Origin of the sequence: Streptomyces sp. NBC_01476 (assembly GCF_036227265.1) — a bacterium.
Taxonomy (GTDB): domain Bacteria; phylum Actinomycetota; class Actinomycetes; order Streptomycetales; family Streptomycetaceae; genus Actinacidiphila.
This window is the reverse complement of record NZ_CP109446.1, coordinates 8,277,711-8,333,659: the sequence shown is the minus strand read 5'-3', so window position 1 is coordinate 8,333,659 and position 55,949 is coordinate 8,277,711. Positions and strand designations below refer to the sequence as shown.

Annotated in this window: 51 protein-coding genes and 1 pseudogene (2 of these 52 cut by a window edge); 18 read left to right on the top strand and 34 right to left on the bottom strand. The window is 72.7% G+C overall.

The window, feature by feature from the left end; translation table 11 throughout:
- Positions 1–1,892: the 5' portion of a telomere-associated protein Tap gene (tap, locus tag OG552_RS36130; RefSeq protein ID WP_329140414.1), read on the bottom strand. It extends 346 nt beyond the left edge of the window; the window shows 1,892 of its 2,238 coding nt (coding positions 1–1,892); it begins with the start codon at positions 1,890–1,892; the stop codon falls past the left edge of the window.
- A gap of 313 nt (positions 1,893–2,205) precedes the next feature.
- On the bottom strand, positions 2,206–2,397 hold the full coding sequence (locus OG552_RS36125) for a DUF1059 domain-containing protein (RefSeq protein ID WP_329140412.1): 192 nt from the start codon (positions 2,395–2,397) through the stop codon (positions 2,206–2,208).
- Positions 2,398–2,808: 411 nt separating this feature from the next.
- Here OG552_RS36125 and OG552_RS36120 point away from each other — a divergent pair.
- Both OG552_RS36120 and OG552_RS36115 read left to right on the top strand, forming a co-directional pair.
- Positions 2,809–2,997: pseudogene (locus OG552_RS36120) on the top strand (kinase); the annotation flags it as partial.
- Positions 2,998–3,156: 159 nt separating this feature from the next.
- Positions 3,157–3,609 carry a hydrolase gene (locus tag OG552_RS36115; protein ID WP_329140410.1) on the top strand — a complete coding sequence of 151 codons (453 nt, stop codon included), beginning with the start codon at positions 3,157–3,159 and terminating at the stop codon, positions 3,607–3,609.
- 25 nt (positions 3,610–3,634) lie between these two features.
- On the opposite strand, the gene OG552_RS36110 is transcribed toward OG552_RS36115, so the two are convergent.
- From OG552_RS36110 to OG552_RS36100, 3 genes are read right to left on the bottom strand one after another with little or no spacing between them, the layout of a single operon-like run.
- Complete coding sequence (locus OG552_RS36110; protein ID WP_329140407.1) at positions 3,635–5,275, bottom strand: mucoidy inhibitor MuiA family protein; 1,641 nt, start codon at positions 5,273–5,275, stop codon at positions 3,635–3,637.
- Between the two features lie 3 nt (positions 5,276–5,278).
- Positions 5,279–7,555: a DUF4139 domain-containing protein gene (locus OG552_RS36105; RefSeq protein WP_329140405.1), complete on the bottom strand. Its 2,277-nt coding sequence runs from the start codon at positions 7,553–7,555 to the stop codon at positions 5,279–5,281.
- A gap of 50 nt (positions 7,556–7,605) precedes the next feature.
- Positions 7,606–8,172, bottom strand: a complete 567-nt coding sequence (locus OG552_RS36100) for an AAA family ATPase (protein ID WP_329140403.1) — start codon at positions 8,170–8,172, stop codon at positions 7,606–7,608.
- A gap of 85 nt (positions 8,173–8,257) precedes the next feature.
- Between OG552_RS36100 and OG552_RS36095 the strand changes: the two genes are divergently transcribed.
- Positions 8,258–9,118, top strand: a complete 861-nt coding sequence (locus tag OG552_RS36095) for a DUF4184 family protein (protein WP_329140401.1) — start codon at positions 8,258–8,260, stop codon at positions 9,116–9,118.
- A gap of 64 nt (positions 9,119–9,182) precedes the next feature.
- On the opposite strand, the gene OG552_RS36090 is transcribed toward OG552_RS36095, so the two are convergent.
- A complete protein-coding gene (locus OG552_RS36090; protein WP_329140399.1) occupies positions 9,183–9,608 on the bottom strand; it encodes a PPOX class F420-dependent oxidoreductase in 426 nt (141 codons plus the stop codon).
- 300 nt (positions 9,609–9,908) lie between these two features.
- Between OG552_RS36090 and OG552_RS36085 the strand changes: the two genes are divergently transcribed.
- The 5 genes from OG552_RS36085 to OG552_RS36065 all read left to right on the top strand — a co-directional run bounded on the left by OG552_RS36085 (position 9,909) and on the right by OG552_RS36065 (position 14,918).
- Positions 9,909–11,921, top strand: coding sequence for an aconitate hydratase (locus OG552_RS36085; RefSeq protein ID WP_329140397.1), 2,013 nt, complete (start codon positions 9,909–9,911; stop codon positions 11,919–11,921).
- Between the two features lie 221 nt (positions 11,922–12,142).
- Positions 12,143–12,877 (top strand): SDR family oxidoreductase, encoded by a 735-nt coding sequence (locus OG552_RS36080; RefSeq protein ID WP_329140395.1) that lies wholly within the window; start codon positions 12,143–12,145, stop codon positions 12,875–12,877.
- A 31-nt stretch (positions 12,878–12,908) separates the two neighbouring features.
- Positions 12,909–13,817 (top strand): SDR family NAD(P)-dependent oxidoreductase, encoded by a 909-nt coding sequence (locus OG552_RS36075; RefSeq protein ID WP_329140393.1) that lies wholly within the window; start codon positions 12,909–12,911, stop codon positions 13,815–13,817.
- Positions 13,818–13,866: 49 nt separating this feature from the next.
- Positions 13,867–14,094, top strand: a complete 228-nt coding sequence (locus OG552_RS36070) for a tautomerase family protein (RefSeq protein ID WP_329140391.1) — start codon at positions 13,867–13,869, stop codon at positions 14,092–14,094.
- A gap of 137 nt (positions 14,095–14,231) precedes the next feature.
- A complete protein-coding gene (locus OG552_RS36065; RefSeq protein ID WP_329140389.1) occupies positions 14,232–14,918 on the top strand; it encodes a TetR/AcrR family transcriptional regulator in 687 nt (228 codons plus the stop codon).
- Between the two features lie 62 nt (positions 14,919–14,980).
- On the opposite strand, the gene OG552_RS36060 is transcribed toward OG552_RS36065, so the two are convergent.
- From OG552_RS36060 to OG552_RS36040, 5 genes are all read right to left on the bottom strand, one after another.
- Positions 14,981–15,205, bottom strand: a complete 225-nt coding sequence (locus OG552_RS36060; protein ID WP_329140387.1) for a hypothetical protein — start codon at positions 15,203–15,205, stop codon at positions 14,981–14,983.
- Between the two features lie 167 nt (positions 15,206–15,372).
- The gene (locus OG552_RS36055; protein ID WP_329140385.1) at positions 15,373–15,894 is read right to left on the bottom strand and encodes an orotate phosphoribosyltransferase; all 522 of its coding nucleotides are present in this window, start codon (positions 15,892–15,894) and stop codon (positions 15,373–15,375) included.
- Positions 15,895–15,950: 56 nt separating this feature from the next.
- Complete coding sequence (locus OG552_RS36050; RefSeq protein WP_329140383.1) at positions 15,951–16,565, bottom strand: DedA family protein; 615 nt, start codon at positions 16,563–16,565, stop codon at positions 15,951–15,953.
- Between the two features lie 496 nt (positions 16,566–17,061).
- Positions 17,062–17,790: a TetR/AcrR family transcriptional regulator gene (locus OG552_RS36045; RefSeq protein ID WP_329140381.1), complete on the bottom strand. Its 729-nt coding sequence runs from the start codon at positions 17,788–17,790 to the stop codon at positions 17,062–17,064.
- 129 nt (positions 17,791–17,919) lie between these two features.
- A complete protein-coding gene (locus OG552_RS36040; protein WP_329140380.1) occupies positions 17,920–18,777 on the bottom strand; it encodes an aldo/keto reductase in 858 nt (285 codons plus the stop codon).
- 153 nt (positions 18,778–18,930) lie between these two features.
- On the opposite strand from OG552_RS36040, the gene OG552_RS36035 reads away from it, so the two are divergent.
- Positions 18,931–19,845, top strand: coding sequence for a LysR family transcriptional regulator (locus OG552_RS36035; protein WP_329140378.1), 915 nt, complete (start codon positions 18,931–18,933; stop codon positions 19,843–19,845).
- A gap of 12 nt (positions 19,846–19,857) precedes the next feature.
- Here the strand turns inward: OG552_RS36035 and OG552_RS36030 are convergent, their stop codons facing one another.
- Positions 19,858–22,761 carry an ATP-binding protein gene (locus OG552_RS36030; protein WP_329140376.1) on the bottom strand — a complete coding sequence of 968 codons (2,904 nt, stop codon included), beginning with the start codon at positions 22,759–22,761 and terminating at the stop codon, positions 19,858–19,860.
- Between the two features lie 175 nt (positions 22,762–22,936).
- On the opposite strand from OG552_RS36030, the gene OG552_RS36025 reads away from it, so the two are divergent.
- Positions 22,937–23,086 (top strand): hypothetical protein, encoded by a 150-nt coding sequence (locus OG552_RS36025; protein ID WP_329140374.1) that lies wholly within the window; start codon positions 22,937–22,939, stop codon positions 23,084–23,086.
- Between the two features lie 129 nt (positions 23,087–23,215).
- On the opposite strand, the gene OG552_RS36020 is transcribed toward OG552_RS36025, so the two are convergent.
- Together OG552_RS36020 and OG552_RS36015 are read right to left on the bottom strand one after the other, a co-directional pair.
- Positions 23,216–26,389 (bottom strand): discoidin domain-containing protein, encoded by a 3,174-nt coding sequence (locus OG552_RS36020; protein WP_329140372.1) that lies wholly within the window; start codon positions 26,387–26,389, stop codon positions 23,216–23,218.
- A 166-nt stretch (positions 26,390–26,555) separates the two neighbouring features.
- Complete coding sequence (locus OG552_RS36015) at positions 26,556–27,557, bottom strand: zinc-binding alcohol dehydrogenase family protein (RefSeq protein WP_329140369.1); 1,002 nt, start codon at positions 27,555–27,557, stop codon at positions 26,556–26,558.
- 134 nt (positions 27,558–27,691) lie between these two features.
- Between OG552_RS36015 and OG552_RS36010 the strand changes: the two genes are divergently transcribed.
- Positions 27,692–27,904 carry a helix-turn-helix domain-containing protein gene (locus OG552_RS36010; protein WP_329140367.1) on the top strand — a complete coding sequence of 71 codons (213 nt, stop codon included), beginning with the start codon at positions 27,692–27,694 and terminating at the stop codon, positions 27,902–27,904.
- Here OG552_RS36010 and OG552_RS36005 read toward each other — a convergent pair.
- The 6 genes from OG552_RS36005 to OG552_RS35980 form a co-directional block, all read right to left on the bottom strand.
- On the bottom strand, positions 27,894–29,720 hold the full coding sequence (locus tag OG552_RS36005) for an alkyl/aryl-sulfatase (RefSeq protein WP_329140365.1): 1,827 nt from the start codon (positions 29,718–29,720) through the stop codon (positions 27,894–27,896). The two genes, OG552_RS36010 and OG552_RS36005, sit on opposite strands and share 11 nt — an antisense overlap.
- A 60-nt stretch (positions 29,721–29,780) precedes the next feature.
- Positions 29,781–29,987 carry a DUF1918 domain-containing protein gene (locus tag OG552_RS36000; RefSeq protein WP_329140363.1) on the bottom strand — a complete coding sequence of 69 codons (207 nt, stop codon included), beginning with the start codon at positions 29,985–29,987 and terminating at the stop codon, positions 29,781–29,783.
- A 116-nt stretch (positions 29,988–30,103) separates the two neighbouring features.
- On the bottom strand, positions 30,104–30,931 hold the full coding sequence (locus OG552_RS35995; protein WP_329140361.1) for an SDR family oxidoreductase: 828 nt from the start codon (positions 30,929–30,931) through the stop codon (positions 30,104–30,106).
- A 120-nt stretch (positions 30,932–31,051) separates the two neighbouring features.
- Positions 31,052–32,761 (bottom strand): glycerol-3-phosphate dehydrogenase/oxidase, encoded by a 1,710-nt coding sequence (locus tag OG552_RS35990; protein ID WP_329140358.1) that lies wholly within the window; start codon positions 32,759–32,761, stop codon positions 31,052–31,054.
- Positions 32,762–32,862: 101 nt separating this feature from the next.
- Entirely contained in the window at positions 32,863–34,014 is a 1,152-nt protein-coding gene (locus OG552_RS35985; protein WP_329140356.1) for an XdhC family protein, read from the bottom strand.
- A complete protein-coding gene (locus OG552_RS35980; protein WP_443071120.1) occupies positions 34,007–34,759 on the bottom strand; it encodes a UbiX family flavin prenyltransferase in 753 nt (250 codons plus the stop codon). Before OG552_RS35980 ends, OG552_RS35985 begins: the two co-directional genes overlap by 8 nt.
- 48 nt (positions 34,760–34,807) lie before the next feature.
- On the opposite strand from OG552_RS35980, the gene OG552_RS35975 reads away from it, so the two are divergent.
- Positions 34,808–35,542: a GntR family transcriptional regulator gene (locus OG552_RS35975; RefSeq protein WP_329141375.1), complete on the top strand. Its 735-nt coding sequence runs from the start codon at positions 34,808–34,810 to the stop codon at positions 35,540–35,542.
- Here OG552_RS35975 and OG552_RS35970 read toward each other — a convergent pair.
- The 13 genes from OG552_RS35970 to OG552_RS35910 all read right to left on the bottom strand — a co-directional run bounded on the left by OG552_RS35970 (position 35,472) and on the right by OG552_RS35910 (position 48,119).
- Positions 35,472–36,578, bottom strand: coding sequence for an amidohydrolase family protein (locus tag OG552_RS35970; RefSeq protein WP_329140354.1), 1,107 nt, complete (start codon positions 36,576–36,578; stop codon positions 35,472–35,474). The two genes, OG552_RS35975 and OG552_RS35970, sit on opposite strands and share 71 nt — an antisense overlap.
- Positions 36,575–37,408, bottom strand: a complete 834-nt coding sequence (locus tag OG552_RS35965; RefSeq protein ID WP_329140352.1) for an alpha/beta fold hydrolase — start codon at positions 37,406–37,408, stop codon at positions 36,575–36,577. Before OG552_RS35965 ends, OG552_RS35970 begins: the two co-directional genes overlap by 4 nt.
- Positions 37,405–38,301, bottom strand: coding sequence for an FAD binding domain-containing protein (locus tag OG552_RS35960; protein WP_329140350.1), 897 nt, complete (start codon positions 38,299–38,301; stop codon positions 37,405–37,407). Before OG552_RS35960 ends, OG552_RS35965 begins: the two co-directional genes overlap by 4 nt.
- Positions 38,298–40,718 (bottom strand): xanthine dehydrogenase family protein molybdopterin-binding subunit, encoded by a 2,421-nt coding sequence (locus tag OG552_RS35955; RefSeq protein WP_329140348.1) that lies wholly within the window; start codon positions 40,716–40,718, stop codon positions 38,298–38,300. Before OG552_RS35955 ends, OG552_RS35960 begins: the two co-directional genes overlap by 4 nt.
- Positions 40,718–41,209, bottom strand: coding sequence for a (2Fe-2S)-binding protein (locus tag OG552_RS35950; RefSeq protein ID WP_329140346.1), 492 nt, complete (start codon positions 41,207–41,209; stop codon positions 40,718–40,720). Before OG552_RS35950 ends, OG552_RS35955 begins: the two co-directional genes overlap by 1 nt.
- A gap of 50 nt (positions 41,210–41,259) precedes the next feature.
- Complete coding sequence (locus OG552_RS35945; RefSeq protein WP_329140344.1) at positions 41,260–42,012, bottom strand: GntR family transcriptional regulator; 753 nt, start codon at positions 42,010–42,012, stop codon at positions 41,260–41,262.
- Positions 42,009–43,466 carry a UbiD family decarboxylase gene (locus OG552_RS35940; RefSeq protein WP_329140342.1) on the bottom strand — a complete coding sequence of 486 codons (1,458 nt, stop codon included), beginning with the start codon at positions 43,464–43,466 and terminating at the stop codon, positions 42,009–42,011. Before OG552_RS35940 ends, OG552_RS35945 begins: the two co-directional genes overlap by 4 nt.
- Positions 43,467–43,500: 34 nt before the next feature.
- Complete coding sequence (locus tag OG552_RS35935; RefSeq protein ID WP_329140340.1) at positions 43,501–44,499, bottom strand: ABC transporter substrate-binding protein; 999 nt, start codon at positions 44,497–44,499, stop codon at positions 43,501–43,503.
- 12 nt (positions 44,500–44,511) lie between these two features.
- On the bottom strand, positions 44,512–45,345 hold the full coding sequence (locus tag OG552_RS35930; RefSeq protein ID WP_329140338.1) for an ABC transporter permease: 834 nt from the start codon (positions 45,343–45,345) through the stop codon (positions 44,512–44,514).
- Positions 45,317–46,156: an ABC transporter ATP-binding protein gene (locus OG552_RS35925; RefSeq protein WP_329140336.1), complete on the bottom strand. Its 840-nt coding sequence runs from the start codon at positions 46,154–46,156 to the stop codon at positions 45,317–45,319. Before OG552_RS35925 ends, OG552_RS35930 begins: the two co-directional genes overlap by 29 nt.
- A 236-nt stretch (positions 46,157–46,392) precedes the next feature.
- Positions 46,393–46,596: a hypothetical protein gene (locus tag OG552_RS35920; RefSeq protein WP_329140335.1), complete on the bottom strand. Its 204-nt coding sequence runs from the start codon at positions 46,594–46,596 to the stop codon at positions 46,393–46,395.
- Entirely contained in the window at positions 46,593–46,991 is a 399-nt protein-coding gene (locus tag OG552_RS35915) for a hypothetical protein (RefSeq protein WP_329140333.1), read from the bottom strand. Before OG552_RS35915 ends, OG552_RS35920 begins: the two co-directional genes overlap by 4 nt.
- Positions 46,992–47,093: 102 nt before the next feature.
- Entirely contained in the window at positions 47,094–48,119 is a 1,026-nt protein-coding gene (locus OG552_RS35910; RefSeq protein WP_329140331.1) for a thaumatin family protein, read from the bottom strand.
- 204 nt (positions 48,120–48,323) lie between these two features.
- Between OG552_RS35910 and OG552_RS35905 the strand changes: the two genes are divergently transcribed.
- The 4 genes from OG552_RS35905 to OG552_RS35890 all read left to right on the top strand — a co-directional run bounded on the left by OG552_RS35905 (position 48,324) and on the right by OG552_RS35890 (position 52,480).
- A complete protein-coding gene (locus OG552_RS35905; RefSeq protein WP_329140329.1) occupies positions 48,324–49,292 on the top strand; it encodes a hypothetical protein in 969 nt (322 codons plus the stop codon).
- Positions 49,293–49,366: 74 nt separating this feature from the next.
- A complete protein-coding gene (locus OG552_RS35900) occupies positions 49,367–50,014 on the top strand; it encodes a TetR/AcrR family transcriptional regulator (RefSeq protein WP_329140328.1) in 648 nt (215 codons plus the stop codon).
- A 9-nt stretch (positions 50,015–50,023) separates the two neighbouring features.
- Entirely contained in the window at positions 50,024–51,010 is a 987-nt protein-coding gene (locus tag OG552_RS35895; RefSeq protein WP_329140325.1) for a zinc-dependent alcohol dehydrogenase family protein, read from the top strand.
- Between the two features lie 120 nt (positions 51,011–51,130).
- Positions 51,131–52,480 carry a hypothetical protein gene (locus OG552_RS35890; RefSeq protein ID WP_329140323.1) on the top strand — a complete coding sequence of 450 codons (1,350 nt, stop codon included), beginning with the start codon at positions 51,131–51,133 and terminating at the stop codon, positions 52,478–52,480.
- Between the two features lie 50 nt (positions 52,481–52,530).
- Here the strand turns inward: OG552_RS35890 and OG552_RS35885 are convergent, their stop codons facing one another.
- On the bottom strand, positions 52,531–54,165 hold the full coding sequence (locus OG552_RS35885) for a Na+/H+ antiporter (protein ID WP_329140321.1): 1,635 nt from the start codon (positions 54,163–54,165) through the stop codon (positions 52,531–52,533).
- Between the two features lie 296 nt (positions 54,166–54,461).
- On the opposite strand from OG552_RS35885, the gene OG552_RS35880 reads away from it, so the two are divergent.
- Both OG552_RS35880 and OG552_RS35875 read left to right on the top strand, forming a co-directional pair.
- A complete protein-coding gene (locus OG552_RS35880; RefSeq protein ID WP_329140319.1) occupies positions 54,462–54,623 on the top strand; it encodes a hypothetical protein in 162 nt (53 codons plus the stop codon).
- A gap of 145 nt (positions 54,624–54,768) precedes the next feature.
- Positions 54,769–55,949: the 5' portion of a dihydrolipoyl dehydrogenase family protein gene (locus tag OG552_RS35875; protein ID WP_329140317.1), read on the top strand. 304 nt of this gene lie beyond the right edge of the window; only the first 1,181 of its 1,485 coding nucleotides appear in the window; its start codon is at positions 54,769–54,771; the stop codon falls past the right edge of the window.

Below are 55,949 nucleotides of genomic sequence, written 5' to 3'. Positions count from 1 at the left end.
GAGATGACGGCGGCGCGGAAGTCCGGTCGCCAGGTGGGGCGTTCGAGCGCCGGCCAGCGTTCGCCGAACCGGTAGGCGGTGCCCTGCGGGCGTTCGCGGAGCTTGCCGATGCCGCCCTTGACCGTCGACTTGATCGCGGAGAGCACCGCCGCCATGCCGGGGTCGCTCTCCTTGTGGCCGGCCATCGCGGCCAGCAACTCCTGCGGCGAGAGCCCCGCGGTGACACCCAGGTCCGCCATCGTCGCCTTGTACGCCTCCGCCAGGTGCTTGTACCAGGGGTCCAGATACGGTCCTGCCCCGGTCCGCACGTACGCCTCGATGGGCGCGATCGTCACCGGCAGCCGGTAGGTGGTGACGAGCTCAGCCGCGTACGCGACGGTCGGGGTCGCGTACCAGGCGGGTCCCTCCGGCCGCCCGCCGTGCGGTGTGAACGGCGACGGCAGCCTCGGGTCCAGTTCGATCCCGGAGAGGTCCACCAGCCACGAGCCGGGCACCTGCTTGTCGAACGCCGGCGCCTTGACGTACTGCGGTGCCGACAGCCCGACCAGCAGGCGGTTGGCGGCGGCCAGGAAGGCGGTGTTGACGTCGATGCCGACCGCGTACGGCCAGGCGCACTCGCTGTCAGTGAGCTGGTCCGGGTCGCGGATCCAGTCGTACGCCTCCTCGTCGAGGATCTCGGCAGGGGTCCGCTGGTGGGTCCGGGAGAAGAGCGCCGCGGCCACCGGGTGCTCGTCCGGCACCTCCATGTAGGCCGCGTCGACCGGCTGGGTGAGCGACCCGGGCACCGGCCCGGACACCCACGTGCCGGCCGCCTCGTCCCGCACCGCCCGGGTGGGCGGCCGCAGCGCCGACATCAGTTCCAGGCCCGCCACCGCCGTCGATCCGCGGGGGGTGAGTACGCGGGCCGCGTACGCGGTCAGCACCCGGGCGAGTTCCGCGGGCGGCAACTGCCCGGCTTCCCCCCAGGAGCGGGTGTCCAGCGCGTCCCACGGCAGGACCGCGAGCTGTACGCAACTGCGCTGCCCGCCCTGCGCGGGCCGGTACACCCGCGCCCACGGGCCGAAGCCCCGCTTCGTCAGCTGCCACTTCGCCCGGGTGATCTGCTTGATCACCGGGTGGTCGTCCGGCAGCCGCATCGCCCGCCGGTCCGCCAGGCGCTCCGGCAGCCCCAGACGTACCGCGGCGGTCGCCGTCAGCACGATCAGCGGATCGGAGTCCTTCCCGGAGCGGTGCAGCCGGGGCGCGCCGAGCTTGGCCTCCGCCAGCGTCCACGCCACCAGTTCGGGCACCGTGGCCGCCGGGCAGTCCAGCACCAGGCCGCCGCCGCAGTACAGCGAGCCGTCGCCGTCCAGGACGCCCAACGGGCCGTGCGCGAACCGGGGGTCGGTGGCCGGCGCGGTCGCGGGCACGGGCTTTCCCGGGGGCTTCCTGGCGGCCGGCCGGGGCGGCGCCGGCGCGGGTACGCCGCTGGGGGCCGTACGGGCCGGGCCGGGCGGAGGCGCCGGGGTGGATGCGCTCACCGCGGTGGGGGCAGGCGGTGCGCCGGGAGCCGGATCGGCGGCGGGGGCGGCCGGCCGCGCCGCCGCTGGTGGGAGCGGGGCGGCGGGGGGCGCCGGGGGCGGCGGCTGGGCCTCGGAGGACTGCTGCGCCGGTGCGGGGTAGAGCTCCGCGAGCCGCGACAGCAGCCGTGCGTACGCCTCCCGCTGCGGGGGGCGGGGCTCGGTCTTCCCGTTCTCCCACGACACCACGGTCGCCCGCCGTACATCCAGCGCCTCGGCGACCACCTGCTGGCTCATCCCCGCCGCTTTCCGCAGCCGGACGCGCTCGGCGGGAACCGGAAGGGGCGCGTGGCCCGCGATCAGCGCGTCCACCGCCTCGAACAACCCGGACACGGAGGACCTCCAGCACGCCGACCACGGAACAGTTCCAGCGACCAGAACCTAGCCGAAACGAACTTCCGGCGCACATACCCCGCACATGTCGCGGCGGCCCCCTCTGCTCACCGCGCCGAGCCGCGCAGCGCCGCGCGGCGTGAGCGGCCGGCGCCGGGCGGGGCGGCCGGGAGGACCCGGGGCATCAGCGCGGGCCGCCGCCGGAGAGGGGCGGAACAGCCTCTCCGGGCAGGCCGAAGGCCGGTGGTCCGTGGCCACCGGCCTCCTTACAGGTCACATGGCCTCCGCGCCTCCGGCCCTGAAGGGCGCGAACTCACGCGTGCTGCGGAACGTCGTCCTTCAGCGATGCCCTGACCTGCTCACGCAGTTCCGGGGAGTCGGCGTGACCGTGTACGGACGCCGCGTGCTCGCTCGCCGCCCGGACCACTTCTTCCTCTTCGCCGGAGATGGCAAGCGTGCAGTTCATCTCGCTCGGGAAATCCCGGCAATCGGCTACTTTGCGCATCGCGATCGCCTCCTCACTTCCACTGTAGAGCCGCGGCCCCCGCGACCGGGACTCTCTCGTCCGGGGTACGGCTCCGGAGGTCACCGACCTCATCGCCGCGTCCGTGACCAGGGGATTGCTGCCCGAGATACCGCTGGACGCAGAAGACCCCGACTGGACGGGGGGGACCAGTCGGGGCGTTTGGGGGGTGTGGTCGCGAAGGGCGGTCGCCTCTCGGCGGGAGGCTCCACGAGGCTTCAGCCGAACGATCGTCCTCGTGGGCAATAGGTGGGGCCCGGGGACACTGTCCCCTCCGCAGCCACGCCTTGTTCAACAGGCGGCCGTCCCCGGATGTTCCCGGGCGCACGGGTCGCGCGGACGCGCTGCGATGGGGGCGCTCCCCGGGCGGGCGCGGGTAGCGTGGCGCGGATGATGGTGGGAACCGCGGAGACCCGGCTCGTCGTCCTGCGCGGGAACTCCGCCTCGGGGAAATCGACGGTCGCGGCCGAGATCAGGAACCGGTTCGGCCGTGGTCTGGCCTTGGTCGGCCAGGACAACCTCCGCCGGACCGTACTGCGCGAGCGCGACGTGGCGGGCGGGGCGAACACCGGCCTCATCGACACCGGTCTTGATCGCCTCCCCGCGGTGGACGCCTGACCGGCCGGCCCGGCTCTGCGGGGGGCTGATGCGGACGGCGATGGTGGCCGCCGATCTTCTGTCGGGGTTGTGGCTGTGCCGCGGGCGGTTGCCCGGTGCGGGGCGAGCCGGTGGGATGGGGGTGTGGAACCGCTGCTGCGCCGGCTTCCGGCTCGATTCTGGAACGTCCCGTACGCCGGTGGCCGCTTTCCGGGTTCGGCGGCGGTGGCGCGGGTGCCGGGGCTCACAGCGGGGGCCAATTGTCAGCTGTTCGCGTACGAAGTGCTCCGGCACTTCGGGCTGAGGCCGCCGGGCCTGCGCTCCCGCGAGTTGTGGGAGGACGGGGAAGCCACCGTCCGGGTCGCGGTGGCCCGGCCCCTCGACCTGGTGCTGTTCAACGCCACCGATGATGCCTACGGTGCCCACGTCGGCGTCTGGGCCGGCGGCGGCGAGGTGCTTCACCTCTGTGCGGAAGCCGGCCGCCCGGCTGTCTGGAGCCTGGCCGACTTCGCGGCACGGGAGCGCTACCGGGTCCTGGTCGGCGCCAAACGGGTGACCGGCCCGGCTCCCGGCGGGTGGGAGTCCGCCGGGCCGTGAAGGTGGGCTCCGGCCGGGGGCTGGGTCACAGGCCCGCGACCGCGCTCGATGCCGTGATCTCGTAGACGAGGGTGATCTCGCGCCTCTCCCCCGCCCCGAGACGCTGGACGTAGCGGACGATGCCGTCGGCGTCGATCGCGTCCGGGGGCGGCGCGCAGACGTCGGTGCGGGGGCGGATCTCGACCGCTGCGACCTCGGAGACCGGGATCCGCTCGCGGATCACCACCTCCTGCTCGGTGCCGTCGTCAGGGGTGTCGAGACGGGAGACGAAGAGGCGGACCTCACGGGTGATCACCGTGCGCTGGTTGATGCCGGCCAGGCCGGCGGTGTCACGGTTCTCCTCGACGTGGCGGACCACCCGGAAGGTGTCCTCGCTGCCGAAGGAGAGCCGGACCTCCTCACCCGCGCCGGCGAACGCCAGGGTGGCGCGGCCGGTGTAGCCGCTGCCGCGTACCAGGTCCACGGGACCGGCCAGGAGGACATGACCGGCGGCGTTGGGGAACCGGGCGGTGGTGACCACCAGGGGCGAGAGTTCCGGCGAGCAGGCGGCCTCGGTGCGGCAGGCGGAGGTGAAGGAGGAGAGGTGGACGCGGTGGGGCCGGCGGTCCGAGGGGACGGAGACGGGGTGGGGTGCGGTCAGCACGCGGACCGAGCCGCCGTCGTTCAGGCCGGGCAGCGGCCCGCCCCCGCCGCCGGCGTCGGCCGGTGAGTCGCCGCCGACGGTGGTGACGTCCTCCTCGCGGAGGTTCACCTCGACGGTGCGCCGTTCCTCGGTGGTGCGGTCCCGCAGCGTGAGGACGTCCTCGGTGAGTTCCGGCGGGACCGCGGCGAGGGTGGAGCGCGCGGTGGACAAGGAGAGCCGGACGCCGTTCCAGTCCTCGCCGGTGTCCTGCCAGACGAAGGCGTCCGTCTCCAGGGCCACCGTGGCACGGTCCGCGGCGAGGGTCGCACGGTAGGCGGGGCGCCACAGGGCGCAGGGCACGAGGTTCACCACACTCACCTGTGCGGGGCCCGCCTGCGCCGACTCCACGACGAGTTCCACGTACGCGGTGAGCTGCTGCGGCTCGCTCTCGGTCTCCTCCAGCGCCGCGCGGGCGGAGCGCAGTTCTTCGTCCACGTCGTGCTGGCGGCGCCGCAGCCGGTGCAGGGCCCCGATGCGCGTCTCGGCCTCCTGGTCGACGCGCTCCAGCCGGTCGGCCCAGCGCTCCGGATCGGCGGCGCCGGAGCCGGCGCCCTGCACGATGTCGCGGTGCAGATCGGCCTTGGCCTGACGGATGACCGCCAGGGCGCTCTCGCCGCGCTGCCGCAGGTGCCGGACCTCGCGGGCTTCCCGTTCGAGTGCGTCCACTTCGCGGCGCAGTTCCGGCGCGTCCGGGCCGGGCCGGCCGGGCGGCGCCGGCGTGTAGGCACGTACGACGCGGGCGTCCACCACGCGGGCCCCCGCGGAGCCGTCCGCGCGGGAGATCTCCGCACGCAGCGAACGGTCCACCGTCAGCGGAGTGACCGGGCCGATCCGTATCCGCTGTACGCCGTCGGTGAGTTCCACGGTGCCGGTGCGTTCCACCTGGGCGCGGTCCTCCAGACAGGTCACCGCGGTGACCGGCAGGAGGAGGGCGTCCCGCGCCGCGGGCGCTCCGGTGGCGGGCAGGGTGTCCTGGGGTGCCATGGTTCAGTTCCTCCGGTTCCCGCCGACGACCGATTTCCCTGCCGGGAGGCGGATTTCGAACCCTCCGCTGAGCGTCGTCGCCTGTCCGGGTGTCAGCTCCACCCGCCAGACGCGGACTCCGCGTACGTAGGCGCCGTCCTCCCCCGTGGGCGGCTCTTCGGGTTCCGCCCACGCGGGCTGGGCCTTGTGCACCTCGATCCGGACGTCCTTGTCGGTCGACACCGGTACGCGTTCGCGTACTTCGAGGACGACCGGATAGGGCAGGCGGTTGGCGGCCTCCACCTCCACCGTGTGTTCCAGGACCGTGGTGCCGCCCCGGAGACCGGCCGACGACTCGCGCATGTGGGTGCGCCGTGCCACCTGGACGCTTTCGGCCACCCCGACGCCGACCGCCTCCCGCTGCCCGGGCGCCAGGGTGGGCAGCGCCGCGGTGAGGACGAAGTCGCCGTCCACCATGACGTCGGCGGGGCCGGCCAGCAGCGCGTGCCCGGAGGTGTTCTCGACCAGGACGGTCGCGAAGACGGCGGTGTCCACCGACGGGACGCACACGTACACGGATTCGGTCCTGACCGGTACCTCGCTGACGGGGACGATGTGCCAGCGTCCGTCGGAGGCGACGTCGGCGGGGGCGGCGGTGTCGAAGCGGTAGTCGAACGAGCCCGCCGAGGTCCGTACGTCGACCGCGTGCGCGGGGCGTGGCAGGCGTCCCACGGCCTCGGCCCGGCGGCGGTACGCCGCGACGACCGGGTCGGCCGCGGCGCGGTCCTGGCGCAGCGTTCCGCGCCCGGCCGCCGCGTCGGGTCCGGTCATCGTCAAGCCGGCGTAGTCGAGCATGTCCGCGGTGGGGGCGGCCGACGATGTGGCCGGCGTGGTCACGGACCGCCCGGGGGGCTTGGACCGCGCGTCCGGCGCGGCGGCCGCCGGGTGCTGCGGGGCGCGGATCGCGCGGCGGGCGAGGTCCGGCGCGGGTGACGCCGGTGCCGCGGCCGCGGGCGGGCGAAGCGGCAGGACGGCGGGGTACGGGACGGGACCGCCGCCGGGCGCGGGCATCGCCGGGGACACGGCGTCCTCGGCGGCCCCGCCGTACCCTGCGGCCTCGGGCGGGGCCCCGCCGATGGGGTCCGCTGGGAAGGCGCTGCCGGCCGGTTCCGCTGCGACGGACCGCGGGCGCTGCGGCGGCGCGGCGGGACGGGCGGCGGTGGCGGTGTCGTAGCCGGTGAAGAGTTCGGCGAGCCCGGCAGGCGGCTCACGCCAGCTCTGCGCCCGCGCCTCTTCCTGGGCCCGGCCGATCCGTATCGAGCGCAGTTCGGGCAGGTCGGCGCGGCGCAGCAGGTCCGCGGTGGACAGGCCGAGGTGAACTCCCGTCCAGTCCTCACCGGTTCGCTGCGCGACGGAGGCGCGCAGGACGAGCGTCCCGGCGCCGCTGCTTCCGTCCAGGCGGAGTTGGTAGGTGGGGATCCAGGTGGCTCCGGGGACGTGGTACTCCACCTCGATCTCGACGGGGTCGCTGCCGGTGGTGGCTTCCGGGAGGCCGGGGTCGCCTGGCGGTGCGTCAACTCCCCGCGCGCCGGCGGCGTCAGACGTCTTTGTGGGTTCGGCCGTCTCAGCGGCGTCGGCCGTCTCAGCGGGTTCGGCCGCCTCCGTGATTTCAGGGGCCAGCGTCACCACCGCGTGCAGGGACAGCTGGGCCCGTTCGGTGTTCACGGCGGACGACGCCTCGTGGAGTCTGGCCCTGAGGACGTCCACCTCGTGGTCGGCCCGGTCCAGTTGGTCCTCGGTGATCCGCACCTGCTCGTGCAGTGTGCCGAGCCGGGTGTCGACGAAGCCGGCCAGGGCGAGAAAGGACTCCACCGGTGCCCAGCGGGGCGGGTCCCCCCGCCGTGGCTGCGGTGGTTCGGCCCGCAGCCCCGCGACCTCCTCGATCTCGCCCTCCAGGCGCTCACGGCGCTCCCGCAGCCTGGCCTGCTGGTCCTCGGCGTCCTCCAAGTCCAGCCGCAGCCCGGGCAGTTCGTCGCCCCGGCGCAGGGTCGCTCCCAGGTCGAGCCGAATGCCCGTCACCCGCAGCCCGCGCGGTCCGGTTACCACGTGGGCACGCAACGACTGTTCGTGGAGGGTGAGCGGCAGGCCACCGATCCGTACCGTGGCTTCCCCGTTGCCTGCCGGTACGGTCACGTGTGCGCGGCGCGTGCACACCGCTCCGGCCGCGTGCACCACGACCGACGTCAAGGCCGACTGCGCGCTCTGCGCCTTCGCCGTACCGCTGTTGGCTGTTTCGCCCACCATGTCTCCCCCAACCAGGCGCGATCCCCGACCCGGACGCGTTCCGTACCCTAGCCGAGTCCGCCTGGGCGGGGGCCCGTTGGGCGGTGGGCGGCGGCCCGGGGGGTGCGGAGCCACTTCTTGGCCGCCCGCGGAGTGGTGAGGCGGACGACCTCAAGGGGTGCGAATCGGGGGTCGGCGCAGCGGCCGGCGATGTCGGTCCTGCGGTGTGCGTGCTGGGACCAGGCCCACCGTGCGGGGTGGTCCGGGCTGAGCCAGCCGGCCGCCGTTTCGACGTTGCCGCCGAAGACCCGGCGCCGCAGCAGGGTGCGTACCGCTGAACGCCGCAGCACGCGCCGCATGACCACCGGGCGTGCGTAGTCGAGCCAGACGACGGTGTCGGCCTGCTCCCAGAGCAGGTCGCGGACCGCCGGGTAGCCGAAGGAGTCGAACACCCAGGAGGGACCGGAACTGATCCGTGCCACGTCCTCCAGCAGGCGCGGGTTTTCCTGCCAGCCCGGCCCTGTGAAGGCGAGGGCGTCCATCTCGTGGAAGGGGAGCGCGAACCGGCCGGCGAGCGCCCGGGCCAGGGTGGTCTTGCCGGCGCCGGTGATCCCGACGACCAGAACTCTTCTCATGCTCCGTCCTCCCCGCAGCCCGTCACCGGCCCCGGGAGGGGCCGGCCGGCTCGCGGAGCGGCGGGCTCCCGGGGATCATGACGGAATGCCGTTCACGTTCAGCCATCCCGCCGCCATCCTCCCTCTGCTCCGCGACGGGCGTGCCCGCGGGCCGCTGGTCGCCTCGGCGATGGTCGCCGGATCGCTGGCTCCCGACGTGCCGTTCTTCACCGACTCGCTGGTCCGCGGCACCTTCGGCTACGGCACGTTCACCCACAGCCTCTGGGGTCTGCCCACGGCGGACGTGGCCATCGCAGCCGTCCTCGTGGCCGGCTGGCACGGCCTGCTGCGTGAACCGCTCGTCGCTCTGCTGCCCGCCCGGTGGGCGGATGCCGCCGACACGCTGACCGCGCCCCGCGGTCGCGCCCCCGACGCCGCCGCGGTCGGCTGGTTCGTCCTGTCCGCGGCCGTCGGCGCGGCGACCCATGTGGGCTGGGACGCCTTCACGCACGGCGGCCGGGCGGGGGTGCGGCTGCTGCCGGTGCTGAACCGTTCGTACCGCGGGGAGCCGCTGTACGAGCTCCTGCAGTACGCGAGTTCGGCGGTCGGGCTCGGGGTGATCGCCTGGTATCTGGCGCGGGCACTGCGGGAGCTGCCTGCGGCGGACTCCCCTGCGGCGGGGCCCGCGGCGGACTCTGGGGCGTACTCCGGAGGTCCCGGCCGCCGGCTGCGGCTGTCGCCGCGTACCAGGAGCGCTGTGGTGGCGCTGGTCGGCTGCGCGGCGACGGCGGGGGCGGCGGAGCGGCTGTCCCGCTGGGGCCGGGGTCCGCTGCGTGACGCGCGCCTCCTCGACCTCGTGCCGACGGTGGCCTTCGGCGGCGGCACCGGGGCGGTGGTGGGTCTGGCGTTGTACGCGGCACTGACCCGGCTCCCGGTGGCGCGGCGGGCGGTACGGCGGGAGGGGTGAGCCCGGCAGAGCGCGCTGGGGCCGGCGCACTCTGGCCGCCGCCCTGGCCGCCGGGTCCGTGGGCTCAGCGGGAGGCCGGCGCCCAGGGGCCGACGCCGCCGATGCGTTCGACGGAGTAACGCACGATGTAGCCGGGGCCCTTCGGCGCCGGGAACTCGGTGTCAGGGGACATGTAGACCTTCGTCAGCCGGTTGAGCAGGTCCCAGGCGTCGTCGCTGGGCTGGACCTCGGCCCGCGCCCGCAGCACGGCGTACTCGTTCAGGAAGACCCCGGGCACACGCGGTGTGTCGAAGGACAGCACGACTCTCGGGTCCCGTTCGATGTTGCGCAGTTTCGTGTACCGGGACATGTGCCCGCTGACGAGGTCGTCGCCGTCGAGCCCGATCCAGACGACGGTGACCTGTGGGCTTCCGTCGGCGTTGATGGTGCTCAGATGTGCCATCGGGCCGGAGGCGATCAGGTCCCGCAGTTCCTGCGGCAGAGCGGTCATGGGGTGATCGTATCAACGGGCCGTAAAGACGTGATCACGTATCCGGCGTGCCCCGACGCGCCTTGCCTGCCAGGTGAGTTGGTGCCCGTGCGGGCGCGGAACCGCGAAGGGGCGGACAGCCGCGTGGCGAACCGTCCGGCCGGCGTCCGGGCCCGCGGAGGAGCGGGGGCGGGAAGATCACGGCTGCCGGTCCCGGGTGGGATGCGCGCGGCGCCGGCCCGGGAGCGGGCCGGCCGGGGGTGTCGGCCGCGTACACGCGGGTACCCGAGGGACGGTGTCCACTCGCCGCGGGAGGCGATCATGCCCGGAAACAGGCCGAGGACCGATGGAAGCGTCGCCCACCGGCTCATCGCGGAACATCTCGTCGAAGGCCGTATGGAGCCCGGCGAGGAGATCGGTCTGCGGGTCGACCAGACACTCACCCAGGACGCCACCGGCACCCTGGTGATGCAGGAACTGGAGGCCATCGGTCTCGACCGGGTACGCACCGAGGTCAGCGTGCAGTACGTGGATCACAACATCCTGCAGACCGATGAGCGCAACGCCGAGGACCACACCTTCCTGCGCTCGGCGGCCCGGCGCTTCGGCCTGTGGTATTCGAAGCCGGGCAACGGCGTGTCGCACCCGGTTCACATGCAGCACTTCGGCGTGCCCGGCAAAACCCTGGCCGGTTCGGACTCGCACACCTGTGCCGCGGGCTCGCTGGGGATCTTCGCGGTGGGCACCGGCGGTCTGGAGGTGGCGCTGGCCATGGCCGGCCGGCCGCTGCGGATCACCATGCCCGAGATCTGGGGCATCCGGCTGACCGGCGCACTGCCCGACTGGGTCAGCGCCAAGGACGTCATCCTGGAGCTGCTGCGCCGGCACGGCGTGAAGGGCGGCGTCAACCGGGTGCTGGAGTACCACGGTCCCGGCCTGGCCGCGCTGACCGCCATGGACCGGCACGTGATCGCGAACATGGGCGCCGAGCTGGGCGCGACCACCAGTGTCTTCCCCGCCGACGAAGCGGTACGGGACTTCCTGCGCAGTGAGGGCCGCGAGGGCGCGTTCCGGGCGGTCACCGCGGACGAGGACGTGCGGTACGACCTGGTGGAGGAGATCGACCTGTCCGGTCTGGAGCCGCTGATCGCCCGCCCGACGTCGCCGGGAAACGTCGTACCGGTCCGCGCCGCGGCCGGCGAACCCTGCGACCAGGCGGTCATCGGCTCGTCGGCCAATCCGGGCCTGCGGGACTTCGGCGTGGCGGCGGCCATGGCCAAGGGGCGGCAGACGGCGGCAGGCGTCAGTTTCGACATCAATCCGACCTCGCGGGAGACGCTCCAGGACCTCACGCGCTCCGGTGCCATGTTCGACCTGATCGCGGCGGGCGCCCGTATCCACCAGGCCGGCTGCCTGGGCTGCATCGGCATGGGCCAGGCACCCGCCGCCCACCGCAACTCGCTGCGGACCTTCCCGCGGAACTTCCCCGGCCGCTCGGGCACCGAGGACGACGCCGTCTGGCTGTGCTCGCCGGAGACCGCCACCGCCTCCGCGCTGACGGGTGTGATCACCGATCCCCGCGAGTGGGCAGGCCGCAACGGCTTCGACCACCCCGCGGTGGCTTCACTGCGCCGGGAGCCGGTGAACCGGGCGATGCTGGAGCCGCCGCTGCCGCCCGAGGACGCCGCGCGGGTCGCACTGGAGCGGGGCCCCGGTATCTCCGCGCTTCCGCGTCTCGATCCCCTCCCGGACACGCTGGACGCGCCGGTGCTGCTGAAGGCCGGGGACGACGTCTCCACCGACGAGATCTCGCCCGCGGGCGCCAGGGCGCTGCCCTACCGGTCGAACATCCCCGGGCTCGCCGCGTTCACCTTCACCCGGATCGACCCCGACTACCCCCGGCGGGCGGCGGAACAGCGGGACGCCGGACACGGTCAGGGACATGTCGTCGTCGGCGGGGAGAACTACGGCCAGGGCTCGTCCCGCGAACACGCCGCGCTCACCCCCCGGTTCCTGGGACTGCGCGCGGTGATCGCCAAGTCCTACGCCCGCATCCACTGGCAGAACCTCGCCAACTTCGGTGTGCTGGCGCTGGAGTTCGACGACCCCGCCGACTACGACCGCGTCCGGCAGGGCGACACGTTGCACTTCGAGGGGCTTCACGCGGCCCTCAGCGCCGAGGCGGAACCCGGGCTCAGTGTCCGCAACTCCACACGGGGCGAGAGGTACGCGGTCCACCACCACCTCCCCGCCAACCGCCGCGCCACCGTCCGCGCCGGCGGCGTCATCCCTGCCCTGGCCGCCACGGAATCCGGCACCCCGGCGCACACCTGAGGGTGGTCCGGGGCCGGTCAGGGAGGGGTGGCCCCGTTCACCGGCGGGGGCCGTGATCACGGCACCGGAGGGCTGCGGCCTTCTCGGCGGCGCTACGAGCGGCACGAGCAGGTCCTGAGCTGCGACGGAGCAGTTTCCCGCGACGGGTGTTAACGACGATACGATCCAGGTGTTATCGTGGCTAGCGAACGGAAACGTCGCTGCCAGTCGGAGGTTTTGTCATGAGCACCAGTCGTGTCGCGATCGTCACCGGAGGCTCCCGCGGAATCGGCGCGGAGGTCGCGCGCCGGCTGGGAGCCGACGGCTACAGCGTGGTCGTGGGCTATGCCGGGCGCCGGGAAGGGGCCCAGGAGGTGGTCGAGGCCATCGAGAAGAGCGGCGGCCGGGCGCTGGCCGCACAGGCCGATGTCGCCGACGAGAACACGGTCTCGGCCATGTTCGACCTGGCCGAGAGCGAGTTCGGCGGGGTCGATGTCGTCGTGCACGCGGCGGGCCGGATGGACCTGGCCCCGATCGCGGAGCTGGACCTGGACGTGCTGGACGCACAGCACCGCACGAACATCCGCGGCACCTTCGTCGTCGTCCAGCAGGCCGCCCGGCGGCTGCGCAGCGGCGGCTCGCTGATCACCTTCTCCACCTCGGTGGTCGGCCTGGCATTCCCGGGATATGCCGCCTACGCCGCGAGCAAGGGCGCCGTGGAGGCGATCACCCTGATCGTCGCCCGCGAACTGCGCGGCCGGAACATCAACGTCAACACCATCGCCCCGGGGCCGACCGCCACCGAGCTGTTCCTCGACGGCAAGGACGAGGAGACCATCGCCCGTCTCGCCTCCCAGCCGCCGCTCGAACGGCTCGGCACCCCCGCCGACATCGCCGGGGCCGCGGCCTTCCTCGCCTCCCCCGCGGGCCACTGGACAAACGGCCAGGTCATCCGGGTCAACGGCGGCATCATCTGACACCCCGACCACGACAGGAGAGTTGACCGTCATGGCCGACACCCACCCCCGGACCATCGTCGTCACCGGCGCCTCCAGCGGATTCGGGGCCCTGACCGTCCGCGCCCTGGCCCGGGCCGGACACACCGTCTACGCGGGCATGCGCCACACCGGCACGCGCAATGCCCAGGCCGCCGCCGACCTCGCGGCGTACGCCGATGAGCACCAGGTCGCCCTGCGCGCGGTCGAACTCGACGTCTCCTCGCAGGAGTCCGTCGACGCCGGCATCGCGCGGATCCTCACGGAGCAGGAACACTTGGACGTGGTCGTGCACAACGCCGGCCACATGGTCCTCGGCCCCGCCGAGGCCTTCACCCCGGAGCAGCTCGCCGCTGTCTACGACACCAACGTTCTCGGATCCCAGCGGGTGAACCGGGCCGTCCTGCCCGCCTTGCGGGAGCAGGGCCACGGCCTGGTCGTATGGGTCGGCTCCTCCAGCAGCCGCGGCGGCTGCCCGCCTTTCCTCGGCCCCTACTTCGCCGCCAAGGCCGCCATGGACGCCCTGGCCGTGAGCTACGCGGGCGAACTCATCAAGTTCGGCATCGACACCAGCATCGTCGTCCCCGGCGCCTTCACCTCGGGCACGAACCACTTCGCCCATGCCGGCACGCCCGCCGACACCGCGCGGGCCGCGGCCTATGACGTCCACTACAAGCAGTTGATGGAGGACGTCAATGGGCGGCTGGCGGCGCTGATCCCGCCGGACGCCGACGTGGCCGAGGTCGCCGCCGAGATCGTCCGCGTCGTCGGCCTGCCCAGCGGCCGGCGCCCCTTCCGTACCCATGTCGACCCGAGCCACGACGGCAGCGAGGTCGTCTCCGCCGTCGCCGACCGGATCCGGGTCGAGTTCTACCGCCGGGTCGGCCTGGAGGACCTGCTCACGCCGTACGCGGCCCTCTGACCCCGCCGGTCAGGTCCCGGTAGTTCCACCGTCACGAAGGAGCACAGCCATGCCGTTCGCCAACTTCAAGGTCCCCGCCGGGACCCTCACGCCCGAGCAGAAGAAGACCATCATCACCCGCACCACCGACCTGTACGCCGAGATCTACGGCGAGCGGGCCCGGCCCAACACCCTCGTCGTGGTCGAAGAAGTCACCGACGGCGGCTGGGGCATCGGCGGCGGCGTCCTCACCCTCGACGTCCTTCAGGGGACGGCGCCGGACGGCTCAGGACACTGACCGGACATACGGCGCCGGAGGAGCGGGCCGCCGCGGCCGGTCCTCCGGCGCCGCGCCGTACGCGGAGCCGGCGGGAACCCGGCCCGCGGACGTCCTCGCTCCCGGGAGAAGCGACCGCAGGTGTTATCGTCGCTAACATGGATACGAGGACGAGGATACTGGAGGCTGCCGCGGGCCTGCTGTCGCGTTCGGCGGACGCCGATGTGTCCACCCGTGCGGTCTGCGAGGCGGCGGGCGTCACCGCCCCGATCCTCTACCGGCAGTTCGGCGACAAAGAGGGCCTGCTCTCGGCGGTGGTCGACTACGGCTTCGAGCAGTACCTGGCCTCCAAGCGGGCGGCCGTCCCCTCGGACGATCCGGTACGGGACCTGCGCAGCGGCTGGGACAACCATGTGCGGTTCGCCGTGGAGAACCCGAACTACTACCGGCTGATGTACTCGCCGGGCCTGTCGGTGCCGCCGCAGGCCGCGGCCGAGGCGCACCGGCTGCTCGCCGAGACCGTCGAGCGGGTGGCCGGCGCCGGGCGGCTGCGGGTCGCTCCGCTGACGGCCACCCAGATGATCATGTCGGCCAACGCCGGGGTGGCGCTGTCACTGATCTCCCGCCCGGCTCTGTACCCGGACGCGGCCTTCTCGGACCGCGTCAGGGACGCGGTGGTGGACGCGGTGACGGTCGAGGCCGCCGTCCACATCCCCGAGCCGGCGGAGTTTTCCGCCACCGCCGCGCTGCTGGGGGCCCGGCTGCGGGAGAACCGGCCCAAGGTGCTGACGGACCCGGAGAACGCCCTGCTCCAGCAGTGGCTGGCGACGCTGGCCGATCAGTAGCGCGAGCACCGGATCAGCGCGCCGCCACTCCCCCGGCGGCGCATTCCGGACCGGTCAGCGGTTCAGGCGTCGCCGGGTGCGCCCCACACGTCGGGGCCGCCGCCGTGCCAGGAGAAGAGCTCGGGGTCGTCCAGGCGCACGCTGTCCGGGTCGAGACCCGCCCGGCGCAGGAACTCCAGCAGGTCGGCCGGACCGTGGGCAAGCCCGAGGATCTCGCTGTCCACCCGCACGCGACGGCCGCCCGACGAGGTCGGCGGCTCCACGGTCACCCGGCGGCTCGTATCCATGGGACCAGCCTGCGCAGGAGTTGATACCCGCGCATGTCGGCGGGATGTCGTCCTCGGGCCGCCGGCCGGGCGGGGCAGTCCCGCCGGGCCGCCGCCGTACTGTCCGGTGACGGTACCGCCGGCCGCCGGGCCCGGTGGTACCGGTCACCCGGGACGCCGCACCGCGCTCATCGGGCTGCGAGGTCGGCCGCCGTCAGCAGGGAGATGAGCCCGATGCCTTCGGCCGCGAGAGCTTCGGCGCCGCCCTGCTCACGGTCGATGACGCACACGGCGGTGTCGATCCGCGCGCCGAGGCCGCGCAGGTCCGCTGTCGACAGGACGATCTGGCCGCCGCTGGTGACGACGTCCTCGACCACCGCGACACGACGGCCTGTCACCTCGGCGCCCTCCGCGAGGCGGCAGGTCCCGTACGGCTTCGCCTGCTTGCGGACGAAGGCGCACGGCAGGCCGGTGTGGCGGCCCAGCGCGGTGACCACCGGGATACCGCCCATCTCAAGGCCCGCCAGCACCTCGGTGCCGGACGGCACCAGCGGAGCCATCGCGCCGGCGATCTCGTCGAGGAGCACCGGGTCGGCCTCGAAGCGGTACTTGTCGAAGTACTCGGTGGCCGTGATTCCGGAACGCAGGGTGAACCGGCCGGTGAGGTGGGAGACGGCGTGGATGCGGCGGGCGAGATCGGAAGAGGTCACGGGCGGTCAGTCTTCCAGACCGGTCAGGGCCGGTCCGGATGCCGCCGGTGGTGCGGTCAGCGCAGGCTGTGGCGGTGGTCGGCGCGGCGCTTGACCAGGATGAGGAGCAGGACCAGGACCGCGGCCCCGCCTGCCGCGAAGGCGCCCGTGGTGCCGGCCGTGCGTACCAGCCGCTCCGCCTCGGGCCCGAAGAAGTAGCCGACCAGGACGCTCCCGACGCCCCAGATGAGGGAGGCGGCGGCGCTGTAGGCGAGGAAACGGCGGTACGGCAGGCCCGATACGCCGGCTGCCAGCGGCATGAAGGAGCGCACGACCCCGATGAAGCGTCCGGTGAACACCGCCTCACCGCCGCGCCGCCGCAGCAGTTCCCGGGCCCGCCCGCCCCGGTCTCCTGGCTGGAGCCGGCCGAGCAGGCGCTGGGCGCTCGGCCTGCCACGGGTCCACCGGCCGACGGCGAAGCCGACGCTGTCGCCGATGATGCCGCCGGCCACCACCGCGGCGCTCAGTGCCACGGTGTCCAGCCGCCCCCGCCCGGCGAGCGCGCCGGCGAATATCACCAGCGTCTCGCCGGGCAGCAGCAGACCGACCAGCGCGCCGGTCTCCCCGGCGGTCAGCAGGAAGACCAGCAGGTAAGCCCATGTGCCGAGGGAGCCGACCGCGTGTTCCAGCACGGCGTCAGCCGACCCTGCGCGGCCGGGCGCCGTGCGGGCCCGCGCCCCGCGCACCGGGCCGGGCGTGACCCGTGCGGACGGTCCGCACGGTGGGCCGGCGCCGGGGTCGCCACGCCGGCGCGGCGGGACCGGCGCCGGGCCGGGCAGCGCGGACTGCCGCGGGCACTTCGCCCGCGTCGTCGCTCCGGGGTATCCGCACAGCGGACGCTTCCTTCCAGGCCGCGGAGGAGAACGGGACCACTCCCGGACTCGGGGTGCCGGGCACTGTCCACACCGATGGGTTGATCACGCCAGCCTCCTGAGCGACCGGGGGCATCTCCGGCTCTGGAGACGCTCGCCGTCTGGTCGCTCAGATCAAGTGGACACGCTACTCCACTTATTTCCGAAGGTGACCGGGATCACACCCGCCCGAACTGGGCATATGCGACCAATGGCCAGGTGAAACCGGAAATTAACCGGGGCCGCAGCTCCGATTCGGTACGGAGCCGGCTCCGGTTCAGCCGTCCGGGATCGGGCGGGCGGTGGGCGCGGACGGTGCGAGGTCCGGGCAGCCCACCCCCTTGGCCGTGACATTGCCCTTGAGCACCCTGTCCATCTGGGCCGGGGTCGGCGGCGCTGGCATCGGGCCCTGGGAGGCGGCCGGCCGGAACCCGTCGAGCAGGAAGGCCAGCAGCCGCCGCCAGGCGTGCGGCGCCGCGTCCCGGGTGGCGTGCACGACGCCCGCATTGGCCAGCAGCATCAACGGCAGGTCCTCGACCACCACATCATCACGGAGCACACCGGCCTGCTGCGCCCGGCCGATGATCCGGGCGACCGCGCGGTAGGCGCGTTCGCGCAGCTCAGCGGTACGGTCGGGCGAGGAGAGCGACATGGTGACCAGGTCGGTGAAGCCCCGGTCGCCGGCCTGCATGGCGCAGATCCGCTCGACGAAACCGGCGAACGACGCCCAGGGATCCGGCACCGCCAGGGCTTCCTCGGCGGCGACCGCGTAGGCGAGGAGTTTGGCCTCGAAGGCCGCCCCGACCAGTTCCTCCCGGGTGGGGAACCGCCGGTAGAGCGTCGCGATGCCCACGCCGGCGCGGGCGGCGATGTCGTCGAGGGGAACGCTCAGACCGCGCTCGGCGAAGACGCACTGGGCAGCCCTCAGCAGCCGCTCGCGGTTGCGCTCCGCGTCCACCCGCAGCGCACGCCCGGCCTTGCCGTTTCGCACCTCTGCCGCCGCCACGCCCTCCAGCATAGTGACCGGAGAAGCTCCTCCGGATATGCGCCGGCCACCGCCGCGGCGGGGCGGTGGCGGCTCCTGGGAATGTGCGTCGCCGCCGCGGCCCGGAAGGGGCCACGGCGGCGGAGCGGGTCAGCGGGCGCTGAGGAGAGCGATCTCCTCCGGCGTCAGGGTGAGCTCGGGTGCGGCCGCGGAGTCCTGGATGGTCTCCGGGCGGGTGGAGCCGGGGATCGGGATCACGACCGGCGACAGCGCGAGCATCCACGCGAGGCAGACCCGGTGCGGGCTCACGCCGTGCGCCTGCGCGACCTGGGCGAACGGGGCGAAGCTTGAGCCGAGGTCGCCGGCCCGGGTGATGCCGCCGAACGGGCTCCACGGCAGGAAGGCGATGCCGAGTTCGTCGCAGAGCGCCAGTTCGGGCTCGCTGGAGCGGAAGGCGGGCGAGAACTGGTTCTGCACGGACACCAGACGGCCGCCGAGGATCTCGTTGGCCAGCCGGATCTGCTCCGGGTCGGCGTTGGAGATGCCCGCCATCCGGATCTTGCCCTCGTCCAGCAGTTCGGCGATCGCGCCGACCGAGTCCGCGTAGGGGACCGTGGGGTCCGGGCGGTGGAACTGGTAGAGGCCGATCGCCTCGACACCCAGGCGCTTGAGGGAGGCCTCGCAGGCCTGCTTGAGGTAGTCGGGGTGGCCGTTCAGCGTCCAGGAGCCGTCGCCGGGGCGCAGGTGGCCGCCCTTCGTGGCGACCAGGGCCTCGGCGCCGAGCGGGTGCGAGGCAAGGGCCTTGGCGATGAGCGATTCGTTGTGGCCGACCTCGTCGGCGTGCAGATGGTAGGCGTCTGCCGTGTCGAAGAAGGTCACGCCGGCGTCGAGTGCCGCGTGGATCGTGGCGATGGAACGGGCCTCGTCCGGGCGCCCCTCGATCGACATGGGCATGCCGCCGAGGCCGATGGCACTGACCTGGGCGGAACCGATACGGCGGGTCTGCATGAAGCTGGTGCCTCTCTCGAATGCGGAGTACGGCGGGGGCTCGGACCGGCGGGTCGCGCCGGACCGTGCCGCACGGCTCTCAGCATCGCTCCGGGAGGCTTATGCCGTCCAACAAGAGAAAGCGAACACATTCAGAAGGTAGGCTGCTGAATCATGGAGTTGAGGCATCTGGAACACTTTGTCGCCGTCGCGCAGGACCGTCACTTCACAAGGGCGGCCCAGCGGCTGATGGTCTCGCAGTCCGGCCTGTCCGCGTCGGTGCGGGCGCTGGAACGCGAGCTGGGCGCCCAGCTGTTCGTCCGCAGCACCCGCAGCGTCGAGCTGACCGCCCCGGGGAGGGCCCTGCTGGTCGAGGCGACCCGGGCGCTGGCGAGCGTCCGCGCCGCTCAGGAGGCGGTGGCCGCGGTGCAGGGACTGCTCACCGGCACCCTGTCGGTCGGCACCGAGCAGTGCGTCACCGGGGTGAACGTCCCCGCCCTGCTGGCGCGGTTCCGTGCCGAACACCCGCAGGTGCAGGTCCGCCTCCGGCAGGCCAACTCGGCCGCGCTGACCGCCGAGGTCGGTGCCGGCCGCCTCGACCTGGCCTTCGTCGCCCTGCACGGCCCGGCGCCCGAAGGAGTACGGCTGCTGCCGCTCACCTGCGAACCGATGGTCCTGCTCTGCCACGCGGGGCACCGGCTGGCCGGCGCCGCCGAGGTCCGGTGGCCGGAACTGGACGGTGAGACCTTCGTCGACTTCCACCCCGACTGGGGCTCCCGGAGCCTGACCGACACCGCCTTCGCCGCCACCGGCACCCACCGGCAGGTCGCCCTGGAGGTCAACGACGTGCACAGCCTGATCGACCTGGTCGGCCACGGCCTCGGCATCGCCGTGGTCCCCCGCCCCGTCGCCCTCAAGGACCAGGCCGCGGCCCTCGCGTGCGTACCCCTGACCGGCGGCGCGGCGCCCGACCCGCTGTGGAAGGTCTCGGCGGCCGTGGCAGAAACCGACCGCGTAGGGCCCGCGGCCCGAGAGCTCCTCACCTACCTCGAACCGTCCGTGAAGCCCCTGACGGCGTCCGTCGCGTAGCGCGCCCGCGGGTCAGCGCGCCTGCGGGAACCAGCGGGGGCGCCAGGGGTCGGCCGCGGCAGCGGGCGTCCGGCCGGGGGTCAGGCCGGCCCGTGCGGCTTCGTTGTGGGCCACGGCGTCGGTGGCGTCGGGCGGTACGGGGAGATTGACGAGGAAACGCAGAGCGGTGGCCTCGGCGGCGCTGTCGCCGATGGTGGCGAACAGGGCAGCGGCGCGGGTGAACGTCTCCGCGGCGTCCAGGAGGCGGTGCACGCTTCGGTAGGCGCGGCCGAGGTTGGTGAGTTCGACGCCCTGGGCGTGGGCGTCACCGGTCTCGGCGAAGAGGGCGGCGGCTTCGAGGTGGAAGGCGATCGCTTCCGCGGGCCGGCCTGCTTCTTGGAGCGCGCCGGCCCGGTTGCCGACCGCCATGCCCTCGGAGTGCCGGTCGCCGAGGCCGTGGAAGAGCGCTGCGGCCTGTGCGTGGTCGCCGACGGCCTCCTCGGGACGGTCCAGGCGGCGCAGGCACAGGGCGAGATTGTCCAGCGACTCCGCTTCGGAGTACCGGTCGTCCACGTCGGCGAAGATGACCCGCGCCTGCTGGTGGGCGTCGGCCGCCTCCTCGATCCGGCCGAGGTGGCGCAGGCACAGTCCGAGGTTGCTCAGTGTCTGGGCCTCGCCGTAGCGGTCACCGGTCTCCCGGCAGATCATCAGGTCCCGGCCGAGCACGTCGTACGCCTCCGCGTCCTGGCCCAGCCGCATCAGCGCGGTTCCCAGATTGGCCAGCGCCCGCCCCTCGTCGCGCAGGTCCCCGGCCTCGCGGTGGATCGCGGCGGCCCGGGTGAGCGGCGCGACGGCGTCGTCGAAGCGGCGCACGCCCAGGAGCACGAGAGCGACGTTGTTCAGCGCCATGGCCTCCCGGTGGCTGTCGCCGGACTCCCGGGCCAGACGGAGTGCCTCGGCATGCGCCTCCATGGCCTCGGGGAATCTGCGGGCGTCGCCCAGCGCGAGGCCGAGACCGTTCAGCGCGTCGGCCTCCAGTCCTCGGAACTGATCAGCGAGGACGTCCTGGGCGACCGTCTCGGCGGCCCGCGCGCGCAGCGCGACGACGCCGCTCAGCTTGGCCCGGGTGACGCTGATCATGTCCTCGGTCCAGCGGTACCGCGTCAGGAAGACCCTGAGCGCGTCGCCGAGTTCCACGACGGTCAGCAGGTGGATGTGCACCTGCTCCACGACGCCCGCGACGAGGTTCTGGCGCTCCGCTGTCAGCCAGGCCAGGGCGTGCTGCCGGTCGGGGAAACGGGCATCGCCGCGGTCCCCCTCAAGGTGGGAAGCGGCGGCACGGGTCTGTTCCAGGTAGTGGCCGAGAAGGCCGCCCACCGCCTCCGTACGCCGGTCCGCGGCCGCACATTCCCCGCCGAGTTCGGCGGCGTAGAGCCGTAACAGGTCGTGCATCGACCATCGTTCGGCCGCCCGGTGCTCCAGCAGGTGGGCGCGGGCCAGATCGCGCAGCAGGCGGCGGGTGCCGGTCCCTTCGCCGAGCAGCACGGTGGCGGCAGGGGTGGCGATGTCCGGGCCCGGTGCCGCGGACAGCAGCCGGAAGGCTCGCGCCCGGGACGGGGACAGGTGGCGGTAGGAAAGGTGGAAGACGGTCCGCACCTCCAGCAGCCTGCCCTGGTCGTCGGTGTCGTCCAGGGCGAGGACGTCCAGCCGGGCCGCCGCCAGTTCCTCCGCCTGGTCGTGCAGCGGCCGGTCCCGGTCCTCGGCCAGCAGCGCGCCGATGATCCGCAACGCCAGCGGCAGCCGTCCGCACAGCTCCGCGATCCGGGCCGCGTCCCGCGCCTGCTCGGTGACCCGGTCGTCCTCCGCAGCGTCCGTGCGCAGGATCTCGTCGAGCAGCGCGACCGCCTCCGCCGGTTCCAGCGGGGCGAGTTCGAGCCGCCGCGCGCCGAGAGTGGCGAGGATCTGCCGCGAGGTGACCAGTACCCGGTGCGGTCCCGCGGGCGGTAACAACGGGGCGACCTGGCCCACGGTGCGCACGTTGTCCAGTACCGCCAGCAAGGGGCGGCCCTGCTCGGCGAGCCGCGCGAGCGCCAGCCGCCAGGCGTCGATCTTCTCCGCAGGGGTGCTGGGCAGGTCCTTCCCCGTGACCCCGAGCGCGCGCAGCAGCTGATCGGCGACGGTGGCCGCCTCCACCGGGGCGTCCTGGCTGTACCCGCGCAGGTCCGCGAACAGGACTCCGCCGGGAAACCATCCGTTGCGAGCCGCGCGGTGGGCGGCGTGCAGCGCGAGCGCCGTCTTGCCGACCCCTCCCATTCCGGCCATCGCGGTGACGACGACGGCGGTGTGCTGCCATACGGCGGGGCGGGCGTCCGGGTGGAGACCCATGTCCGTGGCGTCGCCGGTCTGCCTGCCGGTGCCGGCCGTTCCCGCACCGTTTCCGGCGTCTCCGGCGTCACGGGCATCCCCGGCGTCCCCGGCGTCCCCGGCGTCCCCGGCGGCGGTACGGCCGGGGGTGCGGTCCGGGTCCAGCCACTCCAGGAGTTCCGCCGTCGCTTCCTGCCGGCCGCTGAACACCGCGGGCTCCGCCGGCAGGGTGACCGGACCCCGTTCCTGCTCGCGGTCGGTGCGGCGTGGGCGCCCGCCGCGTCGGGAGTCCCGGTCGGCGCGGGCCAGGCCGAGGAGCCGGGTCCAGCGTCCGTCGGAAGGACCGGTGCCCGCACGGGCACGCAGGAAGGCGACCAGCACCATGAAGTAGGCCGTGGAGCCTGCGCCGGGGACCGCCTCACCGTTCAGCCACGCGCTGAGCGTCGTGTCGGAGATGGGCAGCCGCGGCGTCTGCTCGCGGCCGAGCGCGACCAGCCGGCTCAGCGGTGGGGCGCCCGCGGCCTCGTACAGCGTCCGCAACTGGCGATGGAACCGGTCCGTGTCCTCGCCCATCCCCGCCTCCGCCTTCCGGACTGACCTCCACCCGGAAAAGTGCGCGCCCCCTGTCCGGCCAGCGTATCCACGACCCGTTGGCCCGGCGGGACTTCGCCGGAAACCACCCGGAAGCCGGGCTATGGCCGCACCGCCGACCGCACTCCGCCGCTCGGCCCGCCCGGAGGAGACCGCCATGCCCGCCACGCCCGCAACGCCCGGCACGCCCAGGAAGTCCGTCCTCACCACCGCGCGCGCCTGGCGCGGGCAGCTCATCGGCCGGATCGCGGCCGGCGCCGCCTCCGGTGCGGCCCGGGCCCTGGTGGACTGGCTGCTCAACCGCTGACGTCCGTGTGAACGTCCGTGGCCGGGACATCCGCTGAACGTCCGGGACCAGGACATCCGCGCGCACCCGCCGCAGGCCGGTGGCCGCCCTCTTCGGGGGCGGCCACCGGCCTCGGTTTTCGGGCAGGCCCTACTGCGGAACCACCGACAGCCCGGCGAGGGCCGCGTGCCTCGTGGTCCAGCCGGGGACGGTGAGGGCCACATAGCGGGCGGTCGTACGGATGTCGCGGGTGGCGGTGCGGCCACGGGTGTGCAGGGAGCCGGCGGCGGTGTAGGTGAGCCCGTCGGTGCTGAACTCGACCACCGCGGCGGGGACACGGCCACCGGTCCACTGGGCGCGCACCTGGCGCAGCGGCGTCGGGGAGCCGAGGTCCACCACCATCCGGCCGTGGGACGGGCCGGGGCGCCACGAGGTCGCCGGGTCGCCGTCGACAGCGGCGGCGGGGTCCGACATGCCGGTGGGGAGCGGCCCGTTGGGGAAGGTCTCGCAGCCCAGCGCCGCGTCGGCCAGCGGGAAGGGGGTGGTGCCGGGGACGGTCACCTGGGCGGTACGTCCCCTGCGGAGCTCGACCGGCACGCTGCGGCCGCCCGGGGTGGTGACCACCAGACGGCAGTCCGGTCCCCTGAGCTCTACGGTCGCCGCGTCGGCGGCATACGCCTCGATGCCCGCCGGGACCCGGCCGCCGGTGCGCGAGCGCAGGGTGAAGCGCGTCGCGGCGACCGCCGCGCAGGCCCCGTCCAGCTCCGCCTTGTAGTCGGTGCCGGTCGCGGTCACCGTCTGGTGGCCGGCGAAGAGCCGTACCCGGGTGGGCTCCCCCGGGACCGACACGACCGTGGTGACGGGGCCGGCGGAGAGGTTGAAGAGGCTGAGGTGGCCACCCGCCGTGCCGGCCCGGACCGCGGGGTGCTGCGCGGTCGGACCTGCCTGTGCGGCGGCGGCTCTGGCCTCGGCCGGGCCGCACGCGGGCAGCCCCTCGACGACCAGGGGCTCGGCGGGGCCGTCGGACAGGACCACCAGGTCGCCGTAGACCGAGAGCGGGTTGGCCGCGCCGCGCACCACGAGTCCGGCCCGGCCGTCGACACAGAGCCAGCCGCCACGGCTGGTGAGGTCGGCCACCGGGAAGCGTGCCAGGTCGGTCCAGGACTGACCGTCCTGGGAGCCCTGGACGCGGTAGGCGCGGCCGGAGGCGGTCTCCCAGCTGAGGGTGACGCGGTCGAACGCGGTGGCCCGGCCCAGATCGACGGTGAGCCAGCTGTCGCCGCGGGTGCGTTCGGCGACGGCGACGGCCCAGCGGGTGGCCGGGTCGCCGTCCACCGCCAGCGCGGCGCCCTTGCCGGTGTCGGCGGACGAGGCGGTGGCGGTGGTTCCCCTGGCCAGGTCGGGGCCGTCGGCGCCGTCGCGGACCTCGAAGGAGAAGAGCGAGTAGCCGTACTGCGGGTTCCCGGAGACGCCTTGCATCCGTACGTAGCGGTAGGAGGCGCGGGACAGCGGCACCTCGTCGACCCGGGCGCCGGTGCCGGGCCCGGTGTTCCCGCTGTCCTGCGAGGCCACCTCGGCGGTGCCTTCGGCGGCGGTGTAGGTCCGGCTGCCGTCCAGCCCGGCGACGCCGGGCATGGTCAGGTTCTGGATCTGCAGATGGCCCTCGCCGGCCGCGGTGCCGCTGGTGGCGTAGACCACGGCGCCCGACGGCAGGGTGGTGAAGCCGGCGAACCCCGAGTCGAGGCTGAGCACGGTGGCCGTCGCGTCCAGCCCGTCGCGCACCTTCCGGTAGGTGGTCACCGCGCGCTTGACGACCTTCGCGCCGGTGGACGGCAGGAACATCGGGGTACCGCCGCTCAGTGCGAACAGCCAGTCGTCGTGGGCGGGTTGCCAGGCGAACTTCACGAACCCCGGCTTGCTGACCGAGGCGGCCCAGGCGGCCGGCGTCTGGTGCGCGACCAGGCCCGGGCCGGTGCCGAAGTCCTTCACCCCGCTCGCACGGGCGAACATCTCGTCGTCCGGGAGCGGTCGCACGACCCCGCCGTTCCGGGACCGCCACTCGTGCAGCAGGTAGCTGATCGCGACTTCGGCCCTGGCCTCCGGTTCGTACTTCGCCTCGCCGGAGAACTTCGCCAGCCGGTAGACCGGCTGGTACGCCTGGTAGGGGGCCAGCCGGGCGGCCATCGCGGCCTCCGCCCAGGCGGCGGCCCGGTCTCCGGTGACCTGGGCGAGGAAGGCCAGCGGGATGACGTCGCGGCCGTACAGGTGCTCGCGGTCCGCGACCATGGGCATCAGGGGTTCGCCGGCGTCGCTCATCACCATCAGCAGGGTGCGCCACAGCGGCCCGGCGTTCGGCTGCGCGGTGAGGACCTGCGGCAACGGGCGTCCCGCGGTGATGAAGTGGACCGCGTTACGGCCGGAGGTCCGCCACAGCTCCTCCTGGTAGTGGGGGCCGAAGGAGTTGTGGTTCTCGACGATGAAGGTGTCGTACAGGTTCTGCGCGGTGTTGGCGTTCACCGGGACGCCGTCGACCAGTGCCGGGTTGGCCCGGTCGGCGGCCGGCAGGCCGGTCTCGTTGCGGCTCCACCGTCCGAAGGCCGCGTTCCAGTCGGCGCTGCGGGGATCGTCGGACGCCCAGGCGAGTCCGGGGGCGAGGGACTGGGCGTAGACGCCCATCTCCTCCAGTTTGGTGTCACCGACGAAGCCGCCGGTGAGTCCGTTGGTCGTCCAGCCGGCCGAGGCGGGGTCGGCGGCGGTGCCGAGCGACGTGGTGAACTGGGCCTGTTCGCGCACGATGGTGTCGATGTTCTGCCGGGTGACGGCGTCCAGTCGGTCCCACAGCAGCCGCGCGGCGAGCACGAAGTAGAGCTGGAAGGTCGTGTCGAAGAAGAGGGTCCGGCCCCATTCCGTACCGCCCGTGAGGCGGTTGGACGCGGCGAAGTGCTCGATCGTGGCGAGGGTGCGGGAGAGCAGCGTCGCCCGGTCGGTGCCGGCGCGGTCCGCGTCGTACGGACCCCGGGTCAGCAGGACGGCGTTGCCGAGGACGACGGCGAATCCGTAGTCGGTGGCGGTGTAGTGGCCGGCCGTCGTGTTCCACTGGGTCTCGGCCCACCGGGTGTGGGTGAGCAGGGCCTGGTAGTAGGCGTCGGCGACGGGGTCCTGGCCGGGCGCGAGTGCCTGGGCCGCCGTGGAACCGGGCCCTGTCAGGGGGGCTGCGACGGCCCGCCCTTCGCCGAGCGACAGCGGCGCCGCGGCCAGCAGGGTTGTCAGTCCGGCGAGTTGGGCGAAACGGCGCCTGCCGAGTCCGGCGGGATCGTGGGGCACGGGAGGTCCCTCCTCGAAGCGTTCCGACAACGTTGTCAGAATCGGCTCGATTCTTGGCGACCCGGGCGGAGTCCGTCAAGGTCCGTGCAAGGGGAAGGCGTTCGCGGGCGTACGTCCGCCGTGCGGTACGGCCGGGGGGCGCCCCCGGCCGACGGCGGTGGCGGGATCAGCGGGTGACCACGACCTTGCCGGTGCTGCGGCCGGACTCGACCAGGCGGTGGGCCTCGCGCAGGCCGGCGGCGGAGAAGTCGTCGATGGTCCGGGTCAGGGTGGTCCGGATCCGCTTGTCGTCGACCAGCCCGGCGACGGTCTCCAGCAGCTTCTTCTGCTCGAACATGTCCGGCGTCCGGAAGATGGACCGGGTGAACATCAACTCCCAGTGCCAGGCGATGCTCTTGGCCTTCAGCGGCAGCAGATCCAGCCCCTCGGGCTCGTCGATCGCGGTGATGTGGCCGAAGGGCCGCACGATCTCGGCGAACGCCTCGATGTTGCCGCGCGAGTGCGGGCTGAAGAGATAGTCGACGCCGTCGGGGGCCACCGCCCGCGTGGAGGCGACGAGGTCGTGGTGGTCGACGATCCCGTCGGCGCCCAGCTGCTTCACCCACTCCTGGGACTCGGGCCTGGTGGCGGAGGCGAGCACCCGCACCCCGGTGAGCTCCTTGACGAGCTGGATCATGATCGAGCCGACACCGCCGGCCGCGCCCAGCGCCAGCAGGGTGCCGGTGGAGTCCTTGGTCAGCGCGAACCGTTCGAAGAGCGTCTCCCAGGCCGTGATCGTGGTGAGCGGCATCGCGGCGGCTTCGGCGAAGCTGAGGGAGGCGGGCTTGCGGGCGACGATCCGTTCGTCCACGGCGTGCAGGTCGGCGTTGGCACCGGGGCGGGTGATGTCGCCCGCGTACCAGACCTCGTCGCCCACCGAGAGGGTGGTGACTTCCGGCCCGGTGGCTTCCACCACGCCGGCCGCGTCGAAGCCGAGGATCCGCGGCTCGGTGGTCGGCGCCAGGCCGGCGCGGGACTTCACATCCGCCGGGTTCACCGAGACCGCCTGCACCCGGACCAGTACGTCCCGGGGACCCACCTGCGGAGTGGGGACCTCGACGTCCTGCAGGCTCTCCCGGTCGTCGATCGGCAGACCCCTGTAGGACGCGATCGCGCGCATCGTGCTCATCGTGTGCTCCTTCGTGCGGTGCGGACGGTTCCGGCGGTTCCTGCTACGTGCGGTGCCCGGCTCCTCCTCCAGCATTCGCCGGGCTGGTCCATGTGTCCAACGACGGCAGTTTCGGTTTTGCACAAGCTCAGCGCATGGATGTCACGCTGAGGCAACCGGAGTACTTCGTGGCCATCGTGGAGCAGGGGTCCTTCTCCCGGGCGGCGGAACTCCTGCATGTCACCCAGCCGGGCCTGTCGCACCAGTTCCAGGCGCTGGAACGGGCCCTGGGCGTGCGGCTGATCGGGCGGGTGCCGCGCCCGCCCCGCGGCGGCGGCTCCCGGCGGTCCGGGCGGCTCAGGGGGTGATGATCGGGAAGTTCGGGTCGGGGGTGTCCAGCAGGGCGGTCAGGCGGGTGAGGGCGGTCGGGTCGCCCTGGGTGGTGACGGTGTCCAGGCCGTGACCGGCCAGGACAGCGAGGAGCTGGGGCTTGGTGAGGGTCATCGTCAGGTCGGGGCGGCCGGTACGGCGGCGGGCGGCGCGGGCGGAGCGGTAGGTGAGGGCGCCGTTGGAGAGGGTCAGGCGCCAGATGCGCTGCTCGTCGGTGAGGTGCCAGTCGATGGTGAGTTCGGTGTCCCAGGCCCGGGGGCCGTCGATGCGGACGGCGAGGGAGTCGATGAGCTGATCGACCGTCATGGCCATCGCCACTTCTGGGTTGGCCGGGTCGACGGAGACCTTGGCGAGGGTGCCGCGCAGCTCCATCGCACCAGTGAGGTAGAAGTTGCGCCAGGTGGCGTTCTCGGCGCCGTGGCCCAGCCGGTCGTAGACCGACGCCAGTGCCTCGCGGGCTTGGGCGTTGCCGGGGTGGGCGAAGACCGCGTGGTTGAGCAGCGTGGCGGCGAAGCGGAGGTCGCCCTGTGCGGCGTACTCCTGGCCCCGTTCGGTGATCGCCCGCACGCCCCCGTAGTCGGCCACGTAGCGCTTGGCGAGTTCGACCGGGGGGTGTTCCCACAGGTGGGCGGGGTTGCCGTCGAACCAGCCCATGTAGCGCTGGTAGATCGCCTTCACGTTGTGCGAGACCGAGCCGTAGTAGCCGCGGGCCGACCAGGTCCGCTCCAGGGCGGGCGACAAGGTGATCGTCTCGGCGATCTCCGGTCCGGTCAGGCCGCGGTTGAGCAGGCGGAGGGTCTGGTCGTGCAGGTAGGCGTACGCGTCGCGCTGGGCGGTGAGGAACTCGGTGACCTCCGGTTCGCCCCAGGTGGGCCAGTGGTGCGAGGCGAAGACAACATCGGCCTGCCCGGCGAAGACGTCCATGGTCTCGCTCAGGTACTGCCCCCAGACGCGGGCGTCACGGACCACCGCGCCGCGGAGGGTGAGGACGTTGTGCAGGGTGTGGGTGGCGTTCTCGGCCATGCACAGTGCCCGGTGGCCGGGGAGCAGGAAGTTCATCTCCGCCGGTGCCTCGGTCCCGGGGGTGAGCTGGAAGACGATCCGCACCCCGTCGATCGTCTCCTCCTGCTCGGTGTGGGTGACGTCGATGGTCGGCGGGACCAGGCTGACCGTGCCGGACGAGGTCACGCCGCCCAGGCCGGTGCCGATCTGCCCGGCCGGGCCCTTGGGAAGCCCGACGCCGTACATGTAGACGGCGCGGCGGGACATCGCACCGCCGGCGTAGATGTTCTCGCTGACCGCGTGCTCCAGGAAGCCGGCCGGTGCCAGCACCGGGATGTCGCTCTCCCTGCCGTAGGGGACGATCGCCCGGGAGCCGCCGAAGTGGTCGGCGTGCGGATGGGTGTAGATCATCGCGGTGACCTGGCGCCGGCCGCGGTGCCGCCGGTACAGGTCGAGGGCCGCGGCGGCGGTCTCCACCGAGATCAGGGGGTCGACGACGATCACCCCGCGGTCGCCCTCGATCAGCGTCATGTTGGAGATGTCCAGGCCGCGTACCTGGTAGACGCCCTCGGTCACCTGGTACAGGCCGCTGCGGGCGCACAGGCGTGCCTGCCGCCACAGACTCGGGTCCGCGGTCGGGGGGCAGTCCGCCTCCAGGAAGGCGTACGCGTCGGTGTCCCAGACCACCGCCCCGCGGGCGTCGGCCACCTGCGGTGCGGCGGGGCCCGCGACGAACCCGCGGTCGGCGTTCTCGAAGTCCCGGACGTCGTCAAACGGCAGCTCGGTCGTCATAGGCGAAGACTAGGGTGGTTTGTACTTATTTCTGGCGATTGGTGCGGCGCTCGTCGGCCGTCAGTCCGCGGCGGTACGGCCGCCGGCGTGGTGCTCGTGGACGCAGTCGGAGCCCGGGCAGACCTCGGCCTCCCGGCCGTTGTCGAAACGGACCCGGTACGGGGGCTCGCCGTGGTCACCGACCACTTCGAGGACCGTCGCGTGGTGTTCCGGAGTGCCCACCGTCCTGCCGACGAAGCGCAGCACGTCCCCTTCGTGCGCTTGCATGGCTCCTCCTCTGCTTCGGTGGTCTCGGCCCCGCCCGCGGGAGGGCACGCTCACCCCCACCGCGCGTCGAGGGCCTCTTCCTCCATCATTCGCCCGGCTCCCCTGGCCCACAACCGCTACGCGCCGGGGGTTCCGTGCGCGCGCTCGGAGAGGTCGTTCCACTGCTCCCAGGTCGCCAGCCGCTTGCCGTACTCCTCCTGGACGCGTGCCAGCAGTCCCTTGCCGAACAGGACGCGCAGCGGCGGCTGTTCGGCGTCGACGATGTCGAGGATCGCTTCCCGGGTGGCCTTCGGGTCGCCGATCATGCCGGGCTGGGTCCTGGCGGCGCGGGCGGCGCGCGCTTCGTCGTAGACCGGGATCGGGTCGGCGTGCACGGCCGAGCTGCCCGCCCAGTCCGTGCTGTAGCCGGTGGGCTCCACCACGGTCACATGGACGCCGAAGGGCTCGACCTCCAGGGACAGTGCCTGGCTGAAGCCTTCCAGGCCCCACTTCGAGGCGTGGTAGAGACCGACGTTGGCGAAGGCGGTGATGCCGCCGATGGACGAGACCTGGATGATGTGGCCGCTGCCCTGCTCCCGCATGATCGGCACCACCGCCTTGGTCACCCACAGCGCGCCGAAGAGGTTCGTCTCGATCTGCGCACGGGCCTGCTCCTCGCTGACTTCCTCGATGGTGCCGAAAAGGCCGTAGCCGGCGTTGTTGACCACGACGTCGAGGCGGCCGAAGTGGGCGTGGGCGCGCGCCACCACCGCGTCGACGGCGCTCTTGTCGGTCACGTCCAGGGTGAGCGGCAGCACCTTCTCGCCGTAGGCGTCCACGAGCGGTTTGAGGCTCGTCGCGTCCCTGGCCGTGGCGGCGACGCTGTCCCCGCGCTCCAGCGCGGCTTCCGCCCACTCCCGGCCGAAGCCGCGTGAAGTACCCGTGATGAACCAGACCTTGCTCATGTCGGCACTCCTGTCCAGCACTGCCCGCCGGCAATCACCCGAAGCCGCTACCGGCCCGTCGCTCCCGGCCGGATACGGCGCCGCGGCCCACGGGGGGGTGCGGCGACCGCGGCCGGCCGGTCAGCGCATCGGCACGATGTCGGGGGCGCGCAGCCGGGCCTCGTCGGCGCTGGCGTCGTCGGGCTGGTGCTCGGCGGCCCGCTCCGCGGCGACGCCGTCCACGTAGTTCTGGATCTCCTTCTCGGTCTCCGCGTCGTCCCAGCCCAGGAGGCTTGCCATGAGTTCGGCGACTTCCCGCGCGCTCTTCGTGCCGCGGTCGAAGGTCTCCAGGCTGATCCGGGTCCGGCGGACCAGTACGTCGTCCAGGTGCCGGGCGCTTTCATGGGTGACGGCGTAGACGACTTCCGCCCGCAGGTAGCCGGCGGCGTCCTGGAGCGGTTCGCCGAGGCCGCGGTCCCCCCTGATCAGCTCGAAGAGTTCCTCGGAGAGTGTCCCGTACCGGTTGACCAGGTGCTCGGCCCACACCTCGTGGATGCCGTTCCGCTCCGCCAGCAGCCGGCGGTTGTTGAGCAGCGCGCGGTATCCGTCGGCGCCCAGGAGCAGGACGCTCTCGGTGCAGGACTCCGGCACCTTGGCGGGGAAGTCGCGCACCGCCTCGTCGACCGCGTCCTTGGCCATCACCCGGTAGGTGGTGAACTTGCCGCCGGCCACCACGATCAGGCCGGGCGCCGGCTGAGTGACCGCGTGTTCCCGGGAGAGCTTGACCGTCGCCTGCTCCGCGGCGGAGATCAGCGGCCGCAGTCCCACGTAGACGCTCTCGATGTCGTCCTTGGTCAGCGGGGTGGCGAGCACCTCGTTGACGTGCTCAAGGACGTAGTCGATGTCGGCCTCGGAGGCCGCCGGGTCGGCCTTGTCCAGGGTCCAGGGCGTGTCGGTGGTGCCGACGATCCAGTGCCTGCCCCAGGGGAGGACGAACAGGACGCTCTTCTCGGTGCGCAGGATCATCCCGGTGTCGGACCGGATGCGGTCCTTGGGGATCATGAGGTGTACGCCCTTGGACGCCTTGATGGTGATCGGCGGGCGCTCCTCGATCAGCTCCTGCATGTCGTCGGTCCACACGCCGGTCGCGTTGACCACCCGGCGGGCGCGGATCTCGTAGCGCCTGCCGGTCTCGGTGTCCTCGACCACCGCTCCGACCACGCGGCCGTCCGCCCGCAGGAAGCGGGAGACCCGGGCGCGGTTGGCGACCATGGCGCCGTAGGAGGCGGCGGTCCGGATGACGGTGGTGACCAGGCGCGCGTCCTCGACCTGGGCGTCGTAGAACTGGATCGCGCCGACCAGCCCTTCCTTCTTCAGCCCCGGGGCGATGCGCAGCGCGTGGTGGCGCGAGAGGTGCCGGTGGAGCGGCAGGCCGCTGCCGTAGCCGGAGGTCACCGCCATGGCGTCGTAGAGGGCGATGCCGGCGCCCACGTAGAGGCGCTCCCAGCCGCGGTGCTGCAGCGGGTAGAGGATGGGGACGGGTTTCACCAGGTGGGGGGCGAGACGCTGGTGGAGCAGGCCGCGTTCCTTGATCGCCTCGCGGACCAGTGCGAAGTCGAGCATCTCCAGGTAGCGCAGCCCGCCGTGGATCAGCTTGGTGGCACGGCTGGACGTGCCCGCCGCCCAGTCCTGGGCTTCGACGAGGCCGGTGACCAGACCTCTGGTGGCCGCGTCCAGGGCCGATCCCGCGCCCACCACGCCGCCGCCCACCACCAGGACGTCGAGCTCGTGCTCGGCCATCCGGGAGAGCGCGTCCGTACGGGCCTGGGGGCCCAGTGTCGCTGCCCGCATGTGTACCTCCTGCTGGAGAGAACCTCATTCCACGGTAGGCACGGGGCACCATTCGGGCGATATATGGCTGTCCGTCCCGGTGATCCGGGCAGGCGGGAGCGTTACGCCTCCGCCTCGGCCACCTGCGCGAAGGCGGGGTCCGCCCCGTCCCGGCCGGGCCGGTGGATGGCGCCGGTCAGCTCGGCGAGCGGCCGTCCGCTGCCGCCCCAGCGGGCCCGGACGATCTCCGCGGCGATGGACACCGCGGTCTCCTCGGGGGTGCGGGCCCCCAGGTCGAGACCGATGGGGGACGCCAGCCGGGCCAGCTCCCGCTCGCTGACGCCCTCCTCGCGCAGCCGCGCGTTGCGGTCCTCGTGGGTCCTGCGGCTGCCCATCACCCCGATGTAGCCGGCCCGGGTGCGCAGCGCGGTGCGCAGGAGCGGAATGTCGAACTTCGGGTCGTGGGTGAGGACACACACCACGGTCCGCTCGTCGACCTCGGTGCCGGCCAGGTACTCGTGCGGCCAGGCCCGCACCACCTCGTCGGCGAAGGGGAAGCGCTCCGGGGTGGCGAAGGCCGGGCGGGCGTCGCAGACGGTGACCCGGTAGCCGAGGAAGGAGCCCATCCGGGCGGTGGCGGCGGCATGGTCGATCGCACCGAAGACCAGCATGCGCGGCGGCGGCGCGAACGCCTGGACGAAGACCGAGACGTCCGCCATCCGCCGCTCGCCGTGGGCGCCGTAGCTCTGGACGCCCGTCATCCCCTGGGCGAGCAGTCCGCGCGCGTCCTCGGTGACGGCGTGGTCGAGGCCGGGGTCGCCGCACGTGCCGGTGGCGTGGCCGGTTCCGATCACGCGCTGGGCGCCCAGCGGCGCGGCCCCGCCGATGACGGTGGCGAGCGCGACGGGCTCGGCGCGGTCCAGCGCCTCCAGCAGGACAGACAGCGCGCGGCGCGGCTGCGCGTCGGTGTACGGGCGGACCAGGATCTGGAGGGTCCCGCCGCAGGTCAGGCCGACCGCGAAGGCGTCGTCGTCGCTGATGCCGTAGGTGTGGAGCTGTGCGGCGCCGGTGCCCAGCGACTCGCTCGCGGCTTCGTACACCGCGCCCTCGACGCAGCCACCGGAGACACTGCCGGTCACCCGGCCGTCGGCGGTCACCGCCATCGCCGCGCCCGGCCGGCGCGGGGCGCTGCCCCGGACACCGACGACGGTGGCAACGGCGAACGGCGTCCCGTCGTCGAGCCGGCCGCGCAGCGCGCTCAGCAGCTCACGCATCGCGGGACTCCCGCGGCTCCCGGTCCGCGCCGCCGGCGCGGTCGCGTGATCCGTCCCCGGCCCACTGCTCCGACGCCTCCCGCTCCCGCGTTTCCGCACCGGGCTCCGCTCCGGCCCGCCCGGCGCCGAGCCGCCCGCTCCACCGCTCGGAGAGCCGGTGCGGGACACCGATCACGTCAAGCACCTTCCCGGCGACGAAGTCGACCAGTTGCGCCACATCGCGGGCTCCGGCGTAGAAACCGGGAGACGCCGGCAGGATCACCGCTCCCTCGCCCGACAGGTCTGCCATCTGCTGCAGGGTGACCCGGCGCAGGGGTGTCTCGCGCGGCACCAGGACCAGCGGCCTGCGCTCCTTCAAGGTCACGTCCGCGGCACGCTGGACCAGGTCCTTGCTCATCCCGGTGGCGACGCCCGCGACCACCGCGGTGGTGGCGGGCACGATGATCATGCCGCGGGTACGGTAGGTGCCGCTGGCCGGTCCTGCGGTGAAGTCAGCGGCCCGCCAGAGCACCATGTCGCCCGGGTCGCGCCCGATGAACGCCTTCACGTCGGTGCGCCAGTGCGCCTCGCGGAAGGACTGGCCGGTCTCGTCGGCCAGCGTCAGCCGCGCCGCCTGGCTGACGATCAGGTCGACCGCCTCGCCGGCGTCGAGGAGCGCCCGCAGCACGGCCGCGGCGTAGGGCGTACCGCTGGCTCCCGTGATTCCGACGACCCAGGGCACCCGTGATGTGATGTGGTGATCCATGAGGGACCTTTCGACAGTCAGCGACGAGGGTTGAGGCGGTGCGTGACGATGGCGGTCGACGGCGGGAAGCCGGCCGGACCCGCGCTGACGGCCGGGGAGCGGGAGATCCTGCGGGTGCTGGGGCGGTCCGAGGAGATGGACAGTGTCAGCGCGCAGATCCTGGTCGCGATCGGCTCCGGGATCGTCGAGGGCCGGCTCAAGCCCGGCGACGACCTCAACTCAGTCGAGCTGGCCCGGCGGTTCAACAGCAGCCGCACCCCGGTCCGTGAGGCGCTGCAGACCCTGGAGCGCGAAGGGCTGGTCGAGATCGCCGCCCGCAAGCGGCCCCGGGTGCGCCGGCTGGGGCTCACCGAGGTCCGCGAGATGTACGAGCTGCGCGGTGAGCTGTACGGCCTGGTGAGCCGGCGGCTGGTCGCACACTCCACGCCCGGGCAGATCGAGGTCTTCCACGGCATCCAGGCCCGGCTGGAGGAGGCCGCGGCGGCCGGGGACCTGGAGCGGTACTTCTGGCTCGTCGTGGAGTTCCGCAACACCGAGGCCCGGCTGGCCGGGAACGAGACGGTCCGCAACGTCCTGGACTCGGTCGGGGTGCGCACCCTGCAGTTGCGGCACCTGAGCCTGTCGCTGCCCGGGCGCCTCGACACGTCGGCGGACGACCACCGCAGGCTGGTGCGGGCGTACGCCGACGGTGAGGCCGAACTGGCCGCCGCCCTCACGCAGTCCATCGTCCGCCGGGGGCTGGCCGCGGTGGAGCGCTCGGGGTGGCCGGGTTCACCGGGCTGAGGGTGCCGAGGAGACCGGCCGCGGCGGTGACGGTGTCGCGGTCCTTGCCGTCCAGGCCGGCCGCGTCGAGCGCGCCGACGGGCCGGTCAAGGCGCATCGGGAACGGGTAGTCACTGCCCAGCACGACACGCTCCGCGCCCGCGAAGTCCACCAGGTGCCGCAGCGCGTCGTCGTCGTGCAGCACCGAGTCGAACCAGAGCCGGTCCAGCAGCCGGCGCGGGGCGAGGCTGCCCCGGGCGCGGAAGGCGGGCGGTGCGGCGGTGAAGCCGCGGTCCAGCCGGCCGATCTGGAAGGGTACGAAGCCGCCGCCGTGCACCAGCAGCACCCGCAGCCGCGGATGGTTCTCCAGCACCCCGCCGAGCATCAGGGCCGCCGCGGCGAAGGTGGTCTCGGCGGGGTTGCCGACCAGGATGTGCAGGAAGAGCCGTCTGCTCCGTTCGGGCACGTCGAGTTCGGCCGGGTGCACGATCACCGGCACGTCCAGCTCTTCGACCGCGTCCCAGAAGACATCGAAGCGGGCGTCGTCCAGCCCCTGTTCGCCGACCCGGGCGCCGATCTGCACCGCCCGGTGGCCGAGTTCGCCGACCGCCCGGCGCACTTCGCCGGCGGCCAGGCCGGGTTCTTGCAGCGGTACGGCGGCCGCGGCCCGGAACCGGTCGGGGTGCCCGGCCACCAGAGCGGCCAGCGAGTCGTTCTGGACCCGGGCGAGCCAGAGGCCGTCGGGTCCGTCGAGTTCGTAGCCGGCCAGGTCCATCCAGGGTGCGGCGAGCTGGACGTCGACGCCCGCCGCGTCCATCCAGGCGAGACGGGCCGGCACATCGCTGAGCGGGGGGATCAGCGGGAGACCGCTGAGCCGGCCGGCCACCTCGACCCGCACTCCCGTCTCCTGCTTGACGATCCGCACGCCATGGGCGGCGCCCTCGGCCTGGATGCGCTCGATCGCGGGCGCGCCGACGTGGTGGGCGTGGACATCCACCACGGGGCCGGCGGGGCCGCCGGCAGGGGCGCCCACCGGGCCGCTGATGGGGCCGTTCATGACCGGCTCCCGGCTGCCGCGCGGTCGAGCAGGCGGGTCAGGGCGTCCACGACGACCGCGGGGTTCTCCAAGGGGGTGAGGTGGCGGGTGCCGGGGACGACCACGGCGGGGCCGTCCCCGATCCGGTCCGCGAGGTCCCGGGCCATCGCCGGAGGAGTGGCCTGGTCGTCCTCCCCCACCAGTACGGCGGCCGGGTGCGGGATCAAGGACGCGGACTGCCGCAGGTCGGCGGCACCGAGCATGGTGCAGGTCGCCTGGTAGGCGTCGGAGTCGTTGGCGGTGAAGACCTCGGTGAGCCGGTTCATCAGCTGCGGCTGTGCCTGGCGGAAGGCGTCGCCGAACCAGCGGGTGAGCTGGAAGGGGATGAGGGAAGGCAGGCCCTTCTCCCGCGCGGCGGCGGCCCGGCCGGCCCAGTCCTGGGAGGCGGTGGGGCCGTACCAGGCGGTGGTGTCGATGAAGAGCGCGGCCCGCGTGCGGTCGCGGTGGCGGGCGGCGAAGGCCTGCGCGACGCAGCCGCCCATCGAGCAGCCCGCCACGGCGGTGTCGGCCCAGCCGAGGTGGTCGAGCAGATCGGCGAGGTCGTCGGCGAACTGCCCGGTGGTGTACGGTCCGGCGGGCTTCCCCGACCTGCCGTGGCCACGGCAGTCGTAGGTGACCGTCTCCGCTCGGCCGTCGAGTGCGGCGGTGACTCCGGACCACAGCGAGCGGTCCAGCGCCAGGCTGTGGACGAAGACGATCCGCGGGGCACCTTCGGGGGCCGGGTGGCGGGTGTAGGACAGCGTGACGCCGTCCCGGGTCGTGGCCTCGCCGTGGACGGGGGTGGCGGTCATCGGCCGGCTCCTTCCGCGGCGCGCAGCGCCGCTCGTGTGACGGCCCGGCGGGTGAATTCGGCGATCATCCGGGACTTGTAGGGTGCGGAGCCGCGCACGTCGCCGTAGGGCCGGGTGCCTGCCGCGGCGCGCCGGGCGGCCTCCTCGGTCAGGGCGCTGTCCACGGTGCCGCCCCGCAGGCCGGCGAGGTCGACCAGGACGGGGCCGCCGGTGACCGATCCGACGGCGACCGTGAGCCGTTCCACCGTGCCGGAGTCGTCCAGGTGCACGACGGCGGCCACGTTGACGCAGGCGTACTCCCACACTCCGCGGACGAGGAACTTCTCGTACGCCGAGCCGGTTTGGCCGTGGGCGGGCAGCGGCAGCCGGATGTCCTGGATCAGTTCCCCGGCGCGCAGGTCGGCCGCATCCGTGATCCGCAGGGTGCGGGTGGACCGGGCGCTGCGCACGGTGAGCAGGGCGCCGGCCGCGGCGAGTGCCACGGGCGGGTCGTGGCTGTCGTCGGCGGCGGCGATGTTGCCGCCGAGGGTCACCATCCGGCGGATCCGGGCGGTGGCGACCGAGCCGACGGCCTCGGTGACCACCGGCCAGGCGGCCCGCAGGCGGGTGTCGGCCTCGACGGCGCTCAGCCGCAGGCCCGCTCCGACGGTGACGTGGTCGTCCGACCAGGTGACCGCGGTGAGTTCGGGCAGGGACGCGACCGGGACCAGCGTGGTGGCCCGGGGCGGGCGCCGGGCCTGGCGGGCCAGCGTGTGGCCCACGCCCCCGCCGACCGCGGCGGCCTGACCGCCGGCGAGCAGGGCGAGCGCTTCACCGAGGGAGCCAGGGGTCGTCATGGTGACCGGCGTGCGGGGGGCATCAGTGGCGGCCAGGTCGTGGTGGAGCGTGGTCATCGGTGGTCGCTTCCCTCGTCGGTCCCGCCGGCCGGCCCGGCCGCGGATTCAGCACCGGGCCCGTCACCGGGACGGCCGGCCGGTTCGCCGCCGGCCGCCGCGGCGCGTTCCTGGATGCCCCAGAAGATCTTCTCGGCGGTGATCGGCAGTTCGTGGACGCGTACGCCCACCGCGTCGGCCACCGCGCTCGCCACGATCGAGGGGACCGGGTCGAGGGCGATCTCGCCGACGCCCTTGGCGCCGAACGGCCCGGTGGGCTCGTAGGAGTCGGCGAACTCGATGTGGAGTTCCGGCATGATCCCCGCGGTCGGGAGTTTGTAGTCGGTGAAGCTCGGGCGGGTCGGCGCCCCGGCGTCCCAGTCGAAGCGTTCGGTGATCGCCATGCCGAGCCCCTGCGCGATGGCGCCCTCCACCTGGCCCTGGGCGAGCGGGGGGTTGAGGACCGTCCCGCAGTCGACGGCCGCGGCGAGTTCCCGTACGGTCACCGCGCCGGTGGCCGGGTCGACCTCGACCTCCGCGGCTTCCGCCACGAAGTTGTAGGCACCGGACTCATTGCCGTACCGCAACTGGTCGGGGAATTCCGACGGGTTGTCGAAGGACCCGAGCCCGACGATCGGCTCGCCGTTCGGCCGGTAGAGCTCGGCGCGGACGACCGTGCCGACGGGGAGACGGACCGGTCCTTCGTCGTCCGGCCCCGCCGGGGCGTGCACCACGCCGTCGGCCACCCACAGTTCTGCGGCCGGGCGGCCGAGCTGCCGCGAAGCGGCGTCCAGCAGCCGCTCGCACGCCTGCTCGGCGGCGCGTTTCACGGCGTTGCCCGCCACATAGGTGACGCGGCTGGCGAGCGCGCCCAGGGCGTGGGTGGTGAGGTCGGTGTCGGGCCGCGAGACGGTGATGTCCGCGACAGCGAGGCCGAGTTCGGCCGCCGCGATCTGCGCCAGCGTGGTCCGCGCGCCGGTGCCGATCTCGCCCTCGCCGACGATGACCGCGGCGCGGCCGTCCTCGGTCAGCCGGACGATCGCGGAGCTGCCGTCGTAGTCGCCGAAGCTGCGCCGGCCCGAGACATGGACGCTCACACCCATCGCCAGGCCCCGGCCGGGGACGCGGGCGGCCCGCTTGTCGTACCAGCCGATGGCTTTGGCGGCGCGGCGGATGCACTGTTTGAGCTCGCAGCTGCTGATCCGGTGGTTGTGCGGGGAGACGCTGCCGGCCTCGACGGCGTTGAGCAGGAAGAGGTCGGGTATCTCGATGCCGAGTTCGGCCGCGGCGAGGTCCCACGCCTGGCCGACGGCCCAGTCCGCGGAGGGGTTTCCGAAGCCGCGGAAGGCCCCGGTCGGCACCAGGTTGGTGTAGACGAGACGGGAACGGGCCCGCACCGCACGGTAGTTGAAGAGGGCGTCGTGCCGCACGGTGGCCGCGCCGAGGACGGCCTGGGCCTTGCCGGTGTAGGCGCCGTTGTCGGCGACGAGGTCGATGTCCTTGGCGGTGACCAGTCCGTCGGAGGTGAAGCCGAGGCGGACGTGGTAGCGCATCGGGATACGGGGTCGGCTGGCGAGGAACTCCTCCTCGCGGGTGTTGACCAGTTGCACCGCGCGCCCGGTCTTCCGGGCCAGGATGGCGCAGATCACCGAGGTGTTGTCGTCGCCGGACTTGCCGCCGAAGCCGCCGCCGACTTCGGTCTGGACGACCCGGACCGCGCGCAGCGGAAGACCCAGGGCCGTCGCGTAGCGCTGCCGGGCCAGGAAGGGCGTCTGGGTGTTCACCCACATCGTGACCCGGTCCTGCGACCATTCGGCGGTGCAGCCGATGGTCTCGATGGAGCCGTGCCACTGGCGGGTGCTCTCCCAGACGCCTTCGACCACGACGTCGCTGCGCTCGAACCAGGTCTCGGCGCCGCCGCGGTCGAAGGCGAACTCGTGCGCGATGTTGCCGGCCGCGTCGTCATGGACGAGGGGCGCACCGTCGGCGAGCGCCGCGTCCAGGCTGAGGACCGCGGGCAGCACTTCGTAGTCGACGGAGATGAGTTCGGCGGCGAACCGGGCGGTGTCCAGGTCGACCGCCGCGACGGCCGCGATCTCGTCGCCGACGTAGCGGACCCGTTCGACCGCGAGCGGGTAGAGGTCGGGCCGGAACGCCCCCCACTTGACGTGTGCGGTGTCGGCGCCGGTGATGACCGCGTGCACGCCGGGCACCCGTTCGGCGCGGGAGGTGTCGACCGCCAGGACGCGGGCGCTGGCGTGCGGTGAACGGACCACGGCCGCGTGCAGCATCCGCGGGATCCGGGTGTCGGCCGCGTAGACGGACTTGCCGGTGACCTTCTCCACCGCGTCGATCCGCTCGACCGCGCTGCCGATCACCGGGGGCAGTACGGCGCGGTCCAGGGGGAGTTCGGTGACCGGCGCGTGCGTCGTGGTCATCAGCGCGCCTCCTTCGTGAGGGCCTGGTCGAGGGATACGGCCATACGCGCCGAGTCCAGGATCTTCACGTATCCGGTGCAGCGGCAGTAGTTGCCGTCCACGGTCTGCCGCAGCCGCTCCTCGCCAGGGTCGGGTTCCTCGTCGAGGAGCGCCCGCAGCGCCATCACATGGCCGGGGGTGCAGAATCCGCACTGCAGCCCGGCGCACTTCACGAAGGCGCTCTGGACCGGATCGAGGCCGTCGGGGCCGCTGAGGTCCTCGATGGTCCGTACGTCGCGGCCGTCGAGCAGGCCGACCATCTGCAGGCAGGCCGGGACCGCCTGGCCGTCGACGATGACCGTGCAGGCCCCGCAGTAGCCGATGGCGCAGCCGGACTTGGTGCCGGTCAGGCCGAGGTCGTGGCGGAGCACGTCGAGCAGGGTGGCGGCGGGATCCTGGACGTGGATCTCGACGTCTTCGTGGTTGAGGGTGAAGCGAACGGGGACTGCCATGACCTTCCTTCGGGTCGGCTGGGCCGGCGGTGCGGGGTGCTGACGGAGCGTCATGGCTGGTTCCCGGTCCACCCCGAGCGTTCGATCGCCGCGAGTCCGCTGAGCACCAGTGACTGGGTGAGGGCGGCGGCGAGCCCGGCGTCGCGGTCCTCGTACGCGCGTACCAGGCGGGCGTGGTCGCCGAGCGAGGGCTCCAGCCGGCCGGGTTGGGCGAGGCTGAGATGGCGCAGTTGCAGTGCGCGCAGGCCGAGTGTGTCGAGGACGCGGCGCAGGGTGATGTCGCGGGCGATCTCCAGTTCGGCGTTGCGGAAGCGGACGTTGGCCCAGAAGTAGCGGTCGACGTCCCCTTCGGCGGCGGCGCTCTCCAATGCGCGCTGATGGGCCCGTAGTCCGGCCAGGTCGGCGTCATTGGCGACCTTGACCACGGTGCGGCTGACCACGGCGTACAGGTGGGCGCGCAGGCTGTAGAGCTCGCGCACCTCGCGGATCGCCAGCCGGGCGACCCGCGGCCTGCGGCGGGCGGCGATCTCGACGAACCCCTCGCGCTCCAGGACCAGCAGCGCCTCCCGGACGGGGGTGCGGCTGCTGCGGAAGGTGCGTGCCAGGTCGACGGAGTTGAGGTCGTCGCCGGGTGACAGGCGGCCCTCGATGATCTCGGTGGCGACCGCGACCGCGATCTCGTCGGCGATGCTGTCACTGGCGACGCTCCGTTTGAGGATGCGCAGCAGTTCCTGCCGCCGGGTGCCGTCGCTGATCGACGGGTACCCGTAGGCGGCGACCGGCGGCGCGGTCTCTGCCGTCACCAGGTGCCGCCCAGGACGTCCGGCCAGCGCCGCACCACATGGTCGACCAGCTCCCGGCTCGCCTCCGCCACCCGGGGGAAGTCCTTCAGCCGGGTCCAGGGGCGGCAGGCGTCGATCACGGCGCGGGTGTTGAACGGGGGCAGTCCCGGTGCCCGCAGCGGGTCGACCCGGCTGCCCCAGGTCTGCCGCATCGTCTCGATGTCGTCGGCCGGATCCGTACGTGTGCAGACCGCCCACATCACGTCGTTGAGGCTGCGCGGGTCGACGTCGGCGTCCACCACGACCACGAACTTGTTCATGTAGGCGGCCGACGGCAGCTGCGAGGTGAGGTATCCGGCCTGGCGGGCGTGGCCGGCGTAGCTCTGGTGGATGGCGACGGCGAGCAACTGCCGTCCGCCGCCGACCTCGTGGGCCCACACTCCCTCGACGCCCGGGAGTCCCGACCTGATCAGCGCGTCCTGGATCATGGCGGACTTCATCACGCTGCGCATGTACGAGTAGTCGTGCGGCGGCTTTCCGGGCGGGGCACCGAGCTGGATCGGGTCGTCGCGGTGGTAGATCCGCTCGATGTCCATGGTGAGCACGGCTTCGGTGCCGCCGCTGTAGTAGCCGGTCCACTCGCCGAACGGCCCCTCCTGCTCCTTGCGGTCGGGGTAGAGCCAGCCTTCCACGGCCAGCTCGCTGTGGGCGGGGATCGGCAGGCCGGTGACCTCGCCGCGGATCACCTCGACCGGGCGGCCCATCACGGCGCCCGCGTACTCGAGTTCGGACACGCCGGCCGGGACCTCGGTGCCGGCGACGACGAGCAGCAGCGGGTCGTGGCCGAGCGAGGCGGTGACGGGAGCGCGCCCTTCCTTGGCGAACCACGCACGGACGTGGGCGGCGCCGTGCTTGCCCGCCTCCATGTTGACGCTGGCGGCCCGCCCGCCGTTCTGCACCTGCATGCGGTAGGCGCCGGCGTTGAGGACGCCGGTCTCCGGGTCGGTGGTGAAGACGGCGCAGCCGGTGCCGGCGTAGCGCCCGCCGTCCGACTCGTGCCACTTCGGCACGGGGAAGTCCAGCAGGTTGGCGTCACCCGCGGTGATCACGTTCTGGCAGAGGGGTCCTGAACCCACCACGTCGACCGCGTACTTGCCGGCGTTCTCCAGCCACTCGCCGGGGCGGCTGCGCAGCGCTTCGACCAGGCCGCGGTCGTCCAGGTCGGTGCCGAGCCGCAGGGTCATGCCGAGTCTGCGGGCGTTGCCCATGCTGGCGGTGAGGACGCGCTGCCCGTGCCGGTATCCCTCGATGTCGTCGAAGAGGAGGGCCGGCGGCGACGGGCGTTTGTAGTTGACCTCAGAGGCGGCACCGATTTCCTTGTCCCAGTGCGCGCCGGTGATGGTGCGCACCTCGCCGAGTTCATGAGCGAGTTCGAGCCAGCTCCGCAGATCGTTGACGTCGTCGAGGGAACCCACGCCACTCACCTCCTGTCCTGCTGTGTTGTTGCGCTCACTTGTAGAGCGACGCGATGTAACCGGACTTCCGCAGTTGATCGACGAAGGAGTTGTCGACGTACTGGGACGTGTTGGCGGGCATCTTGCCGATGCCCTTGTCCGCGGTGACGGCGAAGGCCTGCCGGACCAGCGCGGGACTGACGGTGGGCGTCCTGGCCCACAGCCGGTCGAAGAAGTCGTACGAGTACTCGGCCAGCGACGCGTTGTCGTTTCCGCTGTGCTTCTCGATGCTGGCGATGGCCGCGGACTTGTCGTTGTGCAGGATCGCCAGGCACTCGGCCTCGGACTTCACGAAGGCGCGCACGGCCGGCTCGTTCTTGTCCACGTAGTCGGTCTTGACGGTGTAGGCGTTGGCGGCGGTCGGGTACTGGGTGAAGTCCATGACCTTCTTGAAGCCCTGGGAGCGGGTCTGGGTGCCGGTCGGCGGCTGGGTGACGATGGCGTCGACTGCGCCGTTCTTCAGCGCGGAGACCTCGGCCGGCGTGCTCTTGAGGTAGACCTTGTGGACGTCGTTGGGCGCCCATCCCTTGGCCTTCACCATCGCGTCCAGGGCCGCGTCGCCGAGCGAACCGGGCGAACTCAGCCCGATCTTCCTGCCTTTGACCGCGTCCGGTGAGCCGATCGACGGCTTGCCCCACATCTCCAGGTAGTAGCTGGAGATCGGCAGCGCGATGTACCGCAGGTCGACGTGTTTGAGGTTCATGGCGCCGGCCGCGGTGGAGGTGGTGGCGCCGACCCCGATCTGCACGCTGTTGCTCACCAGTGCGGCGACCAGCTGCGAGGAGCTGTTGAGCAGGGTCAGCTTGACGTCGAGGCCGTTCTTCTTGAAGACCCCCTGGTCCTCGCAGACGTAGAGGTCGGAGTAGGCCGCGCCGATCGCGGTGTAGCCGACGGTCATCTTCATGCTGGAGGTGGGGAGTTGTCCCGCGCATCCGGAGACGGCGGCCGCGAGGACCAGTCCCAGCGGCAGCGGGAGGAGCTTGGCTGTGCGCATGGCGGCTCTCCCTCAGTCCGTGCCCGACCAGAAGGTGAAGCGCCTTTCCAGGTAGGCGACCCCGTGGGTGAGCACGATGGCGACCACCGCGATGACCGCGATCGAGGCCATGGCGTCGTCCATCTGGAAGTTGGACGTCCTGAGCTGGACGACGTAGCCGAGGCCCTCGGACCCCATGAAGAGTTCGGCGACGATGGCACCGATCAGTGCGCGGCCCACCGCCTGCCGTACGCCGGCGAGGATGTAGGGCAGCGTCGCGGGGAAGGCGACGGCCCGCAGGGTCATCAGCCGCGAGGCGCAGTAGGCGCGGGAGACCTGCAGGTGGCTGGGTTCGAGGTTGCGGGCGCCGGCGATGACGTTGATCAGCAGCGGGAACAGCGCGCTCCACACCACGATGACGATGCGGGCGTTCTCCCCGATGCCGAACCAGAAGATCAGCATCGGCAGGAAGACCACGTAAGGGACCGAGTACATGATGCTGATCAGCGGATCGGTCAGCCCGTAGAGCACCCGGTTGCGTCCGATCAGCAGGCCGAGCGGAATGCCCGCGACGATCGAGATGCCCATGCCCCAGGCGACGATCGACAGCGTCGACCCGAGCGGCGACCACACGTCCCCGGTCCTGAAGGAGTCGACCAGGGCGCTGAAGGCGCCGGACGGTGAGCTGCTGAAGTTGGAGTCGACCACGCCGGTCGAGGCGCAGATCTGCCAGACGGCGAGGGCGACGGCGAGGCCGACCACGCCGAGGACGAGATTGAGGTACCGGTCGAAGAGCCTGCGGCGGCCGATCCCCGGCGCGCGGGTCGCGGAGCGCGTCCTAGCCGGCGACAGATGCGTTGCTGTCATGGTCTTCTGTCCTCCTGCCGGACTGGTTCTGGCTCATCACGAGACCGAGGATGTAGTCGCTGATCTCCTGGAACGCGGGCGATCGCTTGACGTCGGCGCGGCGCGGGCGGGGCAGGTCCACGTCGACGATCTCCACCAGGTGGGCGGGGCCGCTGGAGAAGACCACGACCCGGTCGGCGAGGAAGACCGCCTCCGGTACGTCGTGGGTGACGAAGACGGCGGTGTTGCCGGTGCTCGCGGCGTCCGCCTGCCAGACGCGGGTGAGCTCTTCCTGCATCAGTTCGCGGGTCTGGGCGTCGAGCGCGGAGAAGGGTTCGTCGAGCAGCAGCAGGTCCGGGTCGGTGGCCAGGGCGCGGGCGAGGTTGACCCGCTGGCTCATGCCGCCGGAGAGCTCGCGCGGGTACGTGCCCTCCTTGCCGGCGAGGCCGACCAGTTCCACCAGTTCGGCGACGCGGGCCTTGCCCTTGGCGTCCAGGCGGCCCTGTGCCTTGAGACCGAACTCGATGTTGGCGGCGACATCGCGCCACGGAAAGAGGGATGCCTGCTGGAAGACGAGCGACCGGTCCGGGGCGGGGCCGGTGATCTGCCGGCCGTTGAGTGCCAGCCGCCCGGATTCCACCGGTGTCAGGCCGGCCAGCGCGGTCAGGAAGGTGGTCTTCCCGCAGCCGCTGGGTCCCACGATGGCGACGAACTCGTTCTCCTCGACGTCGAAGGTGAGTCCGTCACAGGCGAGGGCGAACGAACCGCTCCTTCGCGACCAGTGCCCGAGCTTCAGGTCCTCCACGGCGAGTTTTCGGCGCGATGGGTTCACGGGTACCTCCTCCTCGAGGTTGTGCCGATCACCCGCGTCCCGAGGCGAAGTGTCGACACTCGGATTCAAACAGTGCCGAAACTCGATGTCCATAGCGTCGCCAACGAAAAGTTACGTTGAAGTGTCGACACTTGCCGGTTGTTGACGCTCCTCGGTCACCGGGTCACCCAGCGTCCGCGGACACCCGGGGCAGGCGCGGCACTCGCCGCGCCTGCCCGGTTGCGTGACCGGCAAATTCAGACCGCCGGGTTCCGGCGGTGCTGCCGGGCGTCGGCGTCGTCGGCCGCGTCGAGGATCGCCGCCGCCAACTCCCGTGCCTCGGTGCCGTCGAGGTGCAGGGCGTCCGGGACCGCGAGGTAGACCTGGCCGGTGCCGTCGAGGAACTCCGGCCCGAGGATGACCCGGCCGCCGAGGTACGACTCCTTCGCGTACTCGCTCATGCCGTGGTCCCCGGCTCCGGCCGCTCGTAGAGCGCGTTGAGCAGTCGGTCCAGCTCCACCAGATCGGGGTGGTGGGCGGCCATCCGCAGGCCCCGGTCGTGGTCCCTGATGTCCTCACGGACCTCGCTCCCGGCGGAGTCGGGCACGGCGTCGGCGGTCGCCGCGGCATCGACGGCGCGGTGCAGCGCCTGCCCCATCGCCTGGTAGGCATCGGTCATGGGCCGCTTGATCTCGTCGATCATCGCGGCCACCTCCGCACGTACGATCGCCAGATACGCGCCCCGTTGGACGAGCGCCTCGTCCACGGCGGCCTTGGCCGTGTCGAGGTCCAGATCAGCCCGGGCAGCTACGCGGGCGGCGAGCCTGTCGAAGAGTGCCTGCTGCGAGTCGGTCATGCTTCATCATCCCGCGCCGGACACCGGAATGCGCAGCGGACCCGGCAGCACGTCGCCGGGCCGTCCCCGCCCCTCCGCCCGGCGCTTTCCCGGCCGGTGGCGCTAACTCGTGCCGAAGGTGATCCGGTAGTAGCAGGCCCCCTTGCAGGCCATCGTCGCGGAGTCGTCGAAGGCGTACGAATAGGCGTACGGCTCGGCCTTCTTGAAGACCTGGGTGTAGTCGACGGGCCACTTGGCCGGCACGCAGTTGTCACGGCCCGCCCAGGCCCCGCGGCAGCAGTACGTGTCGCCGCCGAAGGCCGCACACGGCGGCTCGCAGCCGATGACCTGGCCGCCGTTCTTCGCCTGCATGGCACTCGGGCAGTCGATGGGGCTGGTGCAGGTGCCCTGGTAGCAGCCGGAGGAGGAGACCGGGTCGGTGCTGGAGGTGTGGGAGATGTTGATGAACATCGGCAGGTTGGACCCGTCGACCATGCTGACGTCGTAGAAGTCCATGCCGGCGTAGGCGTTGAAGGTGAACTCGCCGAGGGTGGTCGGGGTGGTCGGACCGCCGCAGGTCGTTGTGCAGTCACCGGTCAGGCAGGTGCCGGCGGCGTCGCCGGTGCAGCCGGTCCTGCCCCAGATCCGGCCGCCCCAGGAGTTGCCGACGGTGAGCGAGAAGCTCTGCCCCGGCTGGAGTCTGCGGCCGCCCGGGTAGGCCGCGGAGGTGTTGGTGACGACGGCCCAGACGGTCTGCTGGGTCCGGTTGACGACGGTGATGCTGCGCTGCCCGGCGGGGGCCGCCGGGGGCTGGACCGCCTTCGCGCCGGCGCCGGCGGCGGGGGTGCGGCTGGGCGTCGCCCTGGGCGGGGTCGTACGGACAATGCCGCGCGCCGCCTCGCCCGCGCTGCCCGCCGCCGCGGTGCCCGACGGGCTGGGCCGGCCGGTGCCGCCCGGTTCGGACCCGGGCCCCGACGGGATCCCCGCGGTGGGTCCCGCGGCGGCCGTGGTCCGCCCGTCGGCGGTCTGCGTACGGTCGGACCCGGACGGCTGGGAGATCCAGGAGATGACCGCCACCGCGGCCACCGCCGCCACGATCGCGGCCAGCCAGCGGGACGACGACCGCGCCCGGTGCCGCCTGCGTGTCATTGCGTGCCTCATGTACCGGAGACCGCAGGCAGGGCCGCCGGATAACAGAAATCCGCGCTCCGGCCCGCTCGCCCGCCTCCCGCGCGACGCGCCTCGTCCGAGGGCATTCACCGCGGCGTAGGGCCACGTTCGCGCGCGGGAGTTCTCCGCCGGTCAGTGTCTCGGGCTGACAGCAGCACATGGCGGACTCGGAGGGTGATGGCGATGAACAGCACAGGCAGGATCACCGGCGCGGTGGCGGCGATGGCGGTCGCGGGCCTCCTGGCATGGAGCACCGGGCTGGTGACCGCGCAGGCGTCCGCCCCGGCGTCAGCGGTGCGCGGGGCCCCGGCGGCGGCCGGGGTGACCGCTCCCCCGGCCTTCACCGCGACCCCGGACAAGACCTTCTCCGCGGCGGACGCCCACCAGGGGGTGGCCGTGGACGCGAAGTTCTTCTACGCGGTGAACAACCAGAGCATCACCAAGTACGACCGCAGGACCGGCAAGGCGGTGCTCCAGTTCGTGTCGGACGACAGCGGTCCGATCATCCACATGGACAGCGCGACCGTGGTCGGCGACAAGCTCTACGTCGCCACCTCGGACTACGACAGCGCGCCGGAGGAGAGCTCGGTCGAGATCTTCGACACCCGGACGATGCGGCACATCGGCACCCACAGCTTCGGGATCTTCCGCGGCTCGCTGACCTGGCTGGACCGCCACGACGGCGCCTGGTACGGCGGCTTCGCCAACTACGACGAGGTCCCGGACGGCCAGACCCAGCCGTACGGCGGCACCGACAACACCCAGATCGTCAAGATGGACGACGCCTTCCAGGTCCAGCAGGCGTGGGGTGTGCCGCACGAGATCCTCGACCGCTTCAAGCCGATGAGCAACTCCGGCGGCTCCTGGGGCCCGGACGGGCGGCTGTGGATCACCGGTCACGGCCTGGACGAGGCATATGTGACGGAACTCCCGGACGCCGGGTCCGACCTCAGGTGGATCGCCACCGTGCGGCTCCCCCAGGTCGAGGGGCAGGCCATCGCCTGGGACCGGTCCCGCGGCGCCGACCCGACGCTGTGGGCGATCAAGCGCTCCACCTCGCAGGTCCTCACCTTCACCGTCCCTTACCGCTCGATCAAGGAACCGCACACCAGCTCCTTCCACGTGTACGGGCCGGGGCAGATCCAGCAGTAGCCGCCGTCCGGCGGCGCCCGGTCGCACCTCCTTAATCGGTCGGACTAGTCTGTTCGATTAAGGAGGTGGCCGGGATGGCAACGCAGGTCAGAAAGACCCGCTCGGAGGAGCGGATCCTCACCGCGGCGGCCGGGCTGTTCTACGCCCACGGGCTGCGCGGGGTCGGTGTCGACCAGGTGATAGCCGCGTCGGGGGTGGCGAAGTCGACGCTGTACGTGCACTTCCGCACCAAGGAAGAGCTGGTGGCGGCGTATCTGCGCCGTACCGACGACGCGTGGACGGCCCAGCTGCAGGAAGCGGCCGGGCGGGCCGGGGACGATCCGCGGCAGCAGCTCGTGGGCCTCTTCGACGCGCTGGTCGACGCCTTCGACCGGCACGGCTTCTTCGGCTGCCCGTTCGTCAGCGCCGCGGTCGAAGCGGATCTCGACTCGGAGGCCCGGGAGATCACCGTGCGGCACACCCGGCGGCGCCAGGCATGGCTCGCGGACCTGGCGCAGCGGGCGGGCGCGACCGCCCCGCGGTCGCTCGCCGCCCACATCGGGCTGCTGATCGACGGCGCGCTCACCTCCGGCCGGCTGCTCCAGGACCGGGCGGTGGTGGCCGGGGCGAAGGCCGCCGCCCGGGCACTGGTCGCCTCCGCCACCGGTGCGCCGGCGGCCACGGGCGCAGCCGCACAACCCGCACAACCCGCACAACCCGCACAACCCGCACAAGGAAAGTAGGCGAGGGACATGCGCGCAGTTGTCCTGAAGGAATTCGGTACGCAGCCGGCCCTGGGAGAGCTGCCCAAGCCCACCGCGGGACCGGGCCAGGTGCTGGTCCGGGTGCGGGCGAGCGGGGTCAATCCGCTGGACATCAAGATCCGCGCGGGCCAGGCCGCGCACGCGCGGTTCGCGCTGCCCGGTGTGCTGGGCATGGACCTGGCCGGTGTGGTCGAGGAGACCGGCCCCGGCGTCACCGGCTTCGCCCCGGGCGACGAGGTGTACGGGCTCACTGGTGGCGTCGGCGATCTCCAGGGCTCGCTCGCCGAGTACGCGGCGGTGGACGCCCGGCTGCTCGCCCGCAAGCCGGCGGCCCTGAGCATGCGGGAGGCCGCGGCGCTGCCGCTGGTCGCCATCACCGTCTGGGAGGGCCTGGTCGACCGCGCCCGCGCGGGGCAGGGACAGACCGTCCTGGTCCACGGCGGCGCGGGCGGCCTCGGCCAGGTGGCCGTGCAGATCGCACGGGCCCGGGGCGCTGAAGTCTTCGCCACCGCGTCCGCCCGGAATCTGGAGACGGTACGGAGCCTGGGCGCGACCCCGATCGACCGCGGCGCGTCCTCGGTCGAGGAGTACGTCGCCGAGCACACCGGGGGCGAGGGCTTCGACGTGGTGTTCGACACCGTCGGCGGTCCCGTCCTCGATGCCTCCTTCACCGCGGTCCGCACCTATACCGGCCATGTGGTGAGCGCGCTGGGCTGGGGCACCCACAGTCTGGCCCCGCTCTCCTTCCGCGGGGCGACCTACTCCGGTGTCTTCACCTTGATGCCGATGCTGACCGGCCGGGGCCGTGAGCACCACGGGGAGATCCTGCGCGCGGCCGGCGCGCTGGTGGACGCGGGTGCCCTCAAGTTGCTGCTCGACCCCCGGCGTTTCACCCTGGCAACCGTGGCCGACGCCCACGCTCTGGTGGAGAGCGGTACCGCCGAGGGCAAGGTTGTAGTCGAGGTCGAGGGTTGACCGACGCCCCGTGGGGGCGACCGCGGCCGCCTCACGCATCCTTTTCCTCACGTAAAGTCGGAGCATAGGAAACGCAAAGACGCAAGGCACGAATGGGACCCGGCTGAGGGGCGACGCATCATGCGCGACATCCGTGGACGACTCACCCGGCGGTCGATCGCGCTGCTGGCCGTACCCGTGGTGGCGCTGGGCACCTTCGTCTTCGCCGGCGCCGCGCTCGCACCCGCCGCACAGCCCGCGAGCACGGTCGGCACCGTGGCGGCCCAGCTGAAGAAGGGGCCGGTCTATGTCGACCCGCGGGCTTCCGGCCAGTTGCCGGCGTCGCAGGCCACCGCACTGGCCGACAAGATCGAGAAGGCCGACAAGCCGGTGTTCGTGGCCGTACTGCCCGCCGCTCCTGAGTTCCCGGCGCAGACCGTGCTGCAGGACATCAGGTCCGCGGTCGGCATCACCGGGGCCTACGCGGTCCACCTGGGTGACCGTTTCAACGCCGGCGCCGACCCGCAGGTCATGTCCCGCAACGCGGTCACCAACCTCACCGACCAGGTCCAGCGCTCCTCCTCGGGGAACACCGCCGCCGAGCTCAACAGCTTCGTTGACCAGGCGCTCCGGCAGGCCGACGGCAGCGCCCCCGGTTCATGGTCGAACGGTTCGGGCTCCGGCGGCGCGGGGGTGCCGACCGCCATCGCACTGGGCGCCGTCGTGGTCGTCGTGGGCGGTGGCGGCTACGCGCTCTTCCGGCGCTCGCGCAAGGCGAAGGCCGAGCGGGAGCGGGCGGAGCTGGAGAAGGTGAGCAAGGTCGTCGACGAGGACATCACGGCCTTCGGCGAGGAACTGGACCGGCTGGACTTCAAGCCGGACGAGCCCGCCGCCGACGACCGGATGCGCGGCGACTACGCCCACGCTCTCGACACCTACGAGCGCGCCAAGACGCTGATGGCCTCCGCACGCCGTCCGGACGACGTGCAGCCGGTCACCGAGTCGCTGGCGGACGGGCGGTTCTCCCTGGCGACGCTGGAGGCCCGGCGCAACGGCGAGTCCCTGCCCGAGCGACGGCCGCCCTGCTTCTTCGACCCCCGGCACGGCCCCTCGGTCGGCGACGTGCCCTGGGCGCCGCCCGGTGGCGCCCCGCGTAACGTGCCGGCCTGCGCCGCGGACACCGCCCGGGTCGAGAACGGCGAACTGCCGTCGTCCCGCACCGTGGAGACGGCGTCAGGTCCGCAGCCGTACTGGAACGCCGGATCGATGTACGGCCCCTACGCGGGCGGTTACTTCGGCGGCGGGCTCCTGCCCGGCCTGGTCATCGGCACCCTGCTGGCCGGTTCGTTCCCCGGCCCCGGTTACGGGTACGGCGACGACGGTTACGGCGGCCCGGACGGCGGGGACTACTCGGGCTCCGACTTCGACCCGGGCGACTTCGGCGGCGGTGGCGGGGACGGCGGCGGCTTCGGGGGCGGCGGCTTCGAGTGAGGGTGACGTTCCGCGCGGGAAGGTGAGGGCGCCGGGAACCGGTGACCGCCTCACCAGATGCCATGACCCGAGTGGCGGGCCTCCTCGTGCTCCTGCTCGGCCGGCTCCTCCACCGGGACGGCGTGCGCCGCGGAGATGCGCAGGGCGAGCCGTACCTCCTCGGCGTCCAGCGTCTCCTGCACCCTTCGGAGCACCGAATCGTCGATCCTCCGGGAGTTGCGCAGCGAGACCAGTGCTCCACGCTTGGCCCGGAGAATGGCCTGCCGCAGTTCGTGTTCCAGCTGCCGGTCGTGGTCCTCGGCCGCGCCCACTTCGTCGGCGTGCTCCTCCAGCTCCCGGCGCAGCCGCGCGACCACGTCGGCCGGGGCGTCGGTCAGCTCGGCGCGTGACTCGAGCTCCTTCATGGCGGCGCGCACGGTGTGGCGGCGGGCCAGCAGCTCCTCCTGGTCCTCGCTCGGGTCGGCCGGCAGCCGGGACCAGCGGATGAGCGCCGGCAGGGTCTCGCCCTGCACCAGCAAGGTCACCACGATGACCACGGCGGTGACGAAGACGATCACGTCACGGTCGTGGAACGTGCCGCCGTCCTTCATCGTCGTCGGCACCGCCAGCGCCGCGGCCAGCGACACCGCGCCGCGCACCCCGCCCCAGGCGATGGGCATCCGCTGCCGGGCACCGACCCGGCGCGACCGCTGCTGGGGCCGCCGGTCCAGGGCCCGGATCAGATACGGCGTGGTGTGCAGGAAGACGAGCCGGGTGGCGATCACCGTGCCGCTCACCGCGGCCGCCAGCAGGATCGCCTGCCCGGGCCCCAACGAGGTCAGGCCCCGTACCGCACTGGGCAGTTGCACCCCGACCAGTACGAACAGCGCCCCGTTGAGCAGGAAGGACGCCAGGTCCCAGAAGGCGAAGGTCTGCATCCGGCTGTTCGCCGGGATGAGAAGCGGACTGGCCCAGCTGATGATCAGCCCGCACACCACCACCGCCAGCACCCCGGAGACGTCCGCCAGCTCGGCCGGCAGATACACCGCGAAGGGGGTGAGCACACTCAGTCCGCTCTCCAGCACCGGATCGTGCAGCCGGCGCCGGATCAGTACGACCAGGCCGGCGCCCGCGGCGCCGATCGCCGCCCCGCCGACGTAGCTCAGTACGAACCGCCACACCACGCCGCCCCAGCTGAAGGCTTCCGCCCCGGAGGCCGAGTCCACCGCGACCGCGAAGAGCACCAGCGCCGTACCGTCGTTGATCAGGCTCTCCGCGCGCATGGTGGTGAGCGTCCGCCGCGGCATGCCCTTGGCGACCGCGGCCACCGCGGTGGCGTCCGTCGGGGCCAGCACCGTACCCAGCACGAAGGCCACCGGCCAGGCCATCCCGAGCGCGTACCCGGTGCCCGCCACGCTCAGCGCGGTGCTCAGCACCAGGCCGATCGACAGCATCATGATGACCCGCAGATTGGCTCTTATCTGGTGCAGCGAGATGGTGAGCGACTCGGAGTACAGAAGCGGCGGCAGGAAGATCAGCAGCACGAGGTCCGACGGCAGATGGACCGCGTGGAAGTGCGGAATGAGGCCGATCAGCACACCGCCGCAGAGCAGCACGACCGGCTCACCGATTCCGAGCCTGCGTGCCACCCAGCTGAGCAGCAGCACGGTGGTCAGCAAGACGACGACGATCTCCAGTGCCTGCACCGGGCAAATGTCTCATGGGGCCGCGCGCGGGCGGGGCGGTATGCGAAGGACATGCACGGGACATGCGCGGCACGGTCGAACGGGGGTCCTCCCGCGCTGCCGTGTGCCGCTGGGGCATGCGGCAGCGCTGTTCGATCCGGAAGGGCCGCGTTACGGTGGAAATACGTACATTCCAGGCGCCGTACCGCCCGATGCCGTGCGGCGCCAACGGGAGGCCGCGGCACAGACATGGCGGCCGCCCGCCCGCAGAAGAACGGTGCCCCAGCGAATCGCGGGGTCCGGGGTTGGAGATCGAGATGAGTGAGCCGTCCGACGCGTGGGCCGCCCGCCTGGAGGAGCAGCTCGCGGAGAAGTCCGACAAGGAAGAGGTCGAGGGCTTCGTGCGTGACCTGTACGAATCCGCGCAGCGGGACCTCGACACGCAGCGTGCCCAGGCCGAGTTCGAACGCGAGGAGTAGCCGTCCCGCCGCCACGATGAGCCCGGACGGGCGCGGATCCTCGACGCGGACGTGATCACGGTGGTTTCCCCGGCGGGATCCGTTAGCATCCGGTCCACAGGTTGCCCAGTGCTGATGACAGGGGCGTGGCTGAATGCCGGCGGCTGTGGATCCGGATCGCTCGGAATGGGACGTCATCGTCCTCGGTGGCGCGGCGGCGGGTGAGAACGCGGCGCAGTACGCGACGCAGTTCTCCGGTCTGAGCGCGGTACTGGTGGAAGCCGAACTGCTCGGCGGCGAGTGCTCGTACTGGGCGTGCATGCCGAGCAAGGCGCTGCTGCGCCCCGCCGAAGTGCTGGAGAACGCCCGGCACGTTCCCGGGGTCTCCTCCCTGGTCGCCGGCCGGCAGCTCGACGTCTCCGCGGCACTGGCGCGCCGGGACACCGTCGTCAACCGTCTCGACGACACCTCCCAGATCGACTGGGCCCTCGGCGTGGGCATCGATGTGGTGCGCGGCTACGGCCGGCTGGAGGGCGAACGCACGGTGAGGGTGGAGACGGCGGACGGCGGCAGCCGGCTGCTGACCGCCCGGCACGCGGTGGTGATCGACACCGGGTCGTGCACCACCGTGCCGCCGCTCCCTGGCATGAATGACGCCCTGCCGTGGACCTCGCGGGACGTCACCAATCTGCACGAGGTGCCGCGCCGGGTGATCATCCTGGGCGGTGGTGTGGTGGCGTGTGAGTCGGCGACCTGGCTGAACGCGCTGGGTGTCGCGGAACTGACCGTCGTCTACCGGGGCGGGGGCCTGCTCGCCCGTTCGGAGCCCTTCGCCGGAGAGCTGGTCGCCGACCGGCTGCGGGCGGCCGGTGTCCGGCTGCTTCCCGGCAGGTCCGCACAGGAGGTACGGCGCGCGGACCCCCGCGACACGGGCGTCGGTCTGCCGCACGGCGGAGAGGTCACTCTCGTACTGGACGACGGCACGGAGCTGGTCGCCGACGAACTGGTCCTCGCCACCGGCCGCACGCCGAACACCCAGGACATCGGCCTGACGTCGGTGGGATGCCCCGACGGCGGCTTCCTGGAGGTCGACGACGAGCAGGCGGTACGGGCGGTGCCGGGACACTGGCTCTACGCGATCGGCGACGTGTGCGGACGCGCGCTGCTGACCCACATGGGCAAGTACCAGGCACGGGTCGCCGGTGAGGTGATCGCCGCCCGCGCCACGGGCCGGCCGCCGGCCGGTGTGCCGAGCGGCGCGCTCAGCTCCGCCGAAGGGCATCGCGGCAGCCCGCAGGTGACCTTCACCGACCCCGAGGTCGGGTCGGCCGGCATGACCGAGCAGCA

Bases quoted from the DNA above. Each gene is read 5' to 3' on its own strand.
- OG552_RS35995 (WP_329140361.1), bottom strand. From the start codon at position 30,931: ATGAGCAAGGTCTGGTTCATCACGGGTACTTCACGCGGCTTCGGCCGG.
- OG552_RS35950 (WP_329140346.1), bottom strand. From the start codon at position 41,209: ATGGCAGTCCCCGTTCGCTTCACCCTCAACCACGAAGACGTCGAGATC.
- OG552_RS36035 (WP_329140378.1), top strand. From the start codon at position 18,931: ATGGAGTTGAGGCATCTGGAACACTTTGTCGCCGTCGCGCAGGACCGT.
- OG552_RS36100 (WP_329140403.1), bottom strand. From the start codon at position 8,172: ATGAGAAGAGTTCTGGTCGTCGGGATCACCGGCGCCGGCAAGACCACC.
- OG552_RS36000 (WP_329140363.1), bottom strand. From the start codon at position 29,987: ATGCAAGCGCACGAAGGGGACGTGCTGCGCTTCGTCGGCAGGACGGTG.
- OG552_RS35960 (WP_329140350.1), bottom strand. From the start codon at position 38,301: ATGACCACGCTCCACCACGACCTGGCCGCCACTGATGCCCCCCGCACG.
- OG552_RS35900 (WP_329140328.1), top strand. From the start codon at position 49,367: ATGGCAACGCAGGTCAGAAAGACCCGCTCGGAGGAGCGGATCCTCACC.
- OG552_RS36095 (WP_329140401.1), top strand. From the start codon at position 8,258: ATGCCGTTCACGTTCAGCCATCCCGCCGCCATCCTCCCTCTGCTCCGC.
- OG552_RS36015 (WP_329140369.1), bottom strand. From the start codon at position 27,557: ATGAGCACGATGCGCGCGATCGCGTCCTACAGGGGTCTGCCGATCGAC.
- OG552_RS36070 (WP_329140391.1), top strand. From the start codon at position 13,867: ATGCCGTTCGCCAACTTCAAGGTCCCCGCCGGGACCCTCACGCCCGAG.
- OG552_RS35930 (WP_329140338.1), bottom strand. From the start codon at position 45,345: ATGACAGCAACGCATCTGTCGCCGGCTAGGACGCGCTCCGCGACCCGC.
- OG552_RS35985 (WP_329140356.1), bottom strand. From the start codon at position 34,014: ATGCGTGAGCTGCTGAGCGCGCTGCGCGGCCGGCTCGACGACGGGACG.
- OG552_RS36030 (WP_329140376.1), bottom strand. From the start codon at position 22,761: ATGGGCGAGGACACGGACCGGTTCCATCGCCAGTTGCGGACGCTGTAC.
- OG552_RS36085 (WP_329140397.1), top strand. From the start codon at position 9,909: ATGCCCGGAAACAGGCCGAGGACCGATGGAAGCGTCGCCCACCGGCTC.
- OG552_RS36010 (WP_329140367.1), top strand. From the start codon at position 27,692: ATGGATGTCACGCTGAGGCAACCGGAGTACTTCGTGGCCATCGTGGAG.
- OG552_RS35905 (WP_329140329.1), top strand. From the start codon at position 48,324: ATGAACAGCACAGGCAGGATCACCGGCGCGGTGGCGGCGATGGCGGTC.
- OG552_RS35935 (WP_329140340.1), bottom strand. From the start codon at position 44,499: ATGCGCACAGCCAAGCTCCTCCCGCTGCCGCTGGGACTGGTCCTCGCG.
- OG552_RS36080 (WP_329140395.1), top strand. From the start codon at position 12,143: ATGAGCACCAGTCGTGTCGCGATCGTCACCGGAGGCTCCCGCGGAATC.
- OG552_RS35895 (WP_329140325.1), top strand. From the start codon at position 50,024: ATGCGCGCAGTTGTCCTGAAGGAATTCGGTACGCAGCCGGCCCTGGGA.
- OG552_RS36125 (WP_329140412.1), bottom strand. From the start codon at position 2,397: ATGCGCAAAGTAGCCGATTGCCGGGATTTCCCGAGCGAGATGAACTGC.
- OG552_RS36090 (WP_329140399.1), bottom strand. From the start codon at position 9,608: ATGACCGCTCTGCCGCAGGAACTGCGGGACCTGATCGCCTCCGGCCCG.
- OG552_RS35910 (WP_329140331.1), bottom strand. From the start codon at position 48,119: ATGACACGCAGGCGGCACCGGGCGCGGTCGTCGTCCCGCTGGCTGGCC.
- OG552_RS36005 (WP_329140365.1), bottom strand. From the start codon at position 29,720: ATGACGACCGAGCTGCCGTTTGACGACGTCCGGGACTTCGAGAACGCC.
- OG552_RS35920 (WP_329140335.1), bottom strand. From the start codon at position 46,596: ATGAGCGAGTACGCGAAGGAGTCGTACCTCGGCGGCCGGGTCATCCTC.
- OG552_RS35975 (WP_329141375.1), top strand. From the start codon at position 34,808: ATGGCGGTCGACGGCGGGAAGCCGGCCGGACCCGCGCTGACGGCCGGG.
- OG552_RS35965 (WP_329140352.1), bottom strand. From the start codon at position 37,408: ATGACCGCCACCCCCGTCCACGGCGAGGCCACGACCCGGGACGGCGTC.
- OG552_RS36060 (WP_329140387.1), bottom strand. From the start codon at position 15,205: ATGGATACGAGCCGCCGGGTGACCGTGGAGCCGCCGACCTCGTCGGGC.
- OG552_RS35990 (WP_329140358.1), bottom strand. From the start codon at position 32,761: ATGCGGGCAGCGACACTGGGCCCCCAGGCCCGTACGGACGCGCTCTCC.
- OG552_RS36040 (WP_329140380.1), bottom strand. From the start codon at position 18,777: ATGCAGACCCGCCGTATCGGTTCCGCCCAGGTCAGTGCCATCGGCCTC.
- OG552_RS35915 (WP_329140333.1), bottom strand. From the start codon at position 46,991: ATGACCGACTCGCAGCAGGCACTCTTCGACAGGCTCGCCGCCCGCGTA.
- OG552_RS35890 (WP_329140323.1), top strand. From the start codon at position 51,131: ATGCGCGACATCCGTGGACGACTCACCCGGCGGTCGATCGCGCTGCTG.
- OG552_RS35955 (WP_329140348.1), bottom strand. From the start codon at position 40,718: ATGACCACGACGCACGCGCCGGTCACCGAACTCCCCCTGGACCGCGCC.
- OG552_RS35980 (WP_443071120.1), bottom strand. From the start codon at position 34,759: ATGGATCACCACATCACATCACGGGTGCCCTGGGTCGTCGGAATCACG.
- OG552_RS35880 (WP_329140319.1), top strand. From the start codon at position 54,462: ATGAGTGAGCCGTCCGACGCGTGGGCCGCCCGCCTGGAGGAGCAGCTC.
- OG552_RS35970 (WP_329140354.1), bottom strand. From the start codon at position 36,578: ATGAACGGCCCCATCAGCGGCCCGGTGGGCGCCCCTGCCGGCGGCCCC.
- OG552_RS36025 (WP_329140374.1), top strand. From the start codon at position 22,937: ATGCCCGCCACGCCCGCAACGCCCGGCACGCCCAGGAAGTCCGTCCTC.
- OG552_RS36075 (WP_329140393.1), top strand. From the start codon at position 12,909: ATGGCCGACACCCACCCCCGGACCATCGTCGTCACCGGCGCCTCCAGC.
- OG552_RS36110 (WP_329140407.1), bottom strand. From the start codon at position 5,275: ATGGCACCCCAGGACACCCTGCCCGCCACCGGAGCGCCCGCGGCGCGG.
- OG552_RS36065 (WP_329140389.1), top strand. From the start codon at position 14,232: ATGGATACGAGGACGAGGATACTGGAGGCTGCCGCGGGCCTGCTGTCG.